This window comes from Agromyces sp. NPDC058104, assembly GCF_042884835.1.
GTDB lineage: Bacteria > Actinomycetota > Actinomycetes > Actinomycetales > Microbacteriaceae > Agromyces.
Genome location: NZ_JBHVTD010000003.1, coordinates 292,561 through 346,485 on the forward strand (window position 1 = coordinate 292,561; position 53,925 = coordinate 346,485).

The 53,925-nt window shown below is 72.0% G+C and carries 56 protein-coding genes and 1 tRNA gene (2 of these 57 cut by a window edge); 21 read left to right on the plus strand and 36 right to left on the minus strand.

Annotation, left to right across the window (positions count from 1 at the left end):
• A protein-coding gene (locus ACFVTH_RS15235) for a VanZ family protein (protein WP_387092605.1) crosses the window boundary here: on the plus strand, positions 1–641 show its 3' portion. Its footprint begins 25 nt before the window's first position; only the last 641 of its 666 coding nucleotides appear in the window; its start codon lies off the left edge, out of view; it ends in the stop codon at positions 639–641.
• Here the strand turns inward: ACFVTH_RS15235 and ACFVTH_RS15240 are convergent.
• Both ACFVTH_RS15240 and ACFVTH_RS15245 read right to left on the minus strand, forming a co-directional pair.
• Positions 602–1,696, minus strand: coding sequence for a VIT1/CCC1 transporter family protein (locus tag ACFVTH_RS15240; RefSeq protein WP_387092607.1), 1,095 nt, complete (start codon positions 1,694–1,696; stop codon positions 602–604). The two genes, ACFVTH_RS15235 and ACFVTH_RS15240, sit on opposite strands and share 40 nt — an antisense overlap.
• A gap of 178 nt (positions 1,697–1,874) precedes the next feature.
• Positions 1,875–2,351: an Lrp/AsnC family transcriptional regulator gene (locus ACFVTH_RS15245; protein WP_157424541.1), complete on the minus strand. Its 477-nt coding sequence runs from the start codon at positions 2,349–2,351 to the stop codon at positions 1,875–1,877.
• 111 nt (positions 2,352–2,462) lie between these two features.
• Between ACFVTH_RS15245 and ACFVTH_RS15250 the strand changes: the two genes are divergently transcribed.
• Positions 2,463–3,716, plus strand: coding sequence for a trans-sulfuration enzyme family protein (locus tag ACFVTH_RS15250; protein WP_387092610.1), 1,254 nt, complete (start codon positions 2,463–2,465; stop codon positions 3,714–3,716).
• Here the strand turns inward: ACFVTH_RS15250 and ACFVTH_RS15255 are convergent.
• The 4 genes from ACFVTH_RS15255 to ACFVTH_RS15270 all read right to left on the minus strand — a co-directional run bounded on the left by ACFVTH_RS15255 (position 3,668) and on the right by ACFVTH_RS15270 (position 8,758).
• Positions 3,668–5,053, minus strand: coding sequence for an MFS transporter (locus ACFVTH_RS15255; protein WP_387092613.1), 1,386 nt, complete (start codon positions 5,051–5,053; stop codon positions 3,668–3,670). The two genes, ACFVTH_RS15250 and ACFVTH_RS15255, sit on opposite strands and share 49 nt — an antisense overlap.
• Before the next feature lie 155 nt (positions 5,054–5,208).
• A complete protein-coding gene (locus tag ACFVTH_RS15260) occupies positions 5,209–6,381 on the minus strand; it encodes a globin domain-containing protein (protein WP_387092616.1) in 1,173 nt (390 codons plus the stop codon).
• A gap of 84 nt (positions 6,382–6,465) precedes the next feature.
• A complete protein-coding gene (locus tag ACFVTH_RS15265; RefSeq protein ID WP_387092618.1) occupies positions 6,466–6,921 on the minus strand; it encodes an RrF2 family transcriptional regulator in 456 nt (151 codons plus the stop codon).
• 7 nt (positions 6,922–6,928) lie between these two features.
• Positions 6,929–8,758: a DEAD/DEAH box helicase gene (locus tag ACFVTH_RS15270; protein ID WP_387092620.1), complete on the minus strand. Its 1,830-nt coding sequence runs from the start codon at positions 8,756–8,758 to the stop codon at positions 6,929–6,931.
• A gap of 63 nt (positions 8,759–8,821) precedes the next feature.
• On the opposite strand from ACFVTH_RS15270, the gene ACFVTH_RS15275 reads away from it, so the two are divergent.
• Positions 8,822–9,607 (plus strand): SGNH/GDSL hydrolase family protein, encoded by a 786-nt coding sequence (locus ACFVTH_RS15275; protein WP_387092623.1) that lies wholly within the window; start codon positions 8,822–8,824, stop codon positions 9,605–9,607.
• On the opposite strand, the gene ACFVTH_RS15280 is transcribed toward ACFVTH_RS15275, so the two are convergent.
• The gene (locus tag ACFVTH_RS15280) at positions 9,589–10,923 is read right to left on the minus strand and encodes a D-alanyl-D-alanine carboxypeptidase family protein (RefSeq protein WP_387092626.1); all 1,335 of its coding nucleotides are present in this window, start codon (positions 10,921–10,923) and stop codon (positions 9,589–9,591) included. The two genes, ACFVTH_RS15275 and ACFVTH_RS15280, sit on opposite strands and share 19 nt — an antisense overlap.
• Positions 10,920–11,738: a TrmH family RNA methyltransferase gene (locus tag ACFVTH_RS15285; RefSeq protein WP_387092629.1), complete on the minus strand. Its 819-nt coding sequence runs from the start codon at positions 11,736–11,738 to the stop codon at positions 10,920–10,922. Before ACFVTH_RS15285 ends, ACFVTH_RS15280 begins: the two co-directional genes overlap by 4 nt.
• A 155-nt stretch (positions 11,739–11,893) precedes the next feature.
• On the opposite strand from ACFVTH_RS15285, the gene ACFVTH_RS15290 reads away from it, so the two are divergent.
• A complete protein-coding gene (locus tag ACFVTH_RS15290) occupies positions 11,894–12,676 on the plus strand; it encodes a Sir2 family NAD-dependent protein deacetylase (protein WP_387093652.1) in 783 nt (260 codons plus the stop codon).
• Between the two features lie 31 nt (positions 12,677–12,707).
• On the plus strand, positions 12,708–13,313 hold the full coding sequence (locus ACFVTH_RS15295; RefSeq protein ID WP_387092632.1) for a histidine phosphatase family protein: 606 nt from the start codon (positions 12,708–12,710) through the stop codon (positions 13,311–13,313).
• A gap of 44 nt (positions 13,314–13,357) precedes the next feature.
• On the opposite strand, the gene ACFVTH_RS15300 is transcribed toward ACFVTH_RS15295, so the two are convergent.
• Positions 13,358–14,464 carry a glycosyltransferase family 4 protein gene (locus ACFVTH_RS15300; protein WP_387092635.1) on the minus strand — a complete coding sequence of 369 codons (1,107 nt, stop codon included), beginning with the start codon at positions 14,462–14,464 and terminating at the stop codon, positions 13,358–13,360.
• The gene (locus ACFVTH_RS15305) at positions 14,461–15,354 is read right to left on the minus strand and encodes an alpha/beta fold hydrolase (protein WP_387092638.1); all 894 of its coding nucleotides are present in this window, start codon (positions 15,352–15,354) and stop codon (positions 14,461–14,463) included. The genes ACFVTH_RS15300 and ACFVTH_RS15305 overlap by 4 nt, the downstream gene beginning before the upstream one ends.
• A 122-nt stretch (positions 15,355–15,476) precedes the next feature.
• Between ACFVTH_RS15305 and ACFVTH_RS15310 the strand changes: the two genes are divergently transcribed.
• Positions 15,477–16,178, plus strand: coding sequence for a 3'-5' exonuclease (locus ACFVTH_RS15310; protein WP_387092641.1), 702 nt, complete (start codon positions 15,477–15,479; stop codon positions 16,176–16,178).
• On the opposite strand, the gene ACFVTH_RS15315 is transcribed toward ACFVTH_RS15310, so the two are convergent.
• The 4 genes from ACFVTH_RS15315 to glgA all read right to left on the minus strand — a co-directional run bounded on the left by ACFVTH_RS15315 (position 16,109) and on the right by glgA (position 19,286).
• Positions 16,109–16,762 carry a GNAT family N-acetyltransferase gene (locus ACFVTH_RS15315; RefSeq protein ID WP_387092643.1) on the minus strand — a complete coding sequence of 218 codons (654 nt, stop codon included), beginning with the start codon at positions 16,760–16,762 and terminating at the stop codon, positions 16,109–16,111. The genes ACFVTH_RS15310 and ACFVTH_RS15315 overlap by 70 nt on opposite strands.
• 81 nt (positions 16,763–16,843) lie before the next feature.
• Complete coding sequence (locus ACFVTH_RS15320) at positions 16,844–17,092, minus strand: type B 50S ribosomal protein L31 (RefSeq protein ID WP_376945248.1); 249 nt, start codon at positions 17,090–17,092, stop codon at positions 16,844–16,846.
• A 154-nt stretch (positions 17,093–17,246) separates the two neighbouring features.
• Positions 17,247–18,038, minus strand: coding sequence for an ABC transporter ATP-binding protein (locus ACFVTH_RS15325; protein WP_387092647.1), 792 nt, complete (start codon positions 18,036–18,038; stop codon positions 17,247–17,249).
• 60 nt (positions 18,039–18,098) lie between these two features.
• Positions 18,099–19,286: a glycogen synthase gene (gene glgA, locus ACFVTH_RS15330; RefSeq protein ID WP_387092650.1), complete on the minus strand. Its 1,188-nt coding sequence runs from the start codon at positions 19,284–19,286 to the stop codon at positions 18,099–18,101.
• Positions 19,287–19,368: 82 nt separating this feature from the next.
• Here glgA and ACFVTH_RS15335 point away from each other — a divergent pair, with 82 nt between their 5' ends.
• Entirely contained in the window at positions 19,369–20,616 is a 1,248-nt protein-coding gene (locus ACFVTH_RS15335) for a glucose-1-phosphate adenylyltransferase (protein ID WP_387092653.1), read from the plus strand.
• Positions 20,613–21,275, plus strand: coding sequence for a phosphoserine phosphatase SerB (gene serB, locus ACFVTH_RS15340; protein ID WP_387092656.1), 663 nt, complete (start codon positions 20,613–20,615; stop codon positions 21,273–21,275). The genes ACFVTH_RS15335 and serB overlap by 4 nt, the downstream gene beginning before the upstream one ends.
• An 81-nt stretch (positions 21,276–21,356) precedes the next feature.
• Here serB and ACFVTH_RS15345 read toward each other — a convergent pair whose 3' ends face one another.
• Entirely contained in the window at positions 21,357–22,067 is a 711-nt protein-coding gene (locus ACFVTH_RS15345; protein WP_387092659.1) for a beta-ketoacyl-ACP reductase, read from the minus strand.
• A 134-nt stretch (positions 22,068–22,201) separates the two neighbouring features.
• Here ACFVTH_RS15345 and ACFVTH_RS15350 point away from each other — a divergent pair, with 134 nt between their 5' ends.
• Genes ACFVTH_RS15350 through ACFVTH_RS15360 form a run of 3 tightly spaced genes read left to right on the plus strand, consistent with a single transcriptional unit; the run spans position 22,202 to position 23,612 of the window.
• A complete protein-coding gene (locus ACFVTH_RS15350; RefSeq protein WP_387092662.1) occupies positions 22,202–22,528 on the plus strand; it encodes a DUF3099 domain-containing protein in 327 nt (108 codons plus the stop codon).
• The gene (locus ACFVTH_RS15355) at positions 22,525–22,776 is read left to right on the plus strand and encodes a hypothetical protein (RefSeq protein WP_387092665.1); all 252 of its coding nucleotides are present in this window, start codon (positions 22,525–22,527) and stop codon (positions 22,774–22,776) included. The genes ACFVTH_RS15350 and ACFVTH_RS15355 overlap by 4 nt, the downstream gene beginning before the upstream one ends.
• Positions 22,773–23,612, plus strand: a complete 840-nt coding sequence (locus tag ACFVTH_RS15360) for an SURF1 family protein (protein ID WP_387092668.1) — start codon at positions 22,773–22,775, stop codon at positions 23,610–23,612. Before ACFVTH_RS15355 ends, ACFVTH_RS15360 begins: the two co-directional genes overlap by 4 nt.
• Before the next feature lie 134 nt (positions 23,613–23,746).
• Here ACFVTH_RS15360 and ACFVTH_RS15365 read toward each other — a convergent pair whose 3' ends face one another.
• Positions 23,747–25,345, minus strand: coding sequence for an ABC-F family ATP-binding cassette domain-containing protein (locus ACFVTH_RS15365; protein WP_386941854.1), 1,599 nt, complete (start codon positions 25,343–25,345; stop codon positions 23,747–23,749).
• Positions 25,346–25,458: 113 nt separating this feature from the next.
• Between ACFVTH_RS15365 and ACFVTH_RS15370 the strand changes: the two genes are divergently transcribed.
• The gene (locus ACFVTH_RS15370; protein ID WP_387092671.1) at positions 25,459–26,571 is read left to right on the plus strand and encodes a winged helix DNA-binding domain-containing protein; all 1,113 of its coding nucleotides are present in this window, start codon (positions 25,459–25,461) and stop codon (positions 26,569–26,571) included.
• Positions 26,572–26,665: 94 nt separating this feature from the next.
• Here ACFVTH_RS15370 and ACFVTH_RS15375 read toward each other — a convergent pair whose 3' ends face one another.
• Positions 26,666–27,229 (minus strand): YceI family protein, encoded by a 564-nt coding sequence (locus ACFVTH_RS15375; protein WP_387092674.1) that lies wholly within the window; start codon positions 27,227–27,229, stop codon positions 26,666–26,668.
• Positions 27,230–27,341: 112 nt separating this feature from the next.
• On the minus strand, positions 27,342–28,502 hold the full coding sequence (locus ACFVTH_RS15380) for a glycoside hydrolase family 3 N-terminal domain-containing protein (RefSeq protein ID WP_387092677.1): 1,161 nt from the start codon (positions 28,500–28,502) through the stop codon (positions 27,342–27,344).
• 79 nt (positions 28,503–28,581) lie between these two features.
• Here ACFVTH_RS15380 and ACFVTH_RS15385 point away from each other — a divergent pair, with 79 nt between their 5' ends.
• The 6 genes from ACFVTH_RS15385 (at position 28,582) to ACFVTH_RS15410 (ending at position 34,812) form a co-directional block, all read left to right on the plus strand.
• Positions 28,582–29,733: a hypothetical protein gene (locus ACFVTH_RS15385; protein WP_387092680.1), complete on the plus strand. Its 1,152-nt coding sequence runs from the start codon at positions 28,582–28,584 to the stop codon at positions 29,731–29,733.
• On the plus strand, positions 29,733–30,599 hold the full coding sequence (locus ACFVTH_RS15390; RefSeq protein WP_387092683.1) for an oxygenase MpaB family protein: 867 nt from the start codon (positions 29,733–29,735) through the stop codon (positions 30,597–30,599). The genes ACFVTH_RS15385 and ACFVTH_RS15390 overlap by 1 nt, the downstream gene beginning before the upstream one ends.
• 8 nt (positions 30,600–30,607) lie before the next feature.
• Positions 30,608–31,102: an Lrp/AsnC family transcriptional regulator gene (locus ACFVTH_RS15395; RefSeq protein ID WP_386941860.1), complete on the plus strand. Its 495-nt coding sequence runs from the start codon at positions 30,608–30,610 to the stop codon at positions 31,100–31,102.
• Between the two features lie 109 nt (positions 31,103–31,211).
• On the plus strand, positions 31,212–32,339 hold the full coding sequence (gene pdhA / locus ACFVTH_RS15400; protein WP_387092686.1) for a pyruvate dehydrogenase (acetyl-transferring) E1 component subunit alpha: 1,128 nt from the start codon (positions 31,212–31,214) through the stop codon (positions 32,337–32,339).
• Positions 32,336–33,358, plus strand: coding sequence for an alpha-ketoacid dehydrogenase subunit beta (locus tag ACFVTH_RS15405; protein ID WP_387092689.1), 1,023 nt, complete (start codon positions 32,336–32,338; stop codon positions 33,356–33,358). Before pdhA ends, ACFVTH_RS15405 begins: the two co-directional genes overlap by 4 nt.
• The gene (locus ACFVTH_RS15410) at positions 33,355–34,812 is read left to right on the plus strand and encodes a dihydrolipoamide acetyltransferase family protein (protein ID WP_387092692.1); all 1,458 of its coding nucleotides are present in this window, start codon (positions 33,355–33,357) and stop codon (positions 34,810–34,812) included. Before ACFVTH_RS15405 ends, ACFVTH_RS15410 begins: the two co-directional genes overlap by 4 nt.
• Positions 34,813–34,882: 70 nt before the next feature.
• Here ACFVTH_RS15410 and ACFVTH_RS15415 read toward each other — a convergent pair whose 3' ends face one another.
• The 3 genes from ACFVTH_RS15415 to ACFVTH_RS15425 all read right to left on the minus strand — a co-directional run bounded on the left by ACFVTH_RS15415 (position 34,883) and on the right by ACFVTH_RS15425 (position 38,164).
• On the minus strand, positions 34,883–35,386 hold the full coding sequence (locus tag ACFVTH_RS15415) for a hypothetical protein (RefSeq protein WP_387092695.1): 504 nt from the start codon (positions 35,384–35,386) through the stop codon (positions 34,883–34,885).
• Between the two features lie 160 nt (positions 35,387–35,546).
• Complete coding sequence (locus ACFVTH_RS15420) at positions 35,547–37,445, minus strand: CocE/NonD family hydrolase (RefSeq protein WP_387092698.1); 1,899 nt, start codon at positions 37,443–37,445, stop codon at positions 35,547–35,549.
• 221 nt (positions 37,446–37,666) lie between these two features.
• Positions 37,667–38,164, minus strand: coding sequence for a glutathione peroxidase (locus ACFVTH_RS15425; protein ID WP_387092701.1), 498 nt, complete (start codon positions 38,162–38,164; stop codon positions 37,667–37,669).
• A 69-nt stretch (positions 38,165–38,233) separates the two neighbouring features.
• Between ACFVTH_RS15425 and ACFVTH_RS15430 the strand changes: the two genes are divergently transcribed.
• On the plus strand, positions 38,234–39,022 hold the full coding sequence (locus tag ACFVTH_RS15430) for a metal-dependent hydrolase (RefSeq protein WP_387092704.1): 789 nt from the start codon (positions 38,234–38,236) through the stop codon (positions 39,020–39,022).
• A 25-nt stretch (positions 39,023–39,047) separates the two neighbouring features.
• Here ACFVTH_RS15430 and ACFVTH_RS15435 read toward each other — a convergent pair whose 3' ends face one another.
• From ACFVTH_RS15435 to ACFVTH_RS15450, 4 genes are all read right to left on the minus strand, one after another.
• Positions 39,048–39,929, minus strand: a complete 882-nt coding sequence (locus ACFVTH_RS15435) for an alpha/beta fold hydrolase (RefSeq protein ID WP_387092707.1) — start codon at positions 39,927–39,929, stop codon at positions 39,048–39,050.
• Between the two features lie 2 nt (positions 39,930–39,931).
• Positions 39,932–40,837: an SDR family oxidoreductase gene (locus tag ACFVTH_RS15440; RefSeq protein WP_387092710.1), complete on the minus strand. Its 906-nt coding sequence runs from the start codon at positions 40,835–40,837 to the stop codon at positions 39,932–39,934.
• A 62-nt stretch (positions 40,838–40,899) separates the two neighbouring features.
• The gene (locus ACFVTH_RS15445) at positions 40,900–42,057 is read right to left on the minus strand and encodes a YihY/virulence factor BrkB family protein (protein ID WP_387092713.1); all 1,158 of its coding nucleotides are present in this window, start codon (positions 42,055–42,057) and stop codon (positions 40,900–40,902) included.
• 150 nt (positions 42,058–42,207) lie between these two features.
• Positions 42,208–42,642 carry a DUF1801 domain-containing protein gene (locus tag ACFVTH_RS15450; RefSeq protein WP_387092716.1) on the minus strand — a complete coding sequence of 145 codons (435 nt, stop codon included), beginning with the start codon at positions 42,640–42,642 and terminating at the stop codon, positions 42,208–42,210.
• Between the two features lie 203 nt (positions 42,643–42,845).
• Between ACFVTH_RS15450 and ACFVTH_RS15455 the strand changes: the two genes are divergently transcribed.
• Entirely contained in the window at positions 42,846–43,940 is a 1,095-nt protein-coding gene (locus tag ACFVTH_RS15455; RefSeq protein ID WP_387092719.1) for a class I SAM-dependent methyltransferase, read from the plus strand.
• A gap of 132 nt (positions 43,941–44,072) precedes the next feature.
• Here the strand turns inward: ACFVTH_RS15455 and ACFVTH_RS15460 are convergent.
• The 10 genes from ACFVTH_RS15460 to rplU form a co-directional block, all read right to left on the minus strand.
• Positions 44,073–44,148, minus strand: a tRNA-Ala gene (locus tag ACFVTH_RS15460).
• Between the two features lie 103 nt (positions 44,149–44,251).
• On the minus strand, positions 44,252–44,614 hold the full coding sequence (gene rsfS, locus ACFVTH_RS15465) for a ribosome silencing factor (RefSeq protein ID WP_157424224.1): 363 nt from the start codon (positions 44,612–44,614) through the stop codon (positions 44,252–44,254).
• A gap of 40 nt (positions 44,615–44,654) precedes the next feature.
• On the minus strand, positions 44,655–45,914 hold the full coding sequence (locus ACFVTH_RS15470; RefSeq protein ID WP_387092722.1) for a hypothetical protein: 1,260 nt from the start codon (positions 45,912–45,914) through the stop codon (positions 44,655–44,657).
• Positions 45,911–46,510 (minus strand): nicotinate-nucleotide adenylyltransferase, encoded by a 600-nt coding sequence (nadD, locus tag ACFVTH_RS15475; RefSeq protein WP_387092725.1) that lies wholly within the window; start codon positions 46,508–46,510, stop codon positions 45,911–45,913. Before nadD ends, ACFVTH_RS15470 begins: the two co-directional genes overlap by 4 nt.
• 16 nt (positions 46,511–46,526) lie before the next feature.
• On the minus strand, positions 46,527–46,745 hold the full coding sequence (locus tag ACFVTH_RS15480; RefSeq protein ID WP_387092728.1) for a hypothetical protein: 219 nt from the start codon (positions 46,743–46,745) through the stop codon (positions 46,527–46,529).
• Between the two features lie 70 nt (positions 46,746–46,815).
• Positions 46,816–48,084 carry a glutamate-5-semialdehyde dehydrogenase gene (locus tag ACFVTH_RS15485; protein WP_387092731.1) on the minus strand — a complete coding sequence of 423 codons (1,269 nt, stop codon included), beginning with the start codon at positions 48,082–48,084 and terminating at the stop codon, positions 46,816–46,818.
• Positions 48,085–48,144: 60 nt separating this feature from the next.
• Positions 48,145–48,936, minus strand: a complete 792-nt coding sequence (proB, locus tag ACFVTH_RS15490) for a glutamate 5-kinase (RefSeq protein ID WP_387092734.1) — start codon at positions 48,934–48,936, stop codon at positions 48,145–48,147.
• Entirely contained in the window at positions 48,933–50,486 is a 1,554-nt protein-coding gene (obgE, locus tag ACFVTH_RS15495; protein WP_387092737.1) for a GTPase ObgE, read from the minus strand. The genes proB and obgE overlap by 4 nt, the downstream gene beginning before the upstream one ends.
• Positions 50,487–50,559: 73 nt before the next feature.
• Positions 50,560–50,817, minus strand: coding sequence for a 50S ribosomal protein L27 (gene rpmA / locus ACFVTH_RS15500; protein ID WP_130352862.1), 258 nt, complete (start codon positions 50,815–50,817; stop codon positions 50,560–50,562).
• 28 nt (positions 50,818–50,845) lie between these two features.
• Positions 50,846–51,154 (minus strand): 50S ribosomal protein L21, encoded by a 309-nt coding sequence (gene rplU / locus ACFVTH_RS15505; protein ID WP_387092740.1) that lies wholly within the window; start codon positions 51,152–51,154, stop codon positions 50,846–50,848.
• Between the two features lie 302 nt (positions 51,155–51,456).
• Between rplU and ACFVTH_RS15510 the strand changes: the two genes are divergently transcribed.
• Positions 51,457–51,744, plus strand: coding sequence for a DUF4031 domain-containing protein (locus tag ACFVTH_RS15510; protein WP_387092743.1), 288 nt, complete (start codon positions 51,457–51,459; stop codon positions 51,742–51,744).
• Here the strand turns inward: ACFVTH_RS15510 and ACFVTH_RS15515 are convergent.
• Positions 51,736–53,925, minus strand: the 3' portion of a protein-coding gene (locus tag ACFVTH_RS15515; protein WP_387092745.1) for an Rne/Rng family ribonuclease. The gene runs 408 nt beyond the window's last position; the window shows 2,190 of its 2,598 coding nt (coding positions 409–2,598); the start codon falls outside the window, past its right edge; the stop codon is at positions 51,736–51,738. The genes ACFVTH_RS15510 and ACFVTH_RS15515 overlap by 9 nt on opposite strands.

Consider the following 53,925-nt stretch of genomic DNA (forward strand, 5'->3'; position numbering starts at 1 on the left):
CGGTCGCGCGCGACGCCGAGGCATCCCGGCTGCGCCCCTCGACCCGTGCGCTCGTGATCGTGCTGCTCGCCGGCTACCTCGCCCTGCTCGTCTGGATCGTGCTCTGGAAGTTCGAGGCCCCGTGGATCGGCGAGGGCCCGCGCAGGGTGATCAAGCTCGTGCCGTTCGCCGACACGGCGGAGTTCGGCGCAAGCGCACCGCGCGAGGTGCTCGCGAACGTCGTGTTCTTCGTTCCGTTCGGCGTCTATCTCGGACTGCTGGCGCCGGCATGGCGCTGGTGGCGGGTCACGGCGGTCGCCGCGGCGGCCAGCGCCGTGCTCGAGGTGCTGCAGTACGCGCTCGCCGTCGGCAGCACCGACTCGACCGACGTGATCGCGAACGCCGCAGGCGGGCTCGTCGGCGTCGGCCTGCTCGGGCTCGCCCGTCGGCGTCTCGGAGTGCGGGCGACCGCCATCGTCGTGCGGATCTGCGCGCTCGGCACCCTGCTCGCGCTCGTCGCGAGCCTCGTCGTCGTCGCCTCTCCCCTGGGCTACGGCCCGCCCGGCGACCGGCCCGGCATCGCGCACCGCGCCGGCGAGCCGGCGTCGCTGAACCCGCCGGGTCAGGCGAGGGTGGTGCCGAACGCGAGCCCCAGCAGGTAGGTGACCGCCGCGGCGCCGAGGCCGATCGCGAGCTGGCGGAACGCCCGTTTGAGCGGCGACGCACCCGAGAGCAGCCCCACCGTCGCCCCCGTGAGCAGGAGCGCGATGCTCACCAGTACGGTGGCGGTGACGATCGCCGCGAGCCCCGTCATGCCGAAGAGGTACGGCAGCACCGGGATGAGCGCGCCCGAGGCGAAGAAGAGGAAGCTCGAGATCGCCGCCGACAAGCCGGTGCCGACCGCCTCGTCGTCGTGCTCGGCCACCGCGAGGGCGTCGGTCGGGGCGTGCACCTGCTCGGCCGCCTGCACGCGCGCGACGACGAGAGCGGCATGCTCGACGGCCTCCTGCGCCTCCATGCCGCGCGCCCGGTAGACGAGCGCGAGCTCGTTGGCGTCGACGTCGAGGTGCGGCAGCGCCTCACGGGCGGTCGGGTCGGGGGCGGATGCCTCGAGCAGCTCCCGCTGCGAACGCACCGACACGTACTCGCCCGCCCCCATCGATAGTGCGCCGGCGAGGAGGCCCGCGATGCCGGTGAAGAGCACCACGCCCGGGGCGACGCCCGTCGCGCCGATGCCGAGCACGAGCGCGAGGTTCGAGACGAGGCCGTCATTCGCCCCGAAGACGGCCGCGCGGAACGTGCCCGCGAGACTGCGACGCCCGCGCGCGGCGAGCCCGCGCACGACCTCGCCGTGGATGCGCTCGTCGGCGGCCATCGCCGGGGTCGCGTGCGGGTCGCTCGCATACGGCGAGCGGGCCTCGGCGCGCTGGGCGAGGGCGAGCACGAAGATCGAGCCGAACCGTCGGGCGAGCGAGGCCAGCGCCCGCGTGCGGAGGTCGGCGCGGGGCACGCCGCGGTCGTCGCCGCCGAGGAGGCGCAGCCAGTGGGCCTCGTGGCGGCCCTCCGCAGCAGCGAGGGCGAGCAGGATGTCGCGCTCCTCCCCCTCGCGGCGCGCGGCGAGCTCGCGGTAGACGGCGGCCTCGGCGCGCTCGGCGGCGAGGTAGCGACGCCAGCGGTCGCGATCGGCGGGGGTGCCCTGGGGCTGCTCGTCGGTCATGTGCTCTCTCCTCCCGCGTCGCGGGCGCAGCGGCGGATGGGGAGGCCGCCGGGTACCCGCGCCAGTGCGCGGCCGCGGTCACGGCCGACGTTCACGCTATCGGCGACCAGAGCCCGAGCAGGCCGATTCGCCCGGATTGACAGCATTTCGGAGCGCCGAACGACACGGCGGGGATGCCTCAGCCGACGAGCTTGTTCCAGCCGTCGCCGTCGACGTGCTCGAAGATCAGGTTGGTCTCGGTGTGGGCGACCGCGGGGTGGCCGGTCAGGTGCGAGAGCACGAACTCGCGCAGCTCCTCGGCGTCGCGGGCGGCGACGTGCAGCAGATAGTCTTCTGCGCCCGCCATGTGGAAGACGCCGAGCACGCCCGGCAGGTGCGGAACCTGCGCCCGGAACGCGTCGATCTCGCTGCGGTCGTGCTTCACGAGCCGCACTGCGATGAGCGCCTGGAGCGACACCCCGAGCGAGGCGAGGTCGACCTCGACGCGGTAGCCGCGCACGGTGCCGAGCGCCTGCAGCCGCCGCAGCCGGAGCGAGACGGTCGACTCGGCGACGCCGACCTCGGCGGCCAGTGCGGCACCCGAGGCCCTCGCGTTCGTCGAGAGCGCCTGAAGGAGAGCGCGGTCGACGCGGTCGAGTTCTGGTTTCTGCGCCATGTCTGGACTCCAAGCGGATCGATTCTGCAGATTCTGCGAGGCATCCAGAGTATCGCAATGATCGTGCAGGCCGAGTTGAGAGAATCAGCAGAATCTGCTTCAGTGCGAGCCATGCAGACATCGTCGTCGCACCTCGAGACCCGCGCCGTCCACGGCGGCATGAGCGGAGTCCGAGCGAGCGGATCCCACGTTCCCGTCATCGACTTCTCGACCACGAACCCGCTCGGTTCGGTCGAGACCGGCGGCCTCTCCTACGAAGAGCTCGCGACCGGCCACGACCTCGGTGAGGGGCGATCCGCGGTGTACCAGCGCCTCTGGCAGCCCGGGGTCGCCCGCTTCGAGGAGTCGCTCGCCGGGCTCGAGGGCACCGACGGCGCCGTCGCCTTCGGCAGCGGCATGGCCGCGCTCGCCGCCGTGCTCATCGCGACGGCCTCGGCGGGCAAGCCGCACGTCGTCGCCGTTCGTCCGCTCTACGGCGGCACCGACCACGTGCTCGAGAGCGGGCTGCTCGGCACCGAGGTGACGTGGGCGACGGTCGGCGAGGTCTCGGCGGCGATCCGGCACGACACCGGGCTCGTCATCGTCGAGACGCCGGCGAACCCGACCCTCGAGCTCGTCGACCTGCGTCGCCTGGCCGACGCCGCGGGCGAGGTGCCGCTGCTCGTCGACAACACCTTCGCCACCCCCGTGCTCCAGCGGCCCGTGGAGCACGGCGCGACGCTCGTGCTCCACAGCGCGACGAAGTACCTCGGCGGCCACGGCGATGTCATGGGCGGCGTGATCGCCGCCGACCGAGACTGGGTCGAGCGGCTCCGCCGCGTGCGGGCGCTCACCGGAGGCCTCCTCCATCCGATGGCCGCCTACCTCCTCCACCGCGGCCTCCGCACGCTGCCGCTGCGCGTCCGCGCCCAGCAGGAGACGGCCCGCGAGCTCGCCGAACGCCTCGCCGGCCACCCGGCCGTCGCGCGCGTGCACTACCCGGGAGCGCCCGGACAGGACCCGCAGGGCCTCGTCGGCACCCAGCTCGAGGGGCCGGGTTCGATCATCGCCCTCGAGCTCGCCGGCGGCTTCGACGCGGCGGCACGATTCACCGAGTCGTGCGAGCTCGTCACCCACGCGGTGTCGCTCGGCGGCGTCGACTCGCTCGTGCAGCACCCCGCGTCGCTCACGCACCGCCCCGTCGCGGCCGCGGCGAAGCCGGGCGACGCCATCGTGCGGCTCTCGGTCGGGCTCGAGCACGTCGACGACCTCGCGGCCGACCTGCTCGCCGCGCTCGACGCGGCAGGCGCGACGGGCGCCGACGGTTCCGGCGCCGATCAGTCGGCCGGCGACGCCGAGGAGGCCTCCTCGACCCGCGCCGCCTGAGGCGGGTTGCGGATCCCGAGCCAGGAGACGACTCCCCCGACCACGAGCAGCGCCGCGGTGGCGATCGCGGCGCGCTCGTACCCCTCGACCTCGAGCGTCGTTCCGACGATGACGCCGATCGAGGCGATGGCCACGAGGCCGGCGATGCGGGCGACGGCGTTGTTGACGGCCGAGCCGATGCCGGCGCGAGCAGGGTCGACGGCCCCGAGGATGGCGGCGGTGAGGGGGGCGACGGTGATCGCCATGCCGAGCCCCGACACCACGATGCCGGGCAGCAGCTCGGTCCAGAAGCCGACGTCCTCGGTCACGGCGAGCGTCATCAGGTAGCCGACGGCGACGACGATCGGCCCTGCCGTCATGAAGATCCGGGGGCCGAACCTCGTCGACAGCCCGCCGAACCACGAACCGAGCAGCACGAGCATGATCGTCGGCGGCAGCGTGGCGAGGCCCGCGGCCGTGGCCGAGAACCCGCCGAACTCCTGCAGGAAGATCGTGATCGCGAAGGGTCCCAGCGAGAACGCCGCGTAGATGAAGAGCGTGGCGAGGTTGCCGGCGGCGAAGTTCCTGGCCTTGAAGAGGCCGAGCGGCAGCATCGGCTGCGGCGTGCGGCGCTCCCACCAGACGAAGACGCCGAGCGCGATCACGCCGCCGATGAGCGGTACGAGCACGAACGGCGAGTCCCAGCCGAGGCGCTCGCCCTCGATGAGCGCGAACACGGTGCCGCCCAGGCCGACGACGCAGAGCGCCGCCCCGACCCAGTCGATCGGGGCATGCTCGGCGACGGGTTCGTCGCGGGCGATGCCGCGCAGCATGATGAGCGCGACGACGATCGGGACGATATTGATCCAGAACACGAGCCGCCACGAAACGAGGTCGACGAGCAGACCGCCGAACAGCGGCCCGATGAGGAACGCGACCGTCGTCCACGCCGTCCAGCGGCCGATCGCCTTGCCCTGTTCGGCGCGCGGGTACGTCGCGACGATGAGTGCGAGCGAGCTCGGCACGAGCAGGGCGCCGGCGGCCCCCTGGAACGCCCGGGCGACGACGAAGAACACGCCGTCGGGAGCCATCGCGCACGCGATCGAGGTGACGCCGAAGCCGTAGAGCCCGATCCGGATCATGCGTGCGCGCCCGAACGAGTCGGAGAGCGAGCCGGCGAGCAGGATGAACGCGCCGAGCGTCAACAGGTAGGCGTCGACCGCCCACTGCTGCAGTGCGAGACCGCCGCCGAGCTCCTCCGCGAGCGAGGGAAGTGCGACGTTGATGACGGCTCCGTCGAGGAACGCGATGAACGAGACGATGATCGCGATGACGAGCACCCGGGTGCGGCGAGCCATGGGCGCAATGCTATCGCCGGCTGGGATGACGCGTCGCTTCCCGCGGCGCGAGGCGAGGCATCCCGTCGACGAGCGGCCGGGGTGCCGAAGCCCCGGGGAACGCCGAAGGGCGCCGCGGCACGAACGTGCCGTCGGCGCCCAGACCGGTCGAGCGACTACGCCGCGAGCCAGACGTCGGGCCCGAAGACCTCGTAGTGGATGTCGGTCGCGGGCACCCCCGCCGCGATCGCCTGCGAGCGGATCGAGCGCATGAACGGCAGCGGGCCGCAGAGATAGAGCTTCGCCCCTGCCGGCATCTCGACGCCGTCGAGGCTCATGAATCCGGCCTCCGCGTCGGCGGCGGTCGCGGGCTCCTCGAGCCACAGCCGCAGCTCGGCGTTTGGCAGCGCCGCGACGGCCTCGCGCATCTGCGCCTCGAGCGCCCAGTTCTCAGCACGCTGCTCGGCGTGGAGCACGAGCACGCGGCGCTCGGACGAGGACCCGGCGAGCGACTGCAGGATCGAGGCGGAAGGCGTGCAGCCGATGCCGGCCGTCGCGAGCACGATGGGCGCGTCGCTGTCGTCGAGCTCGATGTCGCCGTAGGGGTTCGAGAGCTCGACGACGTCGCCGACGTTCACCCGCCCGTGCAGGAACGGCGAGACCTCGCCGCCCTCGTCGAGCTTCGTGGTGAACACGCGCTCGGTGAGTGAGTCGACCCGATCCGAGAGCGAATACTGCCGGGCCTGGTGCAACCCGTCGGCGAGCTGCACGCGCACCGAGACGTACTGGCCGGGGGTCGCCCGGGTCACGGGCGTCGCGTCGGCCGGCTCGAGGCGGAGGGTGATGGAGCCGGCACCCGCCGCCTCCTTGGCGGCCACTCGCCAGTCGGCCCACATGACGTCGTTCGCCTGGCGGGCGTACAGGCCGCGCTCGATCTTGATGAGGGCGTCGGCCATGAGCCAGTAGACCTCCGTCCACGCGGCGGCGATCTTGGGGGTGCAGGCCTCGCCGAGGTCGTCGGCGATGGCGGCGAAGAGGTGCTCGTAGACGATCGGGTAGCCCGACTCGGGGATGCCGAGGGCGGCGTGCTTGTGGGCGATGCGCGAGAGCACCGCCTCGGGCAGCGTGCCCGGGTTCGCGAGGAGGTGCGAGGCGAAGGCCGCGATGCTGCCCGCGAGCGCCCGCTGCTGCGTGCCGTTCTGCTGGTTCGCGCGGCTGAACATGCCGTCGAGCAGCTCGGGGTGCGCAGCGAACAGGCGGCCGTAGAACTTCGGGGTGATCTCGCCGATGCGCTCGCCGATGACGGGCAGCGTGGCTTCGATGACGGGACGGGACTGCTCGGAAAGCATGGTTCTCCTCGGAACGTCGTATCTCGCATTTGATATGCGAGATTCCGAGATCAGTTCTACACCCTGTAGAAATCGAGGCGCAACTCAGGCGTCGGCGGATGCCCCGCGCACGCCGGGCAGCGGCAGCACGACCGTCGGCGAGGTCGCCGTGAGCCCCTCGACCGTCAGCTCGTCGAGGCTCGCGTAGAACGCCTCACGAGCCCGGTGCAGCGCCGATCGCAGCCGGCACCCCGCGATCAGCGGGCAGCTCGCGCCGTCGCTCGTGATGCAGTCGAGCGGATCCTGGTGACCGTCGAGCGAGCGCAGCAGCGCGCCGACGCTGAGTCCCAGCCCCGCCTCGGTGATGCGGGCCCCGCCCGTGCGGCCGCGCGCGACGTCGAGCGCGCCGCGCCGGCGCAGCTCGAGCACCGCCTTCGAGACGTGGTGGTACGGCACCCCGATGCGCTCGGAGATCTCGCGGCTCGTGAGCTGCTCGCCCTGCTGCGCCCCCAGCAGCATCAACGTGCGCAGGCACACGTCGGCGAACCCGTTGATCTTCACGCGACCATCATCGCCCGGAGAGCCGCCGCCGCACGAGCTCGATGCGCGCCTGCAACTGCGTCACCGTCGCCTGCGCGACCTCGGGACCGCCGCACGCGCGCCGCAGCTCGGCGTGCACGCTCGAGTGGGACTGGCCGCTCTGCCGGGCGTAGAGCCCGACGATGCTGTTGAGCAGCGAGCGCTGCTCCTTCAGCGTGCGGAAGAGCGCGACCGGCTCGGCCGCGGCGCTCTCGCCGCCCTCGCCGTCGCCCTGGGCGGCCGCGGCGTGCTTGCGCCGCTCCCCCGCCCGGCGCGCCTGACGGGCCTGCCGGTGGCGCAGGAGCTCCGAGACCTGTTCGGGCTCGAGCAGGCCGGGGATGCCGATGAAGTCGAACTCCTCGTCGCTGCCGGGCTCCGCCAACGTGCCGAACTCGGTTCCGTCGAAGACGACCCGGTCGAACGACGCGTCGGAGCCGAGCGCCTCCCAGGTGCCGAGCTCCATCTCCTCGGACGCGCGCTCCTCGCGGTTCGCCGACTCGAGCAGGCTGTCGTCGAGCCCGTCGTCGTCGGCGTCGGCGCCGCCGCGACGATCGAGGGCATGGTCGCGCTCGCGCTCGAGCTGTGCCGCGAGCGCCATGAGCACGGGCACGTTCGGCAGGAACACCGACGCCGTCTCGCCGCGGCGACGGGCCCGCACGAACCGGCCGATCGCCTGTGCGAAGAACAGGGGCGTCGACGAGCTCGTGGCGTAGACCCCGACCGCGAGGCGGGGCACGTCGACGCCCTCGGAGACCATGCGCACGGCGACCATCCACCGCCGGGTGTTGCCCGAGAACTCCTCGATGTTCGCCGACGCCTCCTTGTCGTCGGAGAGCACGACGGTCACCGGTTCGCCGGAGATCTGCTGCAGGATGTCGGCGTAGGCGCGCGCGACGGTCTGGTCGGTGGCGAGCACGAGCCCGCCGGCGTCGGGGATCGACTGCCGCACCTCGGTGAGGCGCCGGTCGGCGGCGCGAAGCACCGCCGGGATCCACTCGCCGCTCGGCTCGAGCGCGGTGCGCCACGCCGAGGAGGTGATGTCCTTCGTGTTGTCCTCGCCGAGCTTCGCCTCCATCTCGTCGCCGGCCTTCGTGCGCCAGCGCATGTGCCCGGCGTAGACCATGAACATGACGGGACGCACGACACCGTCGGCGAGCGCCCGGCCGTAGCCGTAGTTGTAGTCGGTCTTCGAGAGGCGCACGCCCTGCGCGTCGGGCACGTACTCCACGAACGGGATCGGCGCGGTGTCGGAGCGGAACGGGGTGCCGCTGAGCGACAGCCGCTTCGTCGCGGGCTCGAACGCCTCGCGGATCGCGTCGCCCCACGAGAGCGTGTCGCCGCCGTGGTGCACCTCGTCGAGGATCACGAGCGAGCGCCCCGAGAGCGTCAGCTCGCGGTGCAGTGCGGGGCGCATGGCGACCTGCGCGTAGGTGACCGCGACGCCGTGGTAGTGCCGAGCCGTGCGACCGTGGGCGTTGCGGAACCCGGGGTCGAGCCGGATGCCGACGCGGGCGGCCGCGTCGGCCCACTGGCGCTTGAGGTGGTCGGTGGGAGCGACGACGGTGATGCGGTCGATGACGCGCCGCGCACGCAGCTCGGCGGCGAGCCGGAGCGCGAAGGTCGTCTTGCCCGCGCCGGGCGTCGCCGCGGCGAGGAAGTCGCGCGGCTGTTCGTCGAGGTAGAGCTCGAGCGCCTCGGCCTGCCAGGCCCGCAGCTTCGACGCGGTGCCCCATGCGGCGCGCTCGGGAAACGAGGGTGAGAGGTGTTCGGCCGCCGAGGTGCCCGGATGATGGGCCCCGGATGGTGTCGCTGTACTCACTGGATTCGAGGGTAGCGGAGGCCTGCGACATCCTCGAACCGACACGTTGTGCAGAATGGAGGGATGGTCACCCAGCAGCATCCCTGGTCGCGCTACGTCGCCATCGGCGACTCGTTCACCGAGGGCATCGGCGATCCCGAGCCCTCCGTCCCCGGCGGCCACCGCGGCTGGGCCGATCGCGTCGCGGAGGTGCTCGCGCAGGGGACCGAGGACTTCGCCTACGCGAACCTCGCGGTGCGCGGCAAGCTCATCCAGCAGATCATCGACGAGCAGCTCGAACCGGCGCTCGCCCTGCGCCCCGACCTCATCACGATCTCCGCGGGCGGCAACGACGTCATCCGCCCGCGCACCGATCCCGACGAGATCGCCGCGCGCTTCGAGTACACGATCGAGCGCCTGTCGCGCGACCACGCCACGATCGTGCTGTTCACCGGCGTCGACGTCGGCTTCTCCCCCGTCTTCCGCGGCATCCGGGGCAAGGTCGCGATCTACAACGAGAACCTCCGCACGATCGCCGCCAAGTACGACTGCATCGTCGCCGACCAGTGGGCGCTCACCGAGATCCAGGACCAGCGCATGTGGTCGGCCGACCGCCTGCACCTCAACTCGCTCGGCCACCACACGGTCGCCCGCATGGTGCTCGCCGCGCTGAACGTCGACAACTCCCTCGAGCCGCGCAAGCCCGAACCGCTGCCGTCGACGACCTGGCGTCAGGCGCGCGTCGAAGACCTGGCGTGGGCGCGCGAATACCTCGTTCCGTGGGTGGTGCGGCGCATCCGGCACCAGTCGTCGGGCGACCTCATCTCGCCCAAGCGACCCGACGCGGCGCCCTACTCGCTGCCCGACTGAGCGGTCGCGGGCTCGAGGCCCGCGGGGTTGGCGAGCCGCCACCACGTTCCCGGGTCGTCGATCTCGGCGTCGAGCACGAGCGGCACGGTGATCTCCTGGGCGCCCGCCCGCACGACGGCGGTGCCGACCTCCTCGCCCTCGTTCGCGAGGGTCAGCGGCTCTGCCCGCACCTCGACCTCGACGGGGGTGTCGCTCCAGACCACGACGGATGCCCCGTCGGCGGCCCGTGCGCGCGCGGTGTCGCCCCACGGGGTGTCGTAGCTCGCGAGCTCCTGCCCGGCCTCGAGCGGCGCGACCTGGTGGAACCCCGGCGCGACGCTGTCGAGCAGCTTCGCGATCGCCTCGCGCAGCATCGCGTGGTTCTCGCCGCCGAGCACCACGCCGACGACGGTGACGGTCGTGTCGCCGACGGCGTAGTCGGCCGAGAAGAGCAGATTCGCGGCGTCGTCGGTCGTGCCGGTCTTGATGCCGTCGACGCCGTGCGTGCCGAGCAGCTTGTTCGAGTTCTCGAGGCTGCCGAGCTCGGGGATGTCGACCTTCTGGGTGGCGACGATCTCGGCGAGCACGGGCTCGGCGAGGGCGAGCTCGCCGAGCTTCACGAGGTCGGCGGGCGTCGACGTGTTCTCGAGCGAGAGCCCGCTGGCGTCGGCGATGCGCGTGTTCGCGAACCCGTGCGCGTCGAGCCAGGTGCGGGCCGCGTCGACGAGCCCCTGCTCCGATCCGAAGGCCCAGTTCGAGAGCGAGATCGCGTAGTTGTTGCCCGAGGGCAGCAGCAGCGCCTCGAGGCTCTCGCGGAGGCTCAGCGTCGCGCCCGCCTCGACGGGGGCGACCGAGCCGTTCTGCGCGATCATGTCCCAGTAGATGTCGACGTCGGCGTCGGTGTACTCGATGTCGGGACCGTTCTCGCCCGCCGCGACGGGGTGCTGCTCGAGGATCACGAGCGAGGTGATGACCTTGGTGATGCTCGCGGAGGCCATCGGCTGATCCGCGTTGCCCGCGGCGAGGAGCCCATCGAAGCCGATCGCGCCGACGGCGTAGCCGCCGAAGCCCGGAAGCGCCAGCGACTGCGGCGCGGCGACGACGGGGGCGGGCTGCTCGATGTCGGGTGCTGCGGCCGGCACGGGGGCGCCGAGCGCGTTCGCGGTGTAGACGCCGCCGCCGACGAGCAGGGCGATCAGCAGGGCGAGCGTGCCGAACACGACGATGCGGCGACGCCGGTAGACGCGGCGCCGCTCGTTCGGGTCGACGGGCCGCGGCGCGCTCGTGGAAGCGGCGGCGGGAACGGGCGCGGGCGCCTGCGAGGACGTCTCGGTCACGGGGTCGGTTCCTCCGGCAGGGCGAGGGCGTAGAGCACGACGGCCGCGGCGGCGGCGACGTTCAAGGAGTCGACTCCGTGGCGCATCGGGATGGTCACGACCGCGTCAGCGGCCTCGAGCGCGCTGCGGCTGAGCCCGTCGCCCTCGGCGCCGAACACGAGCGCCAGTCGCTCGGGCGGGTCGGCCGCGAGCCGGCGCAGCGGCACCGCGTCGTCGGCGAGTGCGAGGGCGGCGGTCGTGAAGCCGGCCTCGTGGAGCAGCGTCGACGCCTCGCCCCACTCGGGCAGCCGCGTCCACGGCACCTGGAACACGGTGCCCATGCTGACGCGGACGCTGCGCCGGTACAGCGGGTCGGCGCAGCGCGGCGTCACGAGCACCGCGTCGGCGCCGAGCGCGGCGACCGAACGGAAGATCGCGCCGACGTTCGTGTGGTCGACGATGTCCTCCAGGACGACCACGCGACGCGCCCCGGCGAGGAGCTCGGCCGGGTCGGCCGGTTCAGGTCGTTCGAAGGCGGCGAGTGCGCCGCGGTGCACACGGTACCCGGTGATCTCCTCGAGCTGCGCGGGGTCGGCGAGGTGCACCGGGATGTCGAACGGGGCGAGCACGGGCTCGAGTCCGGCGAGCCACTTCTCCTCCATGAGCACCGAGCGCGGACGGTGGCCCGCGGCGATCGCCCGGCCGATGACCTTCGCCGACTCGGCGATGTAGAGACCCTGCTCGGGCTCCTGCGCGCTGCGCAGGGTCACGTCGGTGAGCCGCGCGTAGTCGGCGACGGAATCGGATGCCGCGTCGCGGACTCGTTCGATGTGCATGGGTCTCCTCCCCTCAAGAGTGCCAGCCTCGGAAACAAACCGGAAAACGACGGTGTTTACAATCAGGTCAACCTCGTCTGAATGGAGCTCCAGTGGAGATCGGAATCGACGCGACGCCCGGCACCGGGCAACTGGTGCGCGAAGCGATCGAGCTCATGCGCGGCGCGCGCGTCGCGGTGCTCACGGGCGCGGGTGTGAGCACCGACTCGGGCATCCCCGACTACCGCGGCGAGGGCGCACCGGTGCGCACGCCCATGACGGTGCAGCGGTTCCTCGCCTCCGAGGAGGCGAGGAAGCGCTACTGGGCCGGCAGCCACCTCGGCTGGCGGCACTTCGGCGCGGCCCGCCCGAACGCCGGGCACCTCGCCCTCGCCTCGCTCGAGGCCTCGGGGGCGGTCGCCGGCGTCGTCACGCAGAACGTCGACGGGCTGCACCGCCGTGCGGGCAGCAGGCACGTCGTCGAGCTGCACGGCGGCATGGACCGCGTGGTCTGCCTCGACTGCGGACAGCACTACGCGCGGCAGGCCATCGCCGAGGAGCTGACGCTCCTGAACCCCGGCATGGACCTCGAGCAGTCGATCCGCCAGGCCCCCGACGGCGACGTGGTCGTCGACGACGTCGAGTCGATGGTCATCCCCGTCTGCACGGTGTGCGGCGGCATCCTCAAGCCCGACGTCGTCTTCTTCGGCGAGTTCGTGCCGGTGCCGACGTTCCAGGCCGCCGCCTCGCTCGTCGCGGGCGCCGACGTGTTCCTCGTCGCGGGGTCCTCGCTCGTCGTCAACTCGGGAGTGCGCCTCATCGAGCAGGCGCGCCGTCGCCGGCTGCCGATCATCGTCGTGAACCGCGGGGTCACGAAGGGCGACTCGCGCGCCGCCGTGAAGATCGACGCCGGCGCGAGCGAGACGCTCACCGCCTTCGCCGAGGCGCTCGGTTCGTGATGCGGGCCCGCGACGTGCGAGAGTCGTCGACATGACGGATGCCCCGCGCCACCCCGAGCCGACGCTCATCGCCCTCGTCCGCCACGGCGAGACCGAGTGGAACCGCGAGCGCCGCATCCAGGGCATGACCGACATCCCCCTGAACGACACCGGCCGCGCGCAGGCCGCCGCGACCGGCGACCGGCTCGCCGCCGACGGCTGGGACGCGGTCTACGCCAGCACGCTGTCGCGCGCGGCCGAGACGGCCGAGATCATCGCCGACGTGCTCGAACTGCCCGCGCCGCGTCTCATGGGCTCGCTCGCCGAACGCAGCCACGGCGTGCTCGAGGGCCTCGACCACGCCGGCCGCATGGCGGTCGAGGCGCAGGCGGCGACGATCGAGGGGCTCGAGCCGCGCTCGACGGTGATCGCCCGGGCGAGCGCCGCGCTCGCCGAGATCGCGGCCGCGCACCCGGGCGGCAGCGTCGTCGTCGTCTCGCACGGCGGCGTCATCCACTCGCTCATCCTCGAGCTGAGCGACTGGACGCTCCCAGGAGCCGGCTACGCGATCACGAACGGCTCGGTGCACCTGCTGCGCCACTCCGACGGCGCGCTCGAGCTCGTCGAGCCCGAGCTCCTCACCGGCACCGAGGCCTGAGACGCGAGCTCAGCCGGGGCGCCTGCCCACGGTCGCCGGGCTCGTCAGCGGCGTCGGCCGCGCCGCCGACTGCCGCGGCCGCCGTGCTCGGCGACCGTGCGCCGCATGAGCTCGAGCAGGGTCGCGGCCGACCCCGCCCAGGTGTACTGCGCGGCGCGCTCCACCGACCGGGCCGAGTGCTCCTGCCAGATGTCGTCGGACTCGAGGTCGCCGAGCGCCCGCACGAGGTCGTCGGCATCGCCCGGGTCGAAGTAGAGGGCGGCGTCGCCGCCGATCTCGCGGAAGATCGGGATGTCGCTCACGACGACCGGCGTGCCGAGGCGCATCGCCTCGATGAGCGGGATGCCGAAGCCCTCGGCCCTGGAGCCGTGCACGAGCGCGGTGGCGCCCGAGAGCAGTTCCGCGTACGCGGCATCCGTCACGCCGTCGTGGAACACGAGCCGCGCCTCGGGGGCGAGCCTCGTGAGCCGCTCGCGCTCGTCTCGGCCGATGCGGCTGAGGAGGTGCAGTTCGTGGTCGGGCAGCGCAGCGACGGCCTTCACGAGCGTGTCGACGTTCTTGTACGGCATGTACGAGCCCATGTAGACGAGGCGGTGGCCCTCGGGGCGGGTGCGCGGAAGCTCGGGCACGCCCAGGTCGTCGGAGGCGTTCGAGACCACGGTGATCGGGCGATCGGTGAGATGGTGCTCGCGGATGAGGCCCGCCGTGGTCTCCGAGACCGTGACCACCGAGTCCGCCCGGTTCAGCAGGAGCCGCTGCGGCCACCACGCGAGGTGGTAGAGCCGCCAGAGCAGGCGCACCGGCGCGGAGAGGTCGCGCGGCGGAGTGCGATTCTCGTAGTAGATCAGGTCGTGCAGGGTGAGCAGGAGGCGGTAGTCGCGGCCCCACGACCCCATCGTCTGCATCGGCGAGAAGACGATGTCGGGCCGCAGGCGCCGCACCTGGCGGGCGACGAACGGCTCGCGGGCGCTCGTCGGCGAGCTCACGAGCTGCCACGGCAGGTCGGGCAGCATCTCGAGCTGCCGATGGTCGCTCACGAGCATCGTGACCGGGTGCAGCTTCGCGAGCTCGGTGACGAGGCCCGCGGTGAACCGGCTGATGCCGTCGTGGTGGCCGATGCGGGTGTAGCGGCAGTCGATGACGACCCTCATGCGCGCGACTCCGCGCGCAGGAACCGGCCGATGCGCGCCGCGGCGTCGCCGGGCGTCTCGTAGTGGATGAGGTGCCCCACCTCGGGGATCACCTCGAGAGTCGCGTCGGGGAACCGCCCGACGAGTCGGTGCTGCGCCTCGATCGGGGTGACGTCGTCGCGCTCGGCGGCGACGAGGAGCGTCGGCACGGCGATGCGCTCGGCGTACTCGCTCACGTCGTGGCTGACGGAGGCGCGGAACGCCTCGAGCAGCTGGTCGCGATCGCCGAAGTCGGAGAAGTAGCGGTCGTGCTGGTCGTGGATCCAGCGGCGCAGCTCGCGCTCGCCGGTCTTCGCCATGGTCACGCTCATGACGCGCACGACGACGCCGTTGCGCAGCAGCGCGAAGCCGGCCTTCTCGGGCAGCGCGGCGGCGGCGCGGTAGTAGAGCACGGCGAGCCGGGTCATGACGCCGCGCGGCCCCTGCAGCGCGGGGGCGCCGATCGGGTTGACGAGCACGAGCCGGCGCGGCGCGAGACCCCCGGCGACGGCCGCCGACGACACGATCGAGCCGAAGGAGTGCCCCAGCAGGTCGTAGTCGCCCGTGATGCCGACGGCCTCGATGAAGGCGCCGAGCCAGCGCGCGTAGCCGTCGATGTCGTGCTCGCGGTCGGCGAAGGTCGCCGACTCGCCGAAGCCGGGCAGGTCGGGCGAGATGATGCGGTAGCCGGGCAGCTGGGCGACGACGGGCTCGAGGCCGTGGTGGTCGCCGCGGAAGCCGTGCACGAGCACGAGCACGGGGGCGCCGGCGTCGCCGTACTCCCACCACGCGGTGTCGGTGCCGTCGACGTCGACCCGGTGGGCCCTGACGGGGATGCGGGCGAGCGCGGCGGCGTAGGGCGAATCGATCATCCCCGCCATTCTACGGATCCCGCCTGCACGGGGGCCCCGCAGGCGGCCGCTGCGTCGCGGATGCTGCGGACACGCGCCCCGCTGCCGCGGTGATGACGGTGGCGCTGCATAGCCTTTCGCACATGGATGCCACGAACGCCGCCCTGTGGGCGAACACCCTCGCCGTCTTCGACCTCGAGACCACCGGCATCGACGTCGACGTGAGCCGCATCGTGACCGCCCACGTCGGCGTGCTCGGCGCCGACGGCGAGGTGCTCGAGCAGCGCGAGTGGCTGGTCGACCCCGGGATCGAGATCCCGACGGCGGCGTCGCTCATCCACGGCGTGACGACCGAGCGCGCCCGCCTCGAGGGGCAGGCGGCGCCGACGGCCGTCGGCGAGATCATCGCGGCGCTCGCCGACGCGGCGGCGCGGGGCCTGCCGATCGTCGCCTACAACGCGGCCTACGACCTCACGATCCTCGAGCGCGAGGCCGCACGATACGGCCTCGCCCCTCTGCCGGGCCCGGGGCCGGTCATCGACCCGCTCGTGATCGACAAGGCGGTCGACAAGTACCGTCGCGGCAAGCGAACGCTCTCGGCGACGGCCGAGCACTACGGCGTCGTGCTCGACGACGCGCACAACGCCGGTGCCGACGCGGTCGCCGCGGGACGTGTGGCGCAGGCGATCGCCCGCGCCCACCCCGAGCTCGCGACGGTCGCCGTCGCCGAGCTGCACGCCCGCCAGGTCGACTGGTGCCGCGAGCAGGCGGAGAGCTACCAGTCGTGGCGCCGCCGCAACGGCGAGCCCGAGTTCACGACCTCGGGGGCGTGGCCGGTGCGCTGATCTGCATCCGCCCGGCACCGCGTCCGCCTCGGACTGCTGAGTACACGAGCATGTCGCGCCGGGTCCCGCCGACGGGCATCCATGACCGCAGGAGGCCCCTCGCGGCTGAAGCCGGTCGACTCCGCGACCGCGATCGAGGCGGCGTTCGACGGCTCGGTGAACAGCTCGAGCCGCTCGATCGTGCCGAGCGTCCACGCCCAGTCGGCGACGAGCCGCACCGCCGCCGAGGCGAACCCCCGGCCCCGCGCCGACGGGGCCGGCCAGTAGCCGATGCCCGCTCGACCGCGATCGTCGCGGCGCGGCCAGAGGCCGATCTGTCCGCGGGCACGGTCGTCGTGGTCGGCGATCGCGAACGAGTAGCCCTCGCCGCTCGCGAGCCGACGGGCCTGGCGGGCGAGGTACGCCCGCGCCGAGCGCGGATCGGCGGACTGCGGCACGGTCGTGATGAGCGGGATCATCGGGTCGGCGGACGCCTCGAGGACGAGCGGGACATCCTGCGGCCCGAATGCCCGCAGTCGCACGCGGCCGTCACCGAGCTCCGGCAGCCGCGCACGGCCCCCGTCATCGCGCTCGCGCCTGGTCACTCGGCGACGGTATCAGCCGCGCGGCCGGCACGACGAAGGGGCGGGCGACATACGTCGCCCGCCCCTTCCGGTTCGGCTGGATTACTTGCCGAAGCCCTTGAAGCGCTGGTTGAACTTCTCGACGCGGCCGGCCGAGTCCATGATGCGCTGCTTGCCCGTGTAGAACGGGTGCGACTCGCTCGAGATCTCGACGTCGATGACCGGGTAGGTGACACCGTCGAGCTCGATCGTCTTGTCGCTCGTGGCGGTCGAACGCGTGAGGAACGTGGCGCCCGAAGCCAGGTCGCGGAAGACGATGGCGTTGTACTCGGGGTGGATGTCGGTCTTCATGGAGACTTCCTTGGATTTCGATTGAGAGAGCGGACGATGGATTTGGAGCTCCTGCCGCACGACTGCGACACCTTCGCGGTGTCGGTCAGCGGCGGGAAAGCATGGTGGCGGTAGGGCCAGCTAACGAGTTTAGCAGAATCGGGGCGAGAACTTCTCAGACGGCGCGCGCGGCGTATCGGCCGTCGCGCTCGGTGAGCTCGATCGTCATGTCGAAGGTCGAACCGAGGTTCTCGGCGGTGAGCGCCTCGGCGAGGGGGCCCGCCGCGACGATGCCGCCCTTCTTCACGAGGAGGGCGTGGGTGAACCCGACGGGAATCTCTTCGACGTGGTGGGTGACCATGACGATCGCGGGCGACGACGGCGAGGCCGCGTAGCCGCCGAGGAGGCCCACGAGCTCTTCACGCGCGCCGAGGTCGAGGCTGGCGGCCGGCTCGTCGAGGAGGAGCAGCTCGGGGTCGGTCATGACCGAGCGGGCGATCTGCACGCGCTTCTGCTCGCCGTCTGAGAGGCTGCCGAAGCGGCGGCCCGCGAAGCCGTCGAGGCCCCACTCCTTCAGCACGCGCTCGGCGCGGCGGAGGTCGATGCCCTCGTACTCCTCGTTCCAACGACCCGTCACCGAGTACGCGGCGGTGAGAATGACGTCGATCACCGTCTCGTCGCGCGGGATGCGACGCGCCATCGCCGTCGAGGCGAAGCCGATCATGGGACGGAGCTCGAAGACGTCGACCTTGCCGAGCGCCTCCTGGAGCACTTCGGCCTTGCCCGAGGTGGGGTGCATCGCGGCCGCGGCGATCTGCAGCAGCGTGGTCTTGCCCGCGCCGTTCGGCCCGAGCACCACCCAGCGCTCGTCGGAGGCGACGCTCCACGTCACCGCATCGAGGATCGTGTTGCCGTCACGAACCACCGACACGTCGCGGAACTGCAGGACCGTACTCGCACTCGCCATGCGTCAATGCTATCGGGAGCCGGAGGCCCGCCCGACGCACGCGAGCGGCCGCCGGCACGTTCACCGGGCGAGGACCCGCTCGTACACCTCGATCGTGCGCGCGGCGATCGCGCCCCACGCGAAGTGCGTCTCGGCGCGGCGGCGCCCGGCGGCGCCCATCTCGGCCGCGCGAGCCGGGTCGGCGACGACGCGGGTGAGCGCGTCGGCGAGATCTCGCACGAATCGCTCGGGATCGAGCGGGGTGCCGGTGCCGTCGTCGGCCTGCTCGATCGGCACGAGCACGCCGGTGACGCCGTCGTCGACGACCTCGGGGATGCCGCCGGTCGCCGTCCCGACCACCGGCGCGCCGCACGCCATCGCCTCGAGGTTCACGATGCCGAGCGGTTCGTAGATCGACGGGCAGACGAAGGTCGTCGCCGCGGTGAGGAGGGCGGTCAGCTCGTGGCGGGGAAGGTGGCGGTCGATCCAGACGACGCCGTCGCGTTCGGACCGGAGTCCGTCGACGAGCGCCGTGACCTCGGCCATGATCTCCTCGGTGTCGGGGGCGCCCGCGCAGAGCACGAGCTGCACCTCGGGCGGCAGCAGCCGCGCGGCGCGCAGCAGGTACGGCAGCCCCTTCTGCCTGGTGATGCGGCCCACGAAGACGATGGACGGGCGGTCGGGGTCGACCCCGAGTGCGCGCACCGCGTCGCCGTCCTCCGACGGGGCCCAGTCGGCGAGGTCGATGCCGTTCACGACGACGTCGACCTTCGACGGGTCGAGGGCGGGGTACGCGCGCAGGATGTCGCGGCGCATCCCCTCGCTCACGGCGATGACGGCGTCGGCGTCCTCGAAGGCCGTGCGCTCGATCCAGGAGCTCAGCCGGTAGCCGCCGCCGAGCTGCTCGGCCTTCCAGGGCCGCAGCGGCTCGAGGCTGTGGGCGGTCACGACGTGCGGGACGCCGTGCAGCCGCTTCGCGGTGAGACCCGCGAAGTTCGCGTACCAGGTGTGCGAGTGCACGACGTCGGCGCCGGCGGCATCGCCGGCCATGAGCAGGTCGACGGCCATCGTCGACAGCGCGGCGTTCGCCTCGTCGAACGCGCCCGGCACCGGGTACGCCTGCGTGCCGGCCTCGTCGCGGGGCGCGCCGAAGCAGCGCACGCGCACGTCGATGCTCGCGCGCAGCGCGCGGACGAGCTCGGCGGCGTGCACGCCGGCACCGCCGTACACCTCGGGCGGATACTCACGGGTGAGGAGGTCGACGCGCATGCTGGCAACGGTAGCGCAGGGTCGGAGGACACGGGCCGAAACCCGGACGCGCGAAGTCGCGCAGGCTGGTTACAGTTGCCTCATGGTTTCGCGCAAGGTGTTCGGCATCGTCCTCGCTGGTGGCGAGGGCAAGCGGCTCATGCCCCTGACTGAGGACCGGGCGAAGCCCGCAGTGCCGTTCGGCGGGCAGTACCGATTGATCGACTTCGCGCTCTCGAACCTGCTGAACTCGGGTCTCAGGCAGATCGTCGTGCTGACCCAGTACAAGTCGCACTCCCTCGACCGCCACGTCTCGCAGACCTGGCGGCTGAGCGGCCTGCTGAACTCGTACGTCGCGTCGGTCCCCGCGCAGCAGCGGCTCGGCAAGCGCTGGTTCTCTGGCTCGGCCGACGCGATCCTCCAGAGCCTCAACCTCATCTACGACGAGCGCCCCGACCTGATCGTGGTCGTCGGCGCCGACCACGTCTACCGCATGGACTTCTCGCAGATGATCGACGCGCATGTCGAGTCGGGCGCCTCGGCGACCGTCGCGGCGATCCGGCAGCCGATCGCGCTCGCCGACCAGTTCGGCGTGATCGAGGTCGACCCCGAGCGGCCCGCGCGGATCAGTCGCTTCCTCGAGAAGCCGACCGACCCGGTCGGGCTGCCCGACTCCCCCGGCGAGGTGCTCGCGTCGATGGGCAACTACGTGTTCGACGCCGACGCGCTCATCGACGCGGTGCTCCGCGACGGCGAACGCTCGGACTCGAGCCACGACATGGGCGGTGACATCATCCCGGCGTTCGTGGCCCAGGGCGACGCCGGCGTGTACGACCTCAAGCAGAACGACGTCCCCGGCTCGACCGACCGCGACCGCTACTACTGGCGCGACGTCGGGACGATCGACTCCTTCTTCGAGGCCCACCAGGACCTCATCTCGGTGATGCCGATCTTCAACCTCTACAACCGCGAGTGGCCGATCTTCAGCCAGCAGCTCAACTCCCCTCCGGCGAAGTTCACGCGCGATGCGCGGGGCACCCTCGGCACCGTCATCGACTCGATCGTGTCGCTCGGCTCCGTGATCTCGGGCGCGCACGTCGAACGCAGCGTGATCGGCCCGTGGGCCGTCGTCGGCTCGGGCGCGCACGTCTCCGACTCGATCCTCTTCGATCGCGCGCGCATCGACGCACGGGCGACGGTGCAGCGGGCCATCCTCGACAAGGAGGTCGTGGTCGAGGCCGGGGCGCGCATCGGCGTCGACCGCGCCGAAGACCTCGCCCGCGGCTTCATCGTGACCGACAGCGGCATCACGGTCGTCGGCAAGGGCTCTCGCGTTCGGGCCCACGCGTGAACCCCGCCGCCCAGGGCCGCTCGCGCGGCCCGCTCGTCGTGCTCGACGCCGATTCCACGCTCATCCGCGAGGAGGCGATCGAGCTGCTCGCCGAGGAGGCCGGCAGCCTCGAGCACGTGGCCGCCGTGACGGAGCGCGCGATGCGCGGCGAGCTCGACTTCGCCGCCAGCCTGCGCGAGCGCGTCGCGACCCTCGCCGGGCTCGACGAGTCGGTGCTCGCCGCCGCGCGCGAGCGCATGACGCCGACCGACGGCGTCCGGGAGCTCATCGACGGCGTGCACGCGGCCGGCGGGCTCGTCGGCGTCGTGTCGGGCGGGTTCCACGAGCTGCTCGACCCGCTCGCCGAGCGACTCGGCCTCGACTTCTGCCGCGCGAACCGGCTCGAGACCGCCGGCGGTCGCCTCACGGGCCGCGTCGACGGCCCGATCGTCGACGCGGAGGCGAAGGCGACGGCGCTCGTCGAGTGGGCGGCGGCAGGCGGCATCCCGCTCGGGCGCACGGTCGCCGTCGGCGACGGCGCGAACGACCTGCGGATGCTCGATCGCGCCGCGCTCGGCATCGCGTTCTGCGCGAAGCCCGTGGTGCGGGCTCAGGCCGATCTCGCGATCGACCGCCCCGACCTCGGCGCGGTGCTCGCCGTGCTCGGCCTGCGCGGCTGATCCTCGTACACGAACGGAGGGCCGGTGCGCGATCGCGTACCGGCCCTCCGCGGTGTCGGCGAACCGCCGACGACGTTGCGGTCAGTGCCCCATGCCGAGGCCGCCGTCGACCGGGATGACGGCGCCCGAGATGTAGCCGGCGTCGTCGCCCGCGAGCCAGGCGACGACGCGCGCGACCTCGTCGGGCGACGCGAAGCGGCCGAGCGGGATGTTCTTCTTGTACTCGGCCTGCTGCGCCTCGGGCAGCTCGTCGGTCATGTCGGTCTCGATGAATCCGGGCGCGACGACGTTGGCGGTGATGTTGCGGGCTCCGAGCTCGCGGGTGAGCGAACGGGCCATGCCCACGAGGCCGGCCTTCGAGGACGAGTAGTTGACCTGGCCGGCCGAGCCGTAGAGGCCGACCACGCTCGAGATGAGCACGATGCGGCCGAACTTCGCCTTGAGCATGCCCTTCGAGGCGCGCTTGACGACACGGAAGGCGCCCGTGAGGTTCGTGTCGACGACGCTCGTGAAGTCGTCCTCGCTCATGCGCATGAGCAGCATGTCGCGCGTGATGCCGGCGTTCGCCACGACGACCTCGACCGGGCCGAGCGCGGCCTCGATCTCGGTGAACGCGCGGTCGACCGACTCGGCGTCGGTGACGTCGGCGCGAACCGTGAGCGAGCCCTCGGGGCCCTCGCCCGAGCGGGCGGTCACCGCCACGCGGTGCCCCTGCGCGATGAACTCGCGGGCGATCGCGTAGCCGATGCCACGGTTGCCACCGGTCACGAGGACGGTGCGGCTCGACGTCATGCTGGACTCCGTTTCTGCAGGTGGGGCCGTACGGCCCGTCCCAGCATAGAGGCTCGCCCGACGGGGCATCCGACGGGCTCGAATCGACGTAGGCTTGAGTGAAGAGGAGCGCCGTCAGGCCTGCGGCGACCACCATGAAGCAGCAGTCGATCACCACGCTGCCGCCCTCGCCCGAGGCGGAGCGGCGTTCGCGCATGATCAAGTACACGATCGCCATGTCGATCCGCGTGCTCTGCATCGTCGCGATGCTCTTCGTCGACGGCTGGTGGCTGGCGGTCTGCGCGGCCGGCGCGATCTTCCTCCCCTACTTCGCCGTCGTCCTCGCGAACGTCGGCAGCCCGAAGCGCACGAGCCGGGTGCTCCGACCGGGCGGCATCGTGCGGCGCACTCCCCCGCCGTCCGCCGCTCCCGGCGGTCCAGAGACCACCGACCGTCGCGACGACGAGCGAGGAGCCGCATGATCGGCGGACTGGGCGGCGCGCCCGAGCAGGGCACGTGTTCGCGATCCGGATGCCGCGAGGCCGCCCTGTGGCGCATCGACTGGCGCAATCCGCGCATCCACACGGGCGAGCGCGGAAAGACGTGGCTCGCGTGCGATGAGCACGTCGACTACCTGCGCGGTTTCCTCGAGGCGCGGTCGTTCCCGGTCGCCGTCGCACCGTTCGACGTCGCCTCCTCCGAAGGCTCGACCGCGGAGGCCGGCGCGTGAACGAATGGCGCTTCCTCCTCACGCCGCGCTGGGCGGGCTACCTCGCGCTCACCGTGATCTTCGCCATCGCCTGCTCGGCGCTCGGCACCTGGCAGCTCAACCGTCGCGCCGAGGCGCTCGCCGAGGTCGCCCGCATCGACGCGAACTACGACGCCGCACCGATCCCGCTCGCCGAGGCGCTGCCCGACCCCGCCGGATTCGACGTCGACCAGCGCTGGCAGGTCGTCGAGCTCTCGGGAGAGTACCTGCCCTCGGAGGAGGTCGTCGTGCGCAATCGGCCGATGGGCGGCAGCACGGGCTTCCAGGTGATCACCCCGTTCCAGCTCGACGACGGCACCGTGTTCATGATCGACCGCGGCTGGATCCCGCAGGACTCCGACGGTCGCCCGAGCGAGATCCCCGCGCCGCCCGCGGGCGAGGTCGAGGTGACCGCCCGCCTGAAGGCCGGAGAGGGCCGCATCGAGGGTCGCACGTCGACGGGCATCGAGTTCGCGACGATCGACCTCGACGAGCTCGCCGGGCGCGTCGGCGAACCCGCCTACACAGGCGCGTACGGCATCCTCGTGCAGTCGGGCGACGACGCGGCCGAGCCGCCCCTCGCGGCCCCGCGCCCCGAGCGCGACGAGGGTCCGCACCTGTCGTACGCCCTGCAGTGGTACGTCTTCGCTCTGCTCGCCTTCATCGGGCTCGGCTGGGCGGCGAACCAGGAGCGCAAGAGCCTCGCCGAGGCGTCCGGGCAGGCAGAGGTCTCGCCGCGCGCGCCGAAGCGGCCGAAGCCGCAGAGCAAGGGCGGCGAGGACGCCGACTACGAGGACCAGGTGCTCGACCGGCGGTGAGGTTCGCGATGCGCATGGTTGCGGGCAAGCGTCCGGTCCATGGTCTGCCGAGTACACTGCCCGGCGCTGGCGCGCCGTGAACGCTACGGCTGCCCCCTTCCTTGACCTCGCGTGTCGCTTCGCGCCACGCGAGGTCAAGCCAGCTCGATGAGCTCCTGGTACTCGCGGCTCCAGTGGTCTTCGGTGCCGTCGGGCATGATGAGCACGCGCTCGGGGTTCAGCGCCTCGACCGCGCCCGGGTCGTGCGAGACGAGCACGACCGAGCCCTCGTAGTGCGCGAGCGCGTCGAGGATCTCGGCGCGGCTCGCGGGGTCGAGGTTGTTCGTGGGCTCGTCGAGCAGCAGCACGTTGGCACCGGAGACGACGATCATGGCGAGCGCGAGACGGGTCTTCTCGCCGCCGGAGAGCACGCCCGCGGGCTTGTGCACGTCGTCGCCCGTGAAGAGGAACGAGCCGAGCACCTTGCGGGCCTCGGTCTCGGTGAGGTTCGGCGAGGAGCTCACCATGTTCTCGAGCACCGAGCGCTTGACGTCGATCGTCTCGTGCTCCTGGGCGTAGTAGCCGACGCGGAGGCCGTGCCCGGCCTCGACGAGGCCGGTGTCGGGCGCGTCGACGCCCGCGAGGATGCGCAGCAGCGTCGTCTTGCCCGCACCGTTCAGTCCGATGATGACGACCTTCGAGCCGCGATCGATCGCGAGGTCGACCGCGGTGAAGATCTCGAGCGAGCCGTAGCTCTTCGACAGGTCGCTCGCCGTGATCGGCGTGCGGCCGCACGGCGCGGGCGTCGGGAACCGCAGCTTCGCGACCCGGTCGACGGCGCGCACCTCCTCGAGCCCGGCGAGCAGCTTCTCGGCGCGCGCGACCATCTGGTGCGCTGCGGCGGCCTTCGAGGCCTTCGCGCCGAACTTCGCGGCCTGGAGCTGCAGGACGCCCGCCTTCTTCTCGGCGTTCGCGCGCTCCTTCTTGCGGCGCTCCTCGTCGGCGGCGCGCTGGCGCTGGTAGTGCTTCCAGCCCATGTTGTAGATGTCGATGATCGAGCGGTTCGCGTCGAGGTAGAAGACGCGGTTGACGACCTCCTCGACGAGCACGACGTCGTGGGAGATGACGATGACGCCGCCCTTGTAGCCCTTCAGGAACTCGCGGAGCCACACGACCGAGTCGGCGTCGAGGTGGTTGGTCGGCTCGTCGAGGATCATCGTGTCGGCGTCGGAGAAGAGGATGCGCGCGAGCTCGATGCGACGGCGCTGGCCGCCCGAGAGCGTCTTCAGCGGCTGGTCGAGGATGCGGTCGGGCAGGTTCAGGTTCGAGGCGATCGACGCGGCCTCGGCTTCGGCGGCGTACCCGCCGAGCGCGTTGAAGCGATCGGTGAGGTTGCCGTACTTCTTCATGGCCTTCTCGGCGACGACCGGGTCGTCGCTGCCCATGTTCATGGATGCCTCGTGCATGCCGAGCACGAGCGAGCCGAGGCCGCGCGCGTCGAGGATGCGCGTGCGCGCGAGCATCTCGGGGTCGCCGGAGCGCGGGTCCTGCGGGAGGTACCCGATCTCGCCCGTGCGATCGATCTTGCCGTCGGTGGGCAGGGTCTCGCCGGCGAGGGTCTTCGTGAGCGTCGTCTTGCCCGCGCCGTTGCGGCCGACGAGGCCGATCTTGTCGCCGTCGGAGACGCGGAAGTTCACGTGCTCCATGAGGAGGCGCGCACCGACGCGGATCTCGAGATCGTGGACGGCGAGCACGACGGGCCTCCTGGGCGTTGATGGGGGTGGGTGCCGAACGGCACAGCCGCCCAGTCTATCGTTCGCGGCCGCGTGTCAACTCCGATGTCGGCGGCGCCGGGCAGAATCGCAGCATGACGACGGATGGCCCGAGCGCCCCCTCGATCGCCTCGATCAGGGCCGCGCGCCTCAGCGCGCAGGGGCTCGTCGACGGCTTCGACTCCCCCACGGCGGCACTCGAGCGGCTCGTGTGCGTGCAGGCGCAAGACCTCGCGGCCGCGAAGTGGGTGCTCGGCGCGAGGGTCCGCGAGGCGAGCGCGGCGAGCATCGACCGGGCGATCGACGACCGCTCGTTGCTGCGCTCCTGGCCGATGCGCGGCACACTGCACTTCGTCGAACCCGAGATGCTCCGCCCGATCCTTCGACTGACGGCCGCGCGGCTCATGCAGCGCGCGGCGAAGATCCATCTCGGCGAGGGCATCGATGACGCGGTGCACGCGGCCGCGCGTGCGGTCGCGATCCGCGAGCTCGAGGGCGGCCGCTCGGCGTCCCGCGACGAACTCCAGGCCGCGTGGGCGGCCGCCGGCATCCCCATCGAGGGCCAGCGCGGGTACCACCTGATCTGGCGCCTCGCGATCGAGGGCCTGCTCTGCTGCGGCCCGGTCGAGACCCGGGCGCGGCAGCGCTTCGTGCTGCTCGACGAGTGGTCGCCCGCCGGCGCGGACGAGCCGGCCGACGACGACGAGACGCTCGCGCGGCTCTTCACCGGGTACGCACGCGGGCACGGGCCGGTCTCGGTGCGCGACTTCGCCTGGTGGACGGGCCTCACGCTGACCCAGGCCCGGCTCGCGGTCTCGGCCGCGGGCGACTCGGTCGTCGCCGTCGGCGACGAACGGTACGTCGCGGTCGACGCGTCATGGCCTGCGGCCCGGGCCGCCACCGGCCGGCACGTCCTCGCGCCGTTCGACGAGTACTTCCTCGGCTACGGCGACCGCACGGTCTACTGCTCGGCGGCCGACGCCGTGCGCGTCGTCCCGGGCAAGAACGGGCTGTTCCTGCCGATCCTCGTCGCCGACGGCGAGGTCGTCGGCAAGTGGCGCCGCGCGCCCGAGCGACGCGGCTCGACGGCGATCGAGCTCGCCCCGTTCAGCGGCTCGGTCGACGCCGACGAGTTCGCTCCCGCATTCGAACGGTGGGCGGGGTTCTGGTCGACGACCCTCGGCGACGTCACAGTGCGCCAGGACTGAGCGCTCGCGGCGCCGTCGGGGGTCGCCCCGGACCGATACGACGAACGGGCCGGGTGCACCTGGCATCCGGCCCGTCGTGGTGATCGCCGAGCGATTACTGGTCGAGCTGCGCCTGCAGCTCGAGGGTGATGGTGACCTGGTCGCCGAGCAGCACGCCGCCGGTCTCGAGGGCCGCGTTGTAGTTCAGGCCGAACTCCTCGCGGTTCACGACCGCCTTCGCGGTCGCGCCGCCCTTGTAGTTGCCGTAGGGGTCGCCGCCGAAGCCGCCGAAGTCGAAGTCGAAGGTCACGGGCTTCGTGACGCCGCGCATCGTGAGCTCGCCGTCGACCTTGAGGTCGCCGTTCTCGACGCGGACACCGGTCGAGACGAAGTCGATCGTCGGGTAGGTCTCGGCCTCGAAGAAGTCGCCGGTGCGCAGGTGCGCGTCGCGGTTCGGCTCGTTCGTGGTCACCGAGGCGACCTCGGCCGACGCCGTCACGCTCGAGTCGAGCGGGTTCTCGGCCGTGACGAAGGTCGCGTTGAAGCGCTCGAACTTGCCCTTGACCTTGCTGATCATGAGGTGGCGGACGGAGAAGGCCACTTCGCTGTGGGCGGGGTCGATCGTCCAGGTGCCGACGCGGTAGCCGGGGATCTCGATCGTCGAGGCGGTGGTCGTCATGTTGCGGTTGCTCCCATGTGTTCGGTTCCGAGCCGATCGGCTCATACGGGTGTCAACGCGGGCGACGGGAAGATCTATTCCCATGCATGGAAATTTTCTTTCGGCGGATCGCTCAGGCGAGCGACCGGCGGAGCTCGAGCACGTGGCGCACCGCGTCGTCGAGACGTTCCTCGGAGATGCGGCCCGAGTCGACCGCCGCCGAGATCGACGCGACGAGCCCGTCGACCGAGATGCCGAACTCGGACGGGTCCGCGGGCAGCACGTAGAGCAGCAGGTCGGCACCGGCCGCGACAGCGCGCACGGCGTTCTCGCCGGGGTCGGCGTACTCCGCGAGCCCGTTGTGCTGCAGCATCAGCATGTCGTCGGTGACGACGACGCCATCGAAGCCGAGCTCCTCCCGGAGCACGCGGTGCCATTCGGGCGAGAGCGAGGCCGGCGCAGCATCGACCGCCGGGTAGGCGAGGTGCCCGGTCATGACGAGCTCGGCACCGGCGTGGATGCCGGCCGCGAACGGCAGTGCCGGGCCCGCTCGCCACTCCGCACGGCTCAGCGGCGCGGTCGGAATGCTCGTGTGCGAATCGCCGGGCGCTGCACCGTGCCCCGGGAAGTGCTTGAGGGTGCTCGCCACCACGCCCCGCTCCCCCGAGACCGCCGCGGCGACGCGCTCACCGGCCGCCGCCGGCTCGGTGCCGAGCACGCGGCCTGAGATGAAGGAGGCCGGATCGGCCGTGACGTCCGCGATGACGCCGAAGTTGACGTTCGCTCCGCCGGCGGCCACGCTCGCGGCGCGCGCGGCGAAGGCCTCTCTGGCGGCGGCGGGCGGCGCCTCCCGCAGGGTCGCCGCACTCGCGGCGGTGTCCCAGTCGAGCCGCGACACCTCGCCGCCCTCCTGGTCGACGCCGATCAGCGGCGGCAGCTCGGGATCAGCGACGAGCGCCGCCGTCATGCCCGCGAGCGAGGGCGCGTCGCCCGCGATGTTGTCGCCCATGAGGATGACGCCGGACGCACCGGCGTCGATGAGCGCGCGCGACGGCGCAGGATCGGTGCCGGGAGCGTGCAGCATCAGCAGCGCGGCCGCCTTCTGCTGCGTGCTGAGCTCGGCCATCCGTTCGTCGACCCAGGCGGCGAGGGGATCGAGGGTCGGCGTCGGCGCAGCGGTCGGCGTCGGCGGGGGCGCCGTCGGGCTCGGCGTGCTCGGTGTCGCGCTCGCGCACCCCGCGAGGGTGAGCGAAGCCATCACGAGGAGCAGGGCCGACAGCCGGGACGAACGCACGGGCCGAGTGTACGCTGCGTGTCCGACCGACCGCTGAGCGGGGCCGTGGGTAGACTCGCGGCCTCGAGGGGGTGAGTCGATGCGCCAAGGACGCCCGATCGCGAGCGCGGCGAGCGTGCTCGCGCTCATCGCCGCACTCGGTTCCGTCTCCGCGCCGGCCGCCGCCGCCGAGGAGTACCCGAGCTGGGGCGAGGTCGAGGCGGCCAAGCAGAGCGTCGCCGCGCGCGAGGCGGAATCGGCGCGCATCACGACCCTGGTCGACCGCCTGGAGGGTGAGGCGGCGGTGCTCGGCGACGCGGCGGTCGAGGCCGCCGCCGTCGCCGCCGCGGCGGAGGCCGCGCGTCACGAGGCGGCCGAGCGGGCCGCCGCGCTCGGTGCCGATGCCGAATCGGCCGCGACCGCCGCACGCGAGTCGCAGGCGGCGTTCGGGCGGCTGACGGGACTGCTCGCCCGCACAGGCGGGGCGGACGTCACGCTTCGACTGCTGTTCGCGGCCGGCGACGGCGATGCCGACGAGCTGCTCGACGGGCTCTCCCGCAGCGCCCGGCTCGCCGACGTCTACTCGGGGGTGGCGGCGGGCGCTGCGGCCGCACGCGCCGAGTACGACTCGCTCAGCGCGCAGGCCGACGTGGCCGAACGGGAGCGGACCCGGCTCGCGGAGGAGGCCGATCGCGCCTCGGCTGCTGCGGAGGACGCCCATCTGGCCGCCGAGGCCAGGCTCGCCGAACAGCGCACGGCGCTCGACACCCTCTACGCGCAGCTCGCGAGCCTGCGCGATCGAACGGTCGAGCTCGAGCGACGCTACCGGGTCGGCGAGCAGGCCCGGCTCGAGGCCGAGGCCCGTGAGCGGGCCGCCGCCGAAGCCGACGACGAGCCCGGAGGATCGGGCGGCGGCACGGGGGCGCCGCCGCCGGGCGTCGTGGTCGACCCCGCGGCCGCGAAGGCCTACGCCGCGCGGGCCGTCGCCCGGTACGGGTGGGGCGCGGGGCAGTACGACTGCCTCGAACGGCTGTGGACCCGCGAATCGAGCTGGCGCGCCGACGCCTACAACGCCTCGAGCGGCGCGTACGGGATCCCGCAGTCCCTGCCGGGAAGCAAGATGGCCTCGGCCGGCGCCGATTGGCGGACGAACGCCGCCACCCAGATCGAGTGGGGCCTGTCGTACATCAGTGATCGCTACGGGGCGCCGTGCGGCGCCTGGGCGCACTCGGAGCGCTACAACTGGTACTGATGACCGCCGCAGACACCGACCCCGGCAACGCCCGATTCCGACGACACGCCGCCGAGGGCATCCTGCTGCTCGGCGGCGGCGCCGCCATCCTGCTGCAACTCGCCGACCCGCGTGTCGCCCGCGGGGTCGCCCGGCACAGCGACTTCGCCGGACGCCCCCTCGATCGGCTGTTCGGGACGCTCGACTACGTCTACGCGGTGGGCTTCGGCGACGAGGCGGTCAGGCGCGCCGCGGTCAGGCGGGTGAACGCGCGCCACGCGCCGGTGCGCGGCGACGCCGCGGACTCCGCCGACGTCGACGCCGACGCCGACGAAGCGGGCGACGCGCGCACCGCCCGGTACTCGGCGTTCGACGCCGATGCGCAGCGTTGGGTCGCGTCGACCCTGCTCGCGACGGCGCTCGCCGTCGAGGAGCGGCTCTGGGGCCCGCTCGGCGAACGCGAGGCCGACGCGATCGTGCGCGGCTACGCTCCGCTCGGCGGCAGCCTGCAGGCGGGCCGCGAGGGCTGGCCCCAGAGCCGCGCCGAGTTCGAGTCGTGGTGGCGGGCGCGGCTCGCCGCACTCGACGTCGGCGACGACGCGCGCGGCGTCGCCCGGACCCTGCTCGGCGGATCGGCGGCGCTGCCGCCCGGCACACGGCTCCTCCTGCCCCTCGCCCGGCTGTCGACCGCGGCGCTCCTTCCCGCGCCGATCCGAGCCGCATACGGGTTCCGCTGGACGCCCCGGGTGCAGCGCGTCAGCGCCGCCTGGCTCCACGGCATCGCGATCGTCTGGCCGCTGCTGCCGCGCGTCGTGCGGCACGCTCCGATGCGAGGATCGCTCCGACGGGCGCGGCTCCGGAACCGGTACGCTGAGCGAGAGGCATGAGGACGACGATGACCCCGCAAGCAGCGCACCGCAACGAACCACTCGACAGCATCGACCGCAGGATCGTGGCCGAACTGAGCCGCGACGGCCGGCTGTCGGTGCGAACCCTCGCCGACCGGGTGCACATCTCGCGCACGGCGGCGCACAACCGGCTGCAGCAACTGCAGCAGCGGGGGGTCATCACCGGGTTCGGCGCGCAGATCGACCGCCGTTCGATCGGCCTGCACATCTCCGCGCTCGTCGTGGTGCGCATCGGCGAGGTCTCGTGGGAGGAGATCGCGGCGAAGCTCGCCACGCTGCCCTTCGTCGAGAAGGTCCAGGCGGTCTCGGGCGACATCGACATCATCCTCACCGTGAGCGCGCCCGATCACGAGCAGCTGAGCCAGGCGATCCTCCGCGACATCCACGACATGCCCGGGGTCGTGTCGACGAGGTCGCACCTGATCCTCGAGGAGATCGAGGGCCACCCGCCCGCGCAGACGCTGGACATCTGGCGCACCTGACCGCGCCTCAGGTGGACGAATGGCAACGGTTTCGGCCGCCGGCAGCCGTTCGTTCACGCTTGGATGACACGCCCGACCTCGAGGGTCGAGCATGTCGCACCATGGCTCCATGAGCCTCAATGTCGAGCATGCCCCGACCCGCACCCTTCCATCGGAGAAGCCGCTCCGCCTTCTCGACAACGCGGGTCACGCCGTCACCGGCCACGCGACCGGCGGCTTCTCGCTGCCCGAAGCCGACACCCTGCTCGGTCTCTACCGCAAGATGGTCGTCGCCCGCCGTTTCGACGTGCAGGTCACCGCGCTCACCAAGCAGGGCCGCCTCGCCACATACCCCTCGGCCTACGGCCAGGAGGCCTGCGAGATCGGCGCCGTCGCGTCGCTCGACCGCACGGACTGGCTCTTCCCGACCTACCGCGACAGCATCGCCCTGCTCACCCGCGGCATCGCCCCCGCCGACATCCTGCAGTCCTTCCGCGGCGACTGGCACAACGGCTACGACCAGCACGCGTTCCGCACCGCCGCGCAGGCGACGCCCCTCGCCACCCAGGCGCTGCACGCCGTCGGCCTCGCCCACGCCGCGCGGCTCCGCCGCGACCCGATCGTGGCCCTCACCTTCCTCGGCGACGGCGCCACGAGCGAGGGCGACGCCCACGAGGCGTTCAACTTCGCCGCCGTCTGGCAGACGCCGACCGTCTTCGTCGTGCAGAACAACCAGTTCGCGATCAGCGTGCCGCTCGAGAAGCAGACCCGAGCCGCGACCCTCGCCGACAAGGCCGTCGGCTACGGCATGCCGGGCTTCCACGTCGACGGCAACGACGTCGCCGCGATGTACGCCATCACGCACGCCGCGGTCGAGCGCGCCCGCGCGGGCGGCGGGCCGACCCTCATCGAGGGCGTGACCTACCGCATCGAGCCGCACACGAACTCCGACGACCCGAGCCGCTATCGCGCGGCCCGCGACGTCGAGCACTGGAAGCGGCGCGACCCGATCGAGCGCCTCGAGAAGTACCTCGTCTCCGAGGGGGCGCTGACCGAGACCCTGCGCGCCGAGATCACCGACGAGGCCGAGGAGCTCGCGGCCGCGACCCGCGAGGTCATGACCGCCGAGGCCGAGCTCGATCCGCTCGAGCTCTTCGACCATGTCTACGCACGCCCCCGTGCCGCACTCGCCGAGCAGCGCGCCGCGCTCGCCGCCGAGCTCGCCGCGGCAGGCACCCACCAGGAGGACGCCCGATGACCGCCACCGCGACGAAGGACGCCCGCCCCGAGGCATCCGCACCGACGCAGCTCACGATGGCCGGTGCGCTCAACGCCGCGCTGCGCGATGCGATGGCCGCCGACGACCGCGTCGTCGTCTACGGCGAGGACGTCGGCCCGCTGGGCGGCGTGTTCCGCATCACCGACGGCCTCCAGGCCGAGTTCGGCGAGGAGCGCATCTGGGACTCGCCGCTCGCCGAGTCGGGCATCATCGGCACCGCCGTCGGCATGGCGATGTACGGCATGCGCCCCGTCGTCGAGATGCAGTTCGACGCGTTCAGCTACCCCGCGTTCGAGCAGATGGTCTCGCACGTCGCGAAGATGCGCAATCGCACGAAGGGGCGGGTCGCGCTGCCGATGGTGGTGCGGATCCCGTGCGCGGGCGCGATCGGCGGCGTCGAGCACCACTCCGACTCGTCCGAATCGTACTGGGCGTCGACGCCCGGCCTCACCGTCGTGATGCCCTCGAACCCGGCCGACGCCTACTCGATGCTCCGCGAGGCGATCGAGAGCGACGACCCCGTCGTCTTCATGGAGCCCAAGAGCCGCTACTGGTCGAAGGCGCCGATTGCGCTGCCCGTCACGACGGCACCGATGGACCGCGCGGAGGTCGTGCGCACGGGCGACGACGTCACCCTCCTCGCGTACGGGCCCACGGTCCGCACTGCGCTGGAGGCCGCCGAGGCCGCCGCCGCCGAGGGGCTCTCGGTCGAGGTCGTCGACCTCCGCAGCCTCTCGCCGTTCGACGACGAGACCGTCGGCGCGTCGGTGCGCAAGACGTCGCGCGCCGCGGTCATCCACGAGGCCGCGCAGTTCGGCGGCTACGGCGCCGAGGTCGCCGCGCGGGTGACCGAGCGCAACTTCCACCACCTCGCGGCGCCCGTGCTGCGGATCGCCGGCTTCGACATCCCCTACCCGTCGCCGAAGCTCGAGGAGCACCAGCTGCCCACCCCCGACCGCATCCTCGCGGCCCTCGACACCTGGGAGTGGGACGCATGAGCCGCGAGTTCATCCTGCCCGACCTCGGCGAAGGCCTCACCGAGGCCGAGATCGTCGCGTGGCTCGTCGCCCCGGGCGACGAGGTCGCGATCGACCAGCCGGTCGTCGAGCTCGAGTCGGCGAAGTCGGTCGTGCAGCTGCCGACCCCGTTCGCGGGCGTCGTCGAGTCGCTCGGCGGCGAAGTCGGCGAGACGCTCCACGCGGGCACCGTGCTCATGACGCTCGGCACCGCGGTCGCGGCGGGCGATCCACCGGCGACGGACGCCTCCGCGCCGGCGTCGGCCGCGGGCTCACCCGTCGACGAGGCCGCGCCATCCGCCGCAGCGCCGGCTCCGGTCGCCGCCGAACCCGGCGTCGCCGCGCCGACCGACGTCGCGACCGAGGAGTCGGGCGCCGTGCTGATCGGCTACGGCACCCGCGCCTCGACGGTGACCAAGCGCGCCGCGACGGCGCCGGCGCGATTCGGCCGCCGTCGCACGGGCGCCGCGACGGGCTCGGGTCCGGGTACCGGCACCGTCGGCGGGGTCGCCGCACGCTCGCGCCTCGACAGCGCGCGCCGCTCCCCCGTGGTCTCGCCGATCGTGCGGCGGCTCGCCCGGCAGCACGGCTTCGACGCCTCGCAGCTCGACGGCTCGGGCCCCGACCACCTGGTCATGCGGCGCGACGTCGAGGCGTTCATCGGCGAGCAGCAGGGCGCGACGACGCAGGCCGCGCCCGAGGCATCCGCACCGTCGACGCCCGTGCCCGCCGCCGCGACCGCCGCCGGCGACGAGCGGATCCCGCTCGACCGCATCGGCCGGGCGGCCGCCGCCCACTTCTCGCGCTCGCGCCGGGAGATCCCCGAGGCGACCGTCTGGATGGACGTCGACGCGACCGCCCTGGTTGCGGGCCGCACGCAGCTGCACGCCGCGACCGGCGAGCGCTTCGGCACGACCGCCCTCGTCGCACGCTTCGTCGTCGCGGGCCTCCGCCGGCACCCGCGCCTCAACTCGAGCTTCGACGCCGAGCGCGACGAGGTCGTGCTGCACGGCGCCGTCAACCTCGGTCTCGCGGCGCAGACGCCCCGCGGCCTCATGGTGCCCGTGGTGCACGGCGCCGAGGCGATGAGCCTGCGCGAGCTGCGCGACGCGATCGGCACCCAGACCGAAGCCGCCGCGACCGGGGTCTTCGCCCCGGCGGCGCTCTCGGGCGGCACCTTCACGCTGAACAACTACGGCACGCTCGGCGTCGACGGCTCCGCGGCGATCATCAACCACCCCGAGGCGGCGATGCTCGGCGTCGGCCGACTCGTCGAACGGCCCTGGGTCGTCGACGGCGCCCTCGCCGTGCGAACGGTCACCGAGCTCACGCTGTCGTTCGACCACCGCGTGTGCGACGGTGCCGAGGCGGCGGCGTTCCTCACCTTCGTCGCGGGCTGCATCGAACAGCCGCTGTCGCTGCTCGCCGAGCTCTGAACCGCGAACGGCCTCGCCCGTCGTGGGCGAGGCCGTTCGTTCGCGACGCCGCAGCGCCGGCGCGCGTCGATCAGAAGAACTCGTCGGGGGTGCCTGCGGCCCGCTCGACGTCGCGCGTGTCGACGCCGGCCGCGCGCAGCTTGGCGACCGAGACGCGAAGCCCCGACTCCATCTGCGCGGCCCACGCGTCGGACTCGCGCGCGCTCGTCTCGGCCGCGCGCGCACGCGCCTCCGACGACTCGGCGGCGTCGCGGGCGTCGCGCACCTGGCGCAGCGCGAGCGAGATGCCGTAGTAGGCGGCGACCATCGTGGCGATGGGTGCGGCGATGATCGCGAGAGCGCTGATCGCGGCACCGGTCGGGCTGAAGGCGATGAGCAGCGCGAACGCGAGGAAGAGCGCGACGATCGCCGCGAGCACGACGAGCATGAACCGCAGGTCGCGTCCCCACGGGCGGCGCTCGTCGGCGTCGGCGGGCTTGGCGGTGGTCACGTCGTCGACGGACAGGGGCGGCGGTGCGAAGTCGGGCACCGTCGGCTGGTCGTCGTGACTCGGACGGGCGTACGCGTCGGACATTCGGTCTCCGCTCCCCTGCATTCGGCTGGACCCCCCAATTGTGGGCCGAGCCGAACGAGCGGTCAAGGAACCGCGCCGGGCCGGAACGGATGCCTCGGGCGCGCGGCGAGACCCCCGGACGCCTGAGGCGTCCGGGGGCCTCGTCCTCCTCGCCCGCCGGTCAGTGACCGGGCCACATCAGTTCGTTGAGGTCCGCCAGGGTTCCCGGAGTGAGGTTCTCGGTGTCCTTCGCGTTGAGGTGCCCAGGTCCGAAGCCGGCCATCGCGCCCGAGACGGGCAGGTTCAGCTGCGAACCGCCGAGGCCGACGGTGTAGGTGCTCGACGAGGTGTCGGCCGCGAGGACGCCGTTGCGGCTGCCGCTGATCACGAGACCGAGCTGGTGACCGGCGGGGACGACGACGTCGTTGGCCGCCAGTTCGACGGTGACTTTGTGGTTGCCGGCCCCGTCCAGGCGCGCCCATCCCCGGGCGAGCACCTGGAGCTCGGTGCTCGAGATCCGCTTGCCGACCTCGTTGTAGCAGGCATCGTCGGTCGAGGTCGCCGGGCCCCAGCAGGACTCCGTGGCCAGCGTCTCCGCGCCGTCGCCGGTCGTGATGATGCGGTCCATCACCCCGTAGTCGACGAGCATGACCGACACCTGCCCGACCGGGACGGTGTGCGTGACCTCGAGATCGACGGTCGGCGTGCCCGAGATCCGGAGCTCGTGCTTGGTCGTGCCGGTGAGGAACTGCAGGCGGTTGGGGTTGTCGCCGATCCTGATCGCGTTCGCCTCGCTCAGCGACGCCGAGTTGATGTAGCTGACGCTGGTCCGGTCCTGCTTGCCCAGCATCATCGTGCCGTCGGCGTGCAGGTTCAGGGTCTGCGTGCGGGCCGACGAGATCGGCCAGGTCGGCGACTGCTCCCACCGGTTGGGGGCGGTCTCGACGCTGACCGCGGGCTCGCGGTCGATGCCGTTGTCGATGTCCATGAGCTCGTGGTCGAACCACCGGTGCAGCGTGTCGACCCACAGTGCGCGCTCGGAGTCGAAGGGGTCGACGTGCCCGAGACGAGTGAGCCACATCTTGCGCTCGACGCCCTGCTCGCCGAGCGCCTCCCACCACTTCGAGGCGTTCATCGTCTTGACGTTGGTGTCCTGCAGGCCGTGCATGATGAACACGCTCGCCGTGACCTTGGACACGTCGTAGAAGGTGCCCTCCCGGTAGTCGCGCTCGGCCCAGAAGTCGGTGTAGGCACCCGTCTCATCGCCGTCGTTCGCGTTCATCCAGTTCAGCCGCGCCGAGCAGTCGGTGGCGATCGTCCGGTTGGAGGCGACCGACCGCGACAGGCTGCTCGGGTAGTTGTTGGACTTCACCGCTCCCTGCCAGCGGTTGTAGTCGTACCAAGAGCTGATCGCACTGATCGGCACGATCGTCTCCAGTCCGTCGACGCCCGTGGCCGCGACGCCGTTGGCGAGGGTCCCGTCGTAGGACTTGCCGATCATCCCGGTCTTCCCGTTGCTCCAGTCGGCGTCGACGACGTCGCCGGCGGCGTCATGCGCCACGCCCGTGCCGTTCAGCCACTCCACGACGGCCTTGACCGACTCGATGTCGGAGCGGCCACCCTCGTCGGTGCAGCCGGTCGAACGTGCGGTGCCGGCCATGTCGACCGCGACGAAGGCGTAGCCGCGCGGCACGAAGTAGTTGTCGTAGTACAGCGGGAACTTGACGATGTTCCCGTCGGCGTCGTAGACCTTGCGCTCCGCCTCGTTGCCTCGGCCGGAGCTCAGGTAGTAGGGGCTCGCATCCATGATGATCGGCACCCGTGCGGTGCCGTCGAGCTCGCGGGGCCGGATGATGTCGGCGGCGATCCGCTCATCGACGCCGTCGTCGTCGAGGTCGGGGGTGGTGACCCACACCGTCTCGCGGATGGCGTCGGCGTAGTCGTAGATCGGGGCCGTCGTCCCGTCGACGAGCGTCACGGGAGGATCGTCGTTCGGTGCCGCCGTGGCGACCCCTGCGCCGAGTGCCAGCGGGGCGGCGATGGCCACCGAGCCGGCGAGTGCGAGCATCCTGGTTCTCATGGAGATCCCTTCGTCCGAGGACAACGCTGTCCTAGTGCGCGATCTCTGCAACATACGATGCTCGACAGGATTGGTCAACAATCCGGCGTCGGCGATCCCGAAGCCGGCAGCACGGCACCGCGTGCGTGATGAAGCGGTCTCGAGGCCGTGGCCGGAGACCACCGATGCTCGGCCGAGCCGGGCGAGCGGTCATGCAACGACGACGGCCCGCAGCGGAGGCCTCAGGCGGCGCGCCGCTCCGAGATGCCGCGCTCGATCGCCGCGATGATCTCGGGGTCGTCGGGCTCGGTCGTCGGCCGGAACCTCGACACCTCGCCGCCCGGCTGGATCACGAACTTCTCGAAGTTCCACTTCACCCGGCCGGCCTTGCCGCGGCCGTCCTCGACCTGGGTCAGCACCTCGTAGAGCGGGTGGCGGTTGCGGCCGTTGACCTTGACCTTCTCCATCAGCGGGAAGCTGACGCCGTAGGTCATGGAGCAGAACTCCTTGATGTCGGCGGCCCCGCCGGGCTCCTGGCCGGCGAACTGGTTGCACGGGAAGCCGAGCACCGTGAACCCCTGGTCGCCGTACTCGCGCTGCAGCTCCTCGAGCTTCGTGTACTGCGGCGTGAGCCCGCACTTCGATGCGACGTTCACGACCATCACCACCTCGTCGGCGTAGTCGGCGAGGGTGACGGCCTCGCCGTCGATGGTCGTCAGGGGGATGTCTCGGAGGTCCACCCTGAGAGCCTACGATGCCGAGCCGGGAATGTGGGCGGCCGCGGATACGATCGACGATCGATGATGGGCATGAATCACGCGATCAGCGGCGCCGCCGCCTGGGTCGCGGTCACCGGCGCCGCTCCCCTGCTCGCGACGGGGGCGTACCCCCTCGACCCGGTCGGCGTGGTCGCCGGCGCGACCGTGTGCGCCGGCGCGGCGCTCCTGCCCGACGCCGACCACCACAGCGCGACGATCTCCCGCTCGGTGCCGATCCTGGGCCCGCTGACGGCCCGCACCATCGGCGCGCTCTCGGGCGGGCACCGGCACGGCGCGCACTCCCCAGTCGCCGTCCTGCTCGTCGCGGCGGCCGCGTGGGCGCTGACGGCGCTGACCATGCCCGTCGAGCCGATCGGGGGCTTCGAGCCGGGCACCGTCGCGATCGGCGCGGGCGTCGGCACCGCGGCGCTCACCGCCTTCGCCGTGAAGGCGCGCGACCTCGTCGACACCTGGCTCGTCGCCTGGCTCGCGGGTCTCGCGCTCGGCCTCTTCATCGTGCTCTTCGCCCCCGAGCAGGTCGCGTGGTTCCCGCTCGCCGTGACGATCGGCTTCGTCGCCCACCTCGCCGGCGACGCGCTCACCACCGGCGGCCTCCCGGGGCTCCTGTGGCCTTGGGTGCCACGACCACCCGAGATCGTCGGCGACATCCCCGTGCTGAAGAGCCTGTGGCTGCCGAACGGGTACCTCGCGCTGCCGCTCCTCGGCGACACCGGTTCGTGGCGCGAGAAGGCCTTCGGGGGCCTGCTGACGCTGTACTGCACCCTCGCGCTCGGGTACGAGGTGCTGCGGCTCGTCGGCCTCGACCGGTTGCTCGGATGACGGCGCGACTGCGGGCGCCGGTCCGTCATCGCGCTCGCGCGGACGGCGCGAAGAACTCGGCGAGGGCGTCGGCCACCTCGGCCGGCGCCTCCTCGGCCATGTGGTGGCCCGAGTGGATGCGCCGGCCGCGCACGTCGTCGGCCCATCTCCGCCAGATCTGCCGCAGATCGCCGTGGAGTTCCTCGAGGTCGTCCTCGGCCGACCACAGTGCGAGGAGCGGCATCCGGAGGCGTCGGCCCGCGGCCCGATCGGCCAGCTCGTGCCGCTGGTCGATCGTCAGCCCGGCACGGTAGTCCTCGAGCATCGCGCGCACCGTCTCGGGGTCGCGCACGGCCGCCATCAGCTCGGCGTGGTTCGCCTCCCCCATGGTCGCCGCGTCCGCCTTTGGGGCATACCAGGCCTCGGGATCGGCCGTGATCACACGTTCGGGGATCCCGGGCTGCGCGAAGAAGAACCAGTGCCACCAGGCGGTCGCGAATCGCGCGTCGACCCGCGCGAGGTGCTCGCTGAGCGGGATGGAGTCCAGCACCGCCAGACGCACGACGAGCTCGGGATGGTCGAGCGCGAGCCGCATGGCGACGTAGCTGCCGCGGTCGTGCCCGGCGAGGAGGATCCGCTCGTGCCCCAGGCGGCGGGCGACCTCGCGGACATCCGATGCGACGGCCCGCTTCGAGTGCGGCGCATGGTCGTCGTCGGGCGCCGGCCCGCGCGATCGGCCGTACCCGCGGAGGTCGGGGCACACGACGCCGAACCCCGCGGTGAGCAGTCGCGGAGCGACGCGATGCCACGTCGCCGACGTCCGCGGATGTCCGTGCAGGAGGTACACCGGCGGACCCTCGCCGGCATGCCGCACGAAGATCTCCGCCGCACCGGTCTCAACGACCGTGCTCCGGAACGACTCGAACATCGTCAGGGCGTGGGCTTTCCGCCTGTGACGCCGAGCGTCTCGCCGATGACGTAGCTCGACTCCGCCGAGGCGAGGAACACGAACGCGGGGGCGAGCTCGGCGGGCTGGCCCATCCGGCCGAGCGGCGTGTTCTCGCCGAACTCGTCGAGCTTCTCGGGCGGCTGGCCGTCGGTCACCTGCAGGACGGTCCAGACGGGGCCGGGCGCCACCGCGTTCACCCGGATGCCCCTCGGCGCGAGCTGCTGGGCGACCGCCTTCGTGAACGCGTTGATGGTCGCCTTCGTCGAGGCGTAGTCGACGAGGATCGGCGAGGGCTCGTACGCCTGGATCGACGTCGTGTTGATGATCGTCGAGCCCGGCGGAAGCAACGGCACTGCGGCCTTCGTGATCCAGAACATCGCGTAGACGTTGGTCTTGAAGGTGTCGTCGAACTGCTCGTCGTCGAGCGCGATGATGTCCTCGACGTAGACCTGCTTGCCCCCGTTGTTCACGACGAGGTCGAGTCCGCCGAGCGACTCCGCCGCGCGTGCGACGAGGTCGCGGCAGTATGCGGCGTCGCGGAGGTCGCCCGGAATCGTGAACACCTGCACGCCCGCATCCCGGGCGATCGACGCGACGCGCTGCGCGTCGGCCTCCTCCTCGGGCAGGTAGGCCATGACGACGTCGGCGCCCTCGCGCGCGAAGGCGATCACGGTCGCCGCGCCGATGCCCGAGTCGGCGCCCGTCACGAGCGCCTTGCGGCCCTGCAGGCGGCCGGTTCCCCGGTACGTCTCCTCACCGAGGTCGGGTCTGGGATCGAGTTCCGCCTCGAGCCCCGGCTCTGGCTGGTGCTGCCGCTTCGGGTCGTAGCCGGCGTAGAGCTTCGACGGGTCGCTGAACGTGTACTGGTCTCGACGGTGATCGCTCATACCGGAAAGCTACGTTCGGCGCTGCCTCACCGGCAGGGCCTTGCGCGTTCGCGACGTTGCCGTTACCGGGGCACGGACGAGCCGCCGTCGGCCCGGTCGGCCCGTTCCCCGTCCCGGTCGACGTCGTCGCCCGGGCCGCGATTCCCCTCGCCGTCGGAGCCGCCGTCGGCGTCGCCGGCATGCTCGAGGCGGATGCGGCGACCGAGCTCCACGTCCTCGCGCTCCCGGTCCTCGGCCTTGTCCGCCTTCCGGGTGTCCTTCGGCGGCAGTTGGATGTCGGCTTCCGCCTCGATGCCCGCCTGCAGCTGCCGCCCGCGCTCGAGCTCCGCATCGAACTCGGCTCCGAACAGCAGTGCGCAGTTCGCCAGCCAGAGCCACAGCAGGAAGACGATGACGCCGGCGAAAGAGCCGTAGGTTCGGTCGTAGCTCGAGAAGTTCGCCACGTACAGCCCGAACCCTGCCGAGACGACGACGAGCGCCACGATCGCGATGACGGCGCCGAGGCTGATCCAGCGGAACTTCGGCTGTCGCACGTTGGGCGTCGCGTAGTAGAGCACGGCGATGATCAGCACGACCGCGGCGGCGAGCACGGGCCACTTCGCGATCGACCACACGAGACGCACGGACTCACCGATGCCGAGCGTCGCGCCGACGGCATCCGTGATCGGCCCCGAGATGACGAGGATCACCGCGATGAGCACGATGAGCACGAGCGCGATGATCGTCACCATGAGCTGCATGGGGCGGAGCTTCCAGAACGGGCGTCCCTCCCGGACCTCGTAGATGCGGTTCATCGCGCGGCTGAACGCGCCGACGTAGCCCGAGGCCGACCAGATCGCGATCACGAGCCCCGTGACGAACGCCCAGCCGGCCGCCGGCGAGGCGCTGAACTGCTCGAGGGGCTCGCGCACCGTGTCGAGCACGTCCTGCGGCGCGATCGGCTCCAGCACGCGGAACACGGCGTCGATGGCGCGATCGCCCTGCCCCGCGATCGCGAGCAGCGAGGCCAGCGCGAGCAGGCCCGGGAAGAGCGCGAGCACGCCGTAGTACGTCAGCGACCCGGCGCGGTCGGGGCACTCGTCCGCCACGAACTCGCGCATCGTCTTCCGGACGACGTAGCTCCACGATCGTTTCGTCAGCTCGGCGGGTGTGTCGGGCTTGCGGTCATCATCGGGGGCGACGCCGGCGCTGCGGCCCTCGCGCCGCTCGTGGTCGGTCATGGCGACTCCGTTCGCTGGAGCACCATTGTCGCCGACGTCGACGGCGTTCGTGAGGGCCTTGGAATCGCCCCCTCGCAGGAGGTACCCTTCCGGCCCTTCGGTCGGTCGTGATGGGGAGTGATCGCGAAACGCCCGCTCGGCTCCGCGGCCTCAGTCTCGGCGCAGCGGGTCGGGATCGTCGCTTCGGTTCCAGGCGATCTCGATGAGGCGCCGGAGCACGTCGAGGTCGAGATCGTCGAGCTTCTTGGCGTAGATGCAGCCCGCACCCTCGGTGAACCTGCCCAGCTCGGGCAGCAGCGCAGCGCTCTCGGGCAGGTCCTTGAGCCCGTAGAAGGTCAACTGCGCCTTGCGTGGCGAGAACCCCGCCTTCGGCCAGTCCCCGCGCGTGCGCGGGTTCGCCGGCGAGATGTACCGGTAGCTGCCGTAGCCGACCATCGACGGCCCCCACATCACCGGCTCGGTGCCGGTGACCTCGCGGAAGAGCTCGGCGATCCGCCGGCCCTCCTCGACCCGGCGACCGGGCGTCGCCGCAGCGAGGAACTCGTCCACGTCCGCATCCGTCGGAACGGTCTTCTGGGTGCTCATGATCTCAACCTAGACCTCGACGTGCGCGGTGCGCATCGTCTTCATCGACGTGATCGCTCGCTGCGCATCACCGCGCGACACGTCACCGTGACCCGTACGGGTCGATGAAGGACGGCGGGTGAGCACCGAGGCCTAGTGGATGGGCGGCGCGAGTTCTAGCATGTCGCTGGTTGATGCCGTCACATCAGGCGAGGGGGTGCGCGATGGACGACACGATGGATCGCGACGGCGAGAACGCCGATGAGCAGGTGGTCGCGGAATTCGCGGGGTGGGTGTTCGACAGGTTCCTCGGCGCGATGGAGACGCTCTCCATCCATATCGGTTCCCGCCTCGGGCTCTACGCGGCGCTCCGGGATGCGCCGGCCACGCCGGCTGAGCTCGCCGCGCGGACCGGCATCGATCGGCGGTACGCGCGCGAGTGGCTCGAGCAGCAGGCGACTGCGGGCATCCTCGATGTCGATCGCGACGACGGCAACGAGCGGTTCCGTTTGCCGGCCGCGCAGGCGGAGGTGCTCACCGATCGCGCATCTCTCGGGTACTCCGCGCCGCTGGCGGACATGTTCGCCGCGGTCGCGCTGCGTGTGCCCGATCTCACCGACGCCTACCGGACGGGTCAAGGCGTTCCGTGGGCGGCGTTCGGCGCTGCCGTACGCGATGGTCAGGGCGACATCAACCGCCCGTGGTTCGAGAATGCGCTTGCGAAGGCGCTCGCGTCCGTCCCGCGGGTGCACGAGGTGCTGTCGCGACCCGATGCGGGGATCGCCGATGTCGCGTGCGGGCACGGGTGGTCGACGATCGGTCTTGCTCGGGCGTACCCGGATGCGATCGTCGACGGGTTCGATATCGATGTCCCCGCCATCGAGGCGGCGCGGGAGCATGCCGCAGGGCTCGAGAATGTGACGTTCTCCGAACTCCGAGGAGAGCAGCTCGCCGACCAGGGCGACGACCGCTATGACGCCGCGTTCGTCTTCGAAGCACTGCACGACATGCCGGACCCCGTCGCCGTACTCGCTTCGATCGGGCGCGCGGTGCGATCCGACGGTGCCGTCGTCGTGATGGACGAAGCCGTCGCCGAGACCTTCTCGCCCCCCGGCGACGAAACCGAGCGGGCGATGTATGGATACAGTCTGCTGATCTGCCTGCCCGACTCGATGTCGACACCGGACTCCGTCGCGACCGGCACCGTCATGCGACCTGCGACGCTCGAACGCTACGCACGCGAAGCAGGCTTCTCCGCCGTCAGCATCCTGCCGATCGACGGGTTCGCCGCCTTCCGGTTCTACCTCCTCGAGCGGTGAAGCACAGGACCACCCGTCGGCGTCGACCTCATCACCGTCGGAACTCGGGCCGATCTCACAACAGCCGAAAGGGCCCGAACGCCTTCTGCAAACGAGAAAACCCCTGAGAATCTTGCGACCCTCAGGGGTTCTTGGTGGATCTGAGGGGACTCGAACCCCTGACCCCCTGCATGCCATGCAGGTGCGCTACCAGCTGCGCCACAGACCCGTTTCGTTGGTTTCTCGCTCTCGCGGCCCAACGATTCGAGCTTACACCAGCCCCTCGCCCGAAACGAAATCGAGCGAGCCTCAGCCGATGAGGGCCCTCCTGATCAGGGATTCGCCGCGAGGATCGGCTCGACCGGCAGCGCCGGGCAATCGTTCCAGAGGCGCTCGAGGCCGTAGTACATGCGCTCCTCCTGGTGGAAGACGTGCACGACGAGGTCGCCGAAGTCCAGCAGCACCCATCGGCCGCCCGCGTGCCCCTCGCGCCGACCGGCGCGGCCGAGCACCTCTTCGATGCCGTCGGCGATGGCGACGACGTTGCGCTCGGAGGTGCCGGTGACGAGCAGGAACACGTCGGCGAACGGGAGCGGCCGCGAGACATCCAGCGCGACCAGATCTTCGCCGCCCTTCGCGTCGGCCGCGCGAACGGCGCGTGCGAGGGAGTCGAGGGCCTGGGTGGATGCGGTCATACGCTCATTTCCGGTGTGCGAGTGGTGGTGCGGGGACCGGTCAGAACAGGCCGGTCATCGCTCCGATGACGAGGGTGCCGACGACGCCGAGTGCGAGCACGCCCGCGGTCACAGCGAGGACGAGGGGCACGTTCATGCCCTCCTTCTTCGGCGGAGAGATCATGGTGCGCGCGGCGCCCTGCGTGCTGATCGCACGGGTGGCCGCGACGGGGGCGACGCCGGTGCCGACGTCCTCGACCTGGTGTTCGAAGAGACGGTCGACGTCGGAGGAGTCGACCTGACTCGGGTGCACGCCGGTCGCGCCGTAGCTGCGGGGCAGGTCGATCGAGCCGGTCGCGAGCACCTCGCCCGACTGCGAGAGCTGATTGCCGAAGGCGCCCTGGTCGGGCAGCGACGGCAGGATCAGCGCGTTCGTCGTCGTCGGCACGCCGTGGCTCAGCGCTCCGCGCGAGAGCATCTGGTCGAACGGCTCGGCGCGCTGCTCGGTGTCGGGCACGTTGAGCTGCGACGTCCAGTGCCCGGGCGAGCCGGCGCTCACGCCGGGGAGGTTGGGCACGCTCGTGTCGAGCATCGGGTTCAGGGCCGGCTGCGGGGTCGCGAGCGATGCGGGCATCGGCTGCGGGGGCCGCTGCGCCTGCGGTTGCGCGCCCTGCACCGGCTGCACCGGCTGGGCTGCGGGCGCCGAGTTCGCGATCGGAGCCGCCGGCTCGTCGTCGAACTCGTCGTCGAAGTCGTCGAGCTGGGCGCCGTCGAGCATCGCCCGCAGCTCGCGCCGCGTCAGCGTGCGCTCGGGAGCGGACGGCACGGCGGCAGCGGGCTGGGGGGCCTGCGGCGCGACGGGATTCGGCTGGGGTACGGCCGGCTGAGGCGCCGCCGGCCGGGGCGCCGCGTCAGCCGGGTGCGGCGCCGAGGGACGCGGGGCGAACGGGTTCTGCGGGGCCTGCTGCGGGACCGCGGTCACCGGTGCGGCCTGCTCGTAGCCACCGGCGGGGCGCGGCGGAGCGAAGTTCTGGGGCGGCGCGTACGCCGACGGCGCGGCCGCCGGCTGCTGCGGCGCGACCGGCGCGGGCGTGGGCATCACGGGAGCGGCGACCGGCTGGGGGGCGACGGGCTGCGGAGCGACCGGCTGCGGCACGTACTGCTGCGGCGCGGCGGGAGCCTGCGCGGGCGGGGCCGAGTACGTCGGTGCCGCGGAGGGAGGAGCCTGTTCCGGGGTCGCTCCACCGGCCTGCTGTTCCCGCAGGCGCTCGAGCTCGCGCAACTCACGGCGCGTGAGCTGCGGTTCGTTGGACGACGTCATTCGACACTCCGGTAGAGATGGTGCTTGGAGATGTACTGGACGACCCCATCGGGGACCAAGTACCACACCGGGAAACCCCGGCGCACCCTGCTCCGACAATCGGTCGAGGAGATCGCAAGTGCCGGAACCTCAAGCAAGCTTACGTCTTGCTCGGGCAAACCAGTAACGCTCAGCACATGTCCCGGACGACTCACAGCAACGAAGTGCGCGAGCTCCCAGAGCTCGTCGACGTCCTTCCACGAGAGGATCTGCGCGATCGCGTCGGCACCCGTGATGAAGAAGAGGTCGGCATCGGGGCGATCGCGCCGGATGTCGCGCAGCGTGTCGATCGTGAAGGTCGCCTTCGGCCGATCGATGTCGACGCGACTCACCGTGAACCGCGGGTTCGACGCGGTCGCGATGACCGTCATGAGGTAGCGGTGCTCGGCCGGGGTGACGACCGTCTTGTAGCTCGGCTGCCCGGTCGGCACGAACACGACCTCATCGAGGTCGAGCGACTGCGCGACCTCGCTCGCGGCCACGAGGTGGCCGTGGTGAATGGGATCGAACGTGCCGCCCATGACCCCGATGCGGGGCCGGCGGCCCGGGCCGGTCACGGTGCGACCGCTCGCCTCAGTGGCCGTGCCCGTCTCCGGTGTGGCGGGCGGCGTAGGCCTCGGCCTTCGCACGGTGACGGTTGGCGACGTCGCGGTACGAGGCGGTCACGATGCCGAGCGCGGCGAAGATGATCAGCGCGATGAGCCCGTACATCCAGGCCTCCATCGGAAGCTCCCGTGCGTGCACCGTCTCGGTGAGCACCGTGCCGGTCAACGCTGCGGTGATGAGGCTCATTCGGCCGTTCCTTTCGAATCCTGCTGGTAACGCTCCCGACAGTCTAGCGAGAACGGCGGTCGGGCCGGGGTCAGGCGCGCACGTGGCCCGAGCCGCGCACGATCCACTTGGTGCTCGTGAGCTGCGGCAGTCCCATCGGCCCGCGCGCGTGCAGCTTCTGCGTCGAGATGCCGACCTCGGCGCCGAAGCCGAACTCCGAGCCGTCGGTGAAGCGCGTCGAGGCGTTCACCATGACAGCCGCGGCGTCGACCTCGTTGAGGAAGCGTTCGGCGTTGCCGAGGTCGTTCGTGACGATGGCCTCGGTGTGCTTGGTCGAGTACCGGCGGATGTGCCGGAGGGCGTCGTCGATCGAGTCGACGACGCCGACGGAGATGTCGAGGCTCATGTGCTCGGTCGCCCAGTCCTCCTCGGTGACCGGCACCGCCTCGGGGCGCAGGGCGCGCACCCGCTCGTCGGCGTGCACGGTCACGCCGGACGCCTCGAGCCGGTCGAGCACCGCGGGCAGCAGCCGCTCGGCCGCGGCGCGGTGCACGAGCAGCGTCTCGAGCGCGTTGCAGACGCTCGGCCGCTGCACCTTGGCGTTGTGCACGAGTTCGACCGCCCACTGCTCGGGGGCGCTCTCGTCGAGGAACATGTGCACGACGCCGGCCCCCGTCTCGATGACGGGCACGCGCGCCTCGTCGACGACCGCGCGGATGAGCCCTGCGCTCCCCCTCGGGATCAGCACGTCGACGAACTCCCGGGCCTGCATGAGGTGACGGGCGCCCGTGCGGCCGAAGTCGTCGACCGTCTGCACTGCGTCGCCGGGGAGACCGGCGAGCTCGAGGGCGTCGCGCAGCACCTCGACGAGGACGCGGTTGGTCTGCTCGGCGGCACTGCCGCCGCGGAGCACCACGGCATTGCCGCTCTTCAGCGCGAGCACCGCGATGTCGATCGTCACGTTCGGGCGCGCCTCGTAGATGGCGCCGACGACCCCGAGCGGCACCCGCACCTGGTCGATGCGCACGCCGCTCGGAAGGGAGCGACCGCTGACGGTCTCGCCGATCGGGTCGGTGAGGGCGATCACCTCGAGCACGGCGTCGGCGAGCGACTCGACCCGGCGCGCGTCGAGGGTCAGCCGGTCGAGCAGCCCGTCGGAGAGCCCGTTCGCGCGCCCGGCCTCGAGGTCGAGGGCGTTCGCCGCGACGACGTCGTCGGCACGCGCACGGAGGAGCGTCGAGACCTGCTCGAGCGCGGCGTCCTTCTCAGCGGTGGAGGCACGCGCGAGCAGGTGCGAGGCCGCCTTCGCGGCGGCGAAGCGCTCGTCGAGCACGGCGAGGTCGAGGTCGGGATGCTCCATGGCACCAGCCTAGGCGAGCGACCGACCGCCGAGCGCAGTGTGACGGCGCGGGCAGCCGGCTCAGGCGGCGTCGGGTGCCGGGTCGAACCAGGTGCCGATCTCGGCGCCGGCGAGGGCGTCGGCGACGAGCGGCGTCGCGGTGATGAGCACCGCGGCCCCCGCATCGGCGGCGATCCGCGCGGCGGAGACCTTCGTCTCCGCTCCCCCGGTGCCGACGCCGGCACGGCCGACCGAACCGATCTCGACGCCCGCCAGCTCGTCGCCGTACGGCACGTGCGCGATGCGCTCGGCGCCCCCGAGGTGGGGCGGCTTCGTGTAGAGCGCGTCGACGTCGGAGAGGAGGACGAGCAGCTCGGCGCCGATGAGCTCGGCGACGAGCGCGGCGAGCCGGTCGTTGTCGCCGAAGCGGATCTCGTGGGTCGCGACGGTGTCGTTCTCGTTCACGATCGGCAGGATGCGCAGCGCGAGCAGGCGGTCCATCGCCCGCTGCGCGTTGAGTCGCGGCGTCTCGTTCTCGAGGTCGCTCGCCGTGAGCAGCACCTGCCCGGCGATGATGTCGAACCGGTCGAGCGCGTCCTGGTAGCGCACGACGAGCAGGTTCTGCCCGACCGACGCGGCGGCCTGCTGCGTGGCGAGGTCGGTGGGGCGCGAGTCGAGGCGCAGGTACGGCATGCCGGTCGCGATGGCTCCGGACGACACGAGCACGACCTCGGTGCCGCGGGCGTGGGCGGCGGCCAGCGCATCGACGAGCGGGGCGATCTGGCCCGCGTTCTCACCGCTGATCGACGAGGAGCCGACCTTCACGACGATGCGCCGCGCCGACGCCACGTCGGCGCGCGACCGGACGGTCACCGTTCGCCCTCGTCCGAGCCCGCCTCCGAGCCGGGCTCGACCGCGTCGCCGTCGCCGTCGGCCCAGAGGCCTGCCTCGCGCTCTCGCTCGAGCTCGGCGCGGGCTTCGGCCTTCGCGTCCATGCGCTCGTGGTAGCCGCTCCGGCGCTCGGCGCGGGTCGCACGGCGATTGTCGTCGAGGCGGGCGTCGGTGCCGCGCGGCGCGGTGATGAGCTCGGCCGTGGAGGTGAGCGTCGGCTCCCAGTCGAAGACGACGCCCTGGCCCTTGCCGATGACCACGGTCGAGCCGGCGACGGCGCCGGCGCGGACGAGCTCATCCTCGACGCCGAGCTTCGCCAGGCGGTCTGCGAGGAAGCCGACGGCCTCGTCGTTGGTGAAGTCGGTCTGCTGCACCCAGCGCTCGGGCTTGCGACCGAGCACCCGGTAGATCGTGCCGTAGCTGCCGCCCTCGGCCCGCACGACGAACTCGACCTCGTCGACGGCCTTCGGCCTGATGACGATGCGCTCGGGCGCGGGCTCCGCGGCGGCCGCGGTGCGTGCCTGGTCGACGAGCTCGCCGAGGGCGAAGCCGAGCTGACGCAGGCCCTCGTGGCTCACCGTCGAGATCTCGAACACGCGGTAGCCGCGGGCCTCGAGGTCGGGCCGCACGAACTCGGCGAGCTCGCGGGCCTCGGGCACGTCGACCTTGTTGAGGGCGACGATCTGCGGGCGCTCGAGCAGCGGCACCTGGCCCTCGGGCACCGGGTAGGCCCCGAGCTCGCCGAGGATGACGTCGAGGTCGCTGATCGGATCGCGACCGGGTTCGAGGGTCGCGCAGTCGATGACGTGCAGCAGCGCCGAGCAGCGCTCGACGTGGCGGAGGAACTCGAGTCCGAGGCCTTTGCCCTCGCTCGCGCCCTCGATGAGCCCGGGCACGTCGGCGACCGTGTAGCGGTGGTCGCCGGCCTGCACCACGCCGAGGTTCGGGTGGAGGGTCGTGAACGGGTAGTCGGCGATCTTCGGCCGGGCGGCCGAGAGCGCGGCGATGAGGCTCGACTTGCCGGCGCTCGGGTAGCCCACGAGCGCGACGTCGGCGATGGTCTTCAGCTCGAGCCGCACGGTGCGCTCGTCGCCGTCGGTGCCGAGGAGCGCGAAGCCGGGCGCCTTGCGCTTCGTCGTCGCGAGCGCCGCGTTGCCGAGGCCGCCGAGGCCGCCGGAGGCCGCGACGTAGCGCAGGCCCGGCTCGGCGAGGTCGGCGAGCTCGGTGCCGTCCTCGTCCTTCACGACGGTGCCGACCGGCACCGGGAGCTCGAGTGACTCGCCGAGGGCGCCGGAGCGGTTGTCGCCCTGGCCGGGCTGCCCGTTCGCGGAGGAGCGGTGGGGCCGGCCGTGGTACGCCAGGAGGGTGGTGACCTGCGGGTCGGCGACGAGCACGATGTCGCCGCCGTGGCCGCCGTTGCCGCCGTCGGGGCCCGCGAGGGGCTTGAACTTCTCACGGCGCACCGAGACGCAGCCGTTGCCGCCGTGCCCGGCGCGCAGGAACAGCGTCACCTCGTCGACGAAGCTGACCATTCCGTACCCCTTCCCAGCGATGAAACACGTGAGGGCGAGCCGAAGCCCGCCCTCACGAATGACCGTCGGTCGACTATTCGCCGGCCGCCACGATGTTGACGACCTTGCGGCCGCCCTTGTTGCCGAACTGCACCGCGCCGGCCTCGAGCGCGAAGAGGGTGTCGTCGCCACCGCGACCGACGCCCGCGCCCGGGTGGAAGTGGGTGCCGCGCTGGCGGACGAGGATCTCGCCGGCGCTGACGACCTGGCCGCCGAAGCGCTTCACGCCGAGGCGCTGCGCGTTCGAGTCACGACCGTTGCGAGTGGAGCTCGCTCCCTTTTTGTGTGCCATGTCTGATTCTCCTTCGAGGCGCCGCGGGCTACTTGATGCCGGTGATCTTGACGCGCGTGAGCTCCTGACGGTGGCCCTGGCGCTTCTTGTAGCCGGTCTTGTTCTTGAACTTCTGGATCACGATCTTCGGGCCGCGGAGGTCGCCCAGAACCTCGGCCGTGACCGTGACCTTCGCGAGCGACTTGGCGTCGGAGGTGATCTTCTCACCGTCGACGAGGAGCACCGGGATGAGCTGGACGTTGCCGTCCTTGTCAGCCTGGATCCGGTCCATCGTCACGATGGTGCCGACTTCGACCTTCTCCTGCCGACCGCCGGCGCGCACTACTGCGTAAACCACTACTCGTACCTATCTCTGGGGAACCCGGGGGGTTCCGACTGTCTGAAGGGATTGTCACTGCGCGGTCGCCCCAGCGGGAAGAAGGGTGGTGACTGCCAGAAAACGATGTGCAGAGCGAACTGCAAAGCGGCGCCCACTGGGATAAGCAGCGGCACCAACGGACGAGTTTACCGGATGAGTGGAAGGCGGTCAAACGAGCGCGCCCGGCGCGTCGCCGCGCTCCCCCGCGTACGATCCCGGTATGACCGCACGCATCGACACACGACGACGGCACGGCCGTTGAGCCGGGAGCGGAGACGCACGTGATCCTCATCGACACGCCGCTCTGGCCGAAGCACGGCACCGTGTGGGCCCACCTCGTGAGCGACTCCTCGATCGATGAGCTGCACGCCTTCGCGCGCCGCGCCGAGCTTCCGCCGCGATCGTTCGACCTCGACCACTACGACGTGCCGGTGGAGCGCTACGACGAGCTGGTCGCCGCCGGCGCGCTCCCGGTCGAACCGCGCGAGCTCGTCGTGCGGCTCGCGAGGAGCGGCCTGCGGGTCACGCCGCGCGAGCGGCGCGCCCGCAGGCGCGACGGCTCACTCTGAGTGGTCGGATGCCTCGGCGCCGGCGCTGTCGTCGGCACGGGTGATGACGGGCGGGGCTCCGCCGGTGCTGAGCGCCGCCGTCGAGACGCGACGGCTGCGGGCGCGACCCTCCCCGGCCTTCTTCGGGGCGGGCAGCGCGTCGAGCACGGAGTCGAGGAGCACCTCGGCCTCGGCGGCGTGCACCGGGCGCTTGCGCTCGACGGCCGGCGCGGGCAGCTCGAGGATCGGCGCCGGCTCGGCCACGGGCGCGGCCGCCTGGGCAGCGACCTCGGTGCCTGCCGCGGCCTCGGCCGCACCGGCGCGCTCGTCGCGGGCGGTGCTCGCCTCGGGGGTGCCCTGCTCCTGCGAGACCCGGCGGTGGCGACCGCGGCGGCGACCGCCGGTCGGTGCGTCGGCCGCGGGGGCATCGTCCGTGCGCGCGGTGTCTGCGGGCACGACGACCGGCGTCTCGCCCGTCTTCGGCTCGGCGTGCGGGATCGTCGACGCCGCGATCTGCGCGAGGGCGTTCTTCACGTCGTCGGTGATCGCGTGGGTTCCGGTGTGCGGCGCGCTCGACGAGGCGGGCTGGGCGTTCTGCTGCTGTCCGCCGCCGTTCGAGTTGCCTCCGCCGCGGTTGCGACGGCGCTCGGGCTGCTGCTGCGGCGCCCGGTGCTTCAGCACGGGCTCGTGGTGCACGATGATGCCGCGGCCGGCGCACACCTCGCAGGGCTCGCTGAACGACTCGAGGAGCCCGAGGCCGAGCTTCTTGCGGGTCATCTGCACGAGGCCGAGCGAGGTGACCTCGGCGACCTGGTGCTTCGTGCGGTCGCGCGACAGGCACTCGACGAGTCGGCGCAGCACGAGGTCGCGGTTCGACTCGAGCACCATGTCGATGAAGTCGACGACGATGATGCCGCCGATGTCGCGCAGGCGCAGCTGACGCACGATCTCTTCGGCCGCCTCGAGGTTGTTCTTCGTGACGGTCTCTTCGAGGTTGCCGCCCGAGCCGACGAACTTGCCGGTGTTGACGTCGACGACCGTCATCGCCTCGGTGCGGTCGATGACGAGCGAGCCGCCCGAGGGCAGCCACACCTTGCGGTCGAGCGCCTTCTCGATCTGCTCCGAGATGCGGAACTCGTCGAAGGAGTCGCGCTCACCCGCGTACGCCTCGACGCGCTCGAGCAGGTCGGGTGCGACGGCGCGGAGGTAGCGCTCGATGGTCTGGCGCGCCTCGTCGCCCTCGATGACCATCTTCTGGAAGTCCTCGTTGAAGACGTCGCGGACGATCTTGATGAGCAGGTCGGGCTCGGAGTGCAGGAGGGCCGGCGCCTGGACCTTCTCGAGCGTCTTCGAGATGTCGGCCCACTGCGCGATGAGGCGGTTGACGTCGAGGGTGAGCTGCTCCTCGGTCGCGCCCTCGGCGGCGGTGCGCACGATGACGCCCTGGTTCTCGGGCAGCACCTCTTTCAGGATCTTCTTGAGGCGCGCGCGCTCGGTGTCGGGCAGCTTGCGGCTGATGCCGTTCATCGAGCCGTTCGGCACGTACACGAGGTAGCGGCCGGGCAGCGAGATCTGGCTGGTCAGGCGGGCGCCCTTGTGCCCCACCGGGTCCTTCGTGACCTGCACGAGCACGCGGTCGCCGGGCTTCAGCGCGAGCTCGATGCGGCGGGGCTGGTTCTTCTCGCCGTTCTCGGCGGCGGCGTCCCAGTCGACCTCGCCCGAGTACAGCACGGCGTTCCGGCCGCGACCGATGTCGACGAAGGCCGCCTCCATCGACGGCAGCACGTTCTGCACGCGGCCGAGGTAGACGTTGCCGATCAGCGAGGCGTCCTGGTTGCGCGCCACGTAGTGCTCGACGAGCACGCCGTCCTCGAGGACGCCGATCTGGATCCGGCCGCCCTTCTCGCGGACGACCATCGAGCGGTCGACCGACTCGCGGCGTGCGAGGAACTCGGCCTCGGTGATGACGGCACGACGCCGGCCGGCGTCGCGACCGTCGCGACGGCGCTGCTTCTTCGCCTCGAGGCGGGTCGAGCCCTTGACCTTCTGCGGCTCGGTGATGAGCTCGACCTCGCGGGGCTTGCGCACCTTCACGACGTTGTTGGCGGGCTCGTCGCCGGACGGGCGACCCTCTTCGCCGGAGCGCCGTCGCGTGCGGCGGCGCACGCTCGACGTCTCGTCGGCCGGCCGCTCGTCGCGCTC

Coding starts and splice junctions, on each gene's coding strand:
- ACFVTH_RS15415 (WP_387092695.1), bottom strand. CDS start 35,386: ATGTCCGACGCGTACGCCCGTCCGAGTCACGACGACCAGCCGACGGTG.
- ACFVTH_RS15385 (WP_387092680.1), top strand. CDS start 28,582: ATGCGCCAAGGACGCCCGATCGCGAGCGCGGCGAGCGTGCTCGCGCTC.
- ACFVTH_RS15480 (WP_387092728.1), bottom strand. CDS start 46,745: ATGAGCCTCATCACCGCAGCGTTGACCGGCACGGTGCTCACCGAGACG.
- ACFVTH_RS15345 (WP_387092659.1), bottom strand. CDS start 22,067: ATGACGTCGAGCCGCACCGTCCTCGTGACCGGTGGCAACCGTGGCATC.
- ACFVTH_RS15470 (WP_387092722.1), bottom strand. CDS start 45,914: ATGACGTCGTCCAACGAACCGCAGCTCACGCGCCGTGAGTTGCGCGAG.
- ACFVTH_RS15295 (WP_387092632.1), top strand. CDS start 12,708: ATGACGGATGCCCCGCGCCACCCCGAGCCGACGCTCATCGCCCTCGTC.
- ACFVTH_RS15300 (WP_387092635.1), bottom strand. CDS start 14,464: ATGAGGGTCGTCATCGACTGCCGCTACACCCGCATCGGCCACCACGAC.
- ACFVTH_RS15240 (WP_387092607.1), bottom strand. CDS start 1,696: ATGACCGACGAGCAGCCCCAGGGCACCCCCGCCGATCGCGACCGCTGG.
- ACFVTH_RS15350 (WP_387092662.1), top strand. CDS start 22,202: ATGAAGCAGCAGTCGATCACCACGCTGCCGCCCTCGCCCGAGGCGGAG.
- ACFVTH_RS15435 (WP_387092707.1), bottom strand. CDS start 39,929: ATGTTCGAGTCGTTCCGGAGCACGGTCGTTGAGACCGGTGCGGCGGAG.
- obgE (WP_387092737.1), bottom strand. CDS start 50,486: ATGGTCAGCTTCGTCGACGAGGTGACGCTGTTCCTGCGCGCCGGGCAC.
- ACFVTH_RS15310 (WP_387092641.1), top strand. CDS start 15,477: ATGGATGCCACGAACGCCGCCCTGTGGGCGAACACCCTCGCCGTCTTC.
- ACFVTH_RS15325 (WP_387092647.1), bottom strand. CDS start 18,038: ATGGCGAGTGCGAGTACGGTCCTGCAGTTCCGCGACGTGTCGGTGGTT.
- ACFVTH_RS15255 (WP_387092613.1), bottom strand. CDS start 5,053: ATGGCTCGCCGCACCCGGGTGCTCGTCATCGCGATCATCGTCTCGTTC.
- ACFVTH_RS15355 (WP_387092665.1), top strand. CDS start 22,525: ATGATCGGCGGACTGGGCGGCGCGCCCGAGCAGGGCACGTGTTCGCGA.
- ACFVTH_RS15450 (WP_387092716.1), bottom strand. CDS start 42,642: ATGAGCACCCAGAAGACCGTTCCGACGGATGCGGACGTGGACGAGTTC.
- ACFVTH_RS15250 (WP_387092610.1), top strand. CDS start 2,463: ATGCAGACATCGTCGTCGCACCTCGAGACCCGCGCCGTCCACGGCGGC.
- rpmA (WP_130352862.1), bottom strand. CDS start 50,817: ATGGCACACAAAAAGGGAGCGAGCTCCACTCGCAACGGTCGTGACTCG.
- ACFVTH_RS15445 (WP_387092713.1), bottom strand. CDS start 42,057: ATGACCGACCACGAGCGGCGCGAGGGCCGCAGCGCCGGCGTCGCCCCC.
- ACFVTH_RS15320 (WP_376945248.1), bottom strand. CDS start 17,092: ATGAAGACCGACATCCACCCCGAGTACAACGCCATCGTCTTCCGCGAC.
- ACFVTH_RS15455 (WP_387092719.1), top strand. CDS start 42,846: ATGGACGACACGATGGATCGCGACGGCGAGAACGCCGATGAGCAGGTG.
- ACFVTH_RS15245 (WP_157424541.1), bottom strand. CDS start 2,351: ATGGCGCAGAAACCAGAACTCGACCGCGTCGACCGCGCTCTCCTTCAG.
- ACFVTH_RS15440 (WP_387092710.1), bottom strand. CDS start 40,837: ATGAGCGATCACCGTCGAGACCAGTACACGTTCAGCGACCCGTCGAAG.
- ACFVTH_RS15260 (WP_387092616.1), bottom strand. CDS start 6,381: ATGCTTTCCGAGCAGTCCCGTCCCGTCATCGAAGCCACGCTGCCCGTC.
- ACFVTH_RS15275 (WP_387092623.1), top strand. CDS start 8,822: ATGGTCACCCAGCAGCATCCCTGGTCGCGCTACGTCGCCATCGGCGAC.
- ACFVTH_RS15335 (WP_387092653.1), top strand. CDS start 19,369: ATGGTTTCGCGCAAGGTGTTCGGCATCGTCCTCGCTGGTGGCGAGGGC.
- ACFVTH_RS15395 (WP_386941860.1), top strand. CDS start 30,608: ATGACCCCGCAAGCAGCGCACCGCAACGAACCACTCGACAGCATCGAC.
- glgA (WP_387092650.1), bottom strand. CDS start 19,286: ATGCGCGTCGACCTCCTCACCCGTGAGTATCCGCCCGAGGTGTACGGC.
- ACFVTH_RS15485 (WP_387092731.1), bottom strand. CDS start 48,084: ATGGAGCATCCCGACCTCGACCTCGCCGTGCTCGACGAGCGCTTCGCC.
- ACFVTH_RS15370 (WP_387092671.1), top strand. CDS start 25,459: ATGACGACGGATGGCCCGAGCGCCCCCTCGATCGCCTCGATCAGGGCC.
- rsfS (WP_157424224.1), bottom strand. CDS start 44,614: ATGACCGCATCCACCCAGGCCCTCGACTCCCTCGCACGCGCCGTTCGC.
- ACFVTH_RS15405 (WP_387092689.1), top strand. CDS start 32,336: ATGACCGCCACCGCGACGAAGGACGCCCGCCCCGAGGCATCCGCACCG.
- ACFVTH_RS15305 (WP_387092638.1), bottom strand. CDS start 15,354: ATGATCGATTCGCCCTACGCCGCCGCGCTCGCCCGCATCCCCGTCAGG.
- ACFVTH_RS15410 (WP_387092692.1), top strand. CDS start 33,355: ATGAGCCGCGAGTTCATCCTGCCCGACCTCGGCGAAGGCCTCACCGAG.
- ACFVTH_RS15390 (WP_387092683.1), top strand. CDS start 29,733: ATGACCGCCGCAGACACCGACCCCGGCAACGCCCGATTCCGACGACAC.
- ACFVTH_RS15375 (WP_387092674.1), bottom strand. CDS start 27,229: ATGACGACCACCGCCTCGACGATCGAGATCCCCGGCTACCGCGTCGGC.
- ACFVTH_RS15430 (WP_387092704.1), top strand. CDS start 38,234: ATGAATCACGCGATCAGCGGCGCCGCCGCCTGGGTCGCGGTCACCGGC.
- pdhA (WP_387092686.1), top strand. CDS start 31,212: ATGAGCCTCAATGTCGAGCATGCCCCGACCCGCACCCTTCCATCGGAG.
- ACFVTH_RS15420 (WP_387092698.1), bottom strand. CDS start 37,445: ATGAGAACCAGGATGCTCGCACTCGCCGGCTCGGTGGCCATCGCCGCC.
- ACFVTH_RS15285 (WP_387092629.1), bottom strand. CDS start 11,738: ATGCACATCGAACGAGTCCGCGACGCGGCATCCGATTCCGTCGCCGAC.
- ACFVTH_RS15290 (WP_387093652.1), top strand. CDS start 11,894: ATGCGCGGCGCGCGCGTCGCGGTGCTCACGGGCGCGGGTGTGAGCACC.